Below are 55,270 nucleotides of genomic sequence, written 5' to 3'. Positions count from 1 at the left end.
CCGCGGGATGTACCGGCGCATGGTCGTTCCGCTCGGACCGCTGTACCGGCTGCCGCTTCCGGCCAACCGCAAATTCAATCGCGCGCTGGCCGATCTGCATCTCCTGGTCGACGAGATCGTCGCCGAGCGAAGGGCATCTGGTCAAAAGCCGGACGATTTGCTGACGGCATTGCTGGAGGCGAAGGACGACAATGGCGACCCCATCGGGGAACAGGAGATCCACGACCAGGTCGTCGCGATACTCACCCCCGGCAGCGAAACAGTGGCGTCCACGATCATGTGGCTGCTCCAGGTCCTCGCGGAACACCCGGAACACGCGCGGAAGGTACGGGACGAGGTCGAATCCGTGACCGGCGGCCGACCGGTCGGATTCGAGTACGTCCGCTCCCTCACGCACACCAACAATGTCGTCACCGAAGCCATGCGGCTCAGGCCGGCCGTATGGATTCTGACGCGGCGCGCGGTGACCGACACGGTACTCGGCGACTATCGCATTCCGGCCGGGGCGGACATCGTCTACAGCCCCTACGCCATCCAGCGCGACCCCCGCTCGTACGACCGCCACCTCGACTTCGACCCCGACCGGTGGCTGCCGGAGCGGGCCAGGCAGGTGCCGAAGTACGCCATGAGCCCGTTCAGCGTGGGCAACCGCAAGTGCCCCAGCGACCACTTCTCCATGACCCAGCTGAGCCTGATCACGGCGGCGGTCTCGGCGAAGTACCGCTTCGAGCAGGTGGCCGGGTCGGACGACAGCACCCGCGTGGGCATCACGCTCCGGCCGCACAACCTGCTGCTGAGGCCCGTGGAGTGGTGACGGGCGACTCCTGATACCGGCGCGCGGTCAGGCGGCCTCGGGGCCCCGGAACGCGCGCCGGTAGGCGTTCGGGGTGGTGCCGAGCGCCCGGACGAACTGGTGCCGCAGCGCCGCCGCCGTACCGAACCCGGTGCGCCAGGCGATCGTGTCGACGGTCTCGTCGGTCGCCTCCAGCAACTCCTGTGCCCGCAGCACCCGTTGGCGCAGGATCCACCGGTAGGGAGTGGTCCCCGTCTCCTGCTGGAAGCGGCGGGCGAAGGTGCGCGGCGCCATGTGCGCGCGGGCGGCGAGCTGCTCCACGGTCACCTCCTGGTCGAGGTGCTCCTCCATCCACACCAGCACCTCGCCGACGGTGTCGCACGGCCCCTTCGGCAGCGGCCGCTCGATGTACTGCGCCTGCCCGCCGTCCCGGTGCGGCGGCACGACCATCCGGCGGGCGATCTTGTTCGCGACCTCGGGGCCCTGCTCCTTGCGCACCAGATGCAGACAGGCGTCGATGCCGGCGGCGGTGCCCGCCGAGGTGATCACGGGATCCTCGTCGACGTAGAGCACGTCCGGCTCGACGGTCAGCCGCGGATACTGGCGGGCCAGCTCCTCGGCGTGGTGCCAGTGCACCGCGCAGCGCCGGCCGTCCAGCAGCCCGGCGGCGGCGAGCACGAAGACGCCCGAGCAGACGCTGAGCACCCGGGCGCCCCGGTCCACCCCGCGGCGCAGGGCGTCGAGCAGCTCGGGCGGAAACTCCCGGGAGTCGTAGCGGGACCCGGCCGGCACCGCGATCAGGTCGGCCGACTCCAGCCGCTCCAGGCCGTGCCCGACCGTCAGGGAGAAACCGGCGTTGCAGCGCAGCACCGGGCCCTCGGCCGAGGCGACCGCGAAGTCGTACACCGGCAGGCCGTCGTCACTGCGGTCGATGCCGAAGACCTCGCAGACGACGGCCATCTCGAAGGGGTTCACGCCGTCCAGCAGCACGGCCACCACGTTCTGCAGCATGCGGCCAGTGTGCCTCGCCGGTGGCAGTAAATCGAGGGTATACGGCAGTCCTGCCACTCCCGGTAAGGACTGTCCGGAGCGACAGTGGTGTCCATGAACGGGACACAAGCAGAAGGACTGCTCGGAATGATCGCCGTGATCGGGATCCTGGGCCTCCTGGTCCTCCCGGCGCTGATCGGCGTCGTCCACGACGCGGTCATCGACCGCCAGATCAGGAACGCACAGCGAGAGGAGGCGGCGCAGAGCCCCGCGGAGCCGGCACAGCCGCACCGGCCCCACAGGCGCCACGGCGCCGCCCGCCCCGTCTGAGAGACGTCAGGCCACCGCCGGTCAGAAGTCCTCGTCCAGGTCCACGGTGCCCTCGACCGCGACCTGGTACGCCGACGGGCGGCGCTCGAAGAAGTTCGTCAGCTCCTGAACACCCTGCAACTCCATGAAGGAGAACGGGTTCTCCGAGCCGTAGACCGGGGCGAAGCCCAGCCGGGTGAGCCGCTGGTCGGCGACGCACTCCAGGTACTGCCGCATCGACTCGGTGTTCATGCCCGGCAGCCCGTCGCCGCACAGGTCGCGCGCGAACTGCAGCTCGGCCTCGACGGCCTCCTTCAGCATGTCGGTGACCTGCTGCCCGAGCGCGTCGTCGAACAGGTCCGGCTCCTCCTTGCGGACGGTGTCGACCACGTCGAAGGCGAAGCTCATGTGCATGGTCTCGTCGCGGAACACCCAGTTGGTGCCGGTGGCGAGGCCGTGCAGCAGGCCCCGGCTGCGGAACCAGTAGACGTACGCGAACGCGCCGTAGAAGAACAGCCCCTCGATGCAGGCGGCGAAGCAGATCAGGTTGAGCAGGAAGCGGCGGCGGTCGGCCTTGGTCTCCAGCCGCTCGATCTTCTCGACCTCGTTGATCCACTTGAAGCAGAACCCGGCCTTCTCGCGGATGGAGGGGATGTTCTCCACGGCCGCGAAGGCCGCCGCCCGGTCCTCCGGGTCCGGCAGGTAGGTGTCGAGCAGCGTCAGATAGAACTGGACGTGCACGGCCTCCTCGAAGAGCTGCCTCGAGAGGTACAGCCGCGCCTCGGGGGAGTTGATGTGCTTGTAGAGCGTCAGCACCAGGTTGTTGGCGACGATCGAGTCGCCCGTCGCGAAGAACGCGACCAGCCGGCCGATGAGGTGCTGCTCCTCGGGGGTCAGCTTCGCGAGGTCGGCGACGTCCGAGTGGAGGTCGACCTCCTCCACGGTCCAGGTGTTCTTGATCGCGTCCCGGTAGCGCTCGTAGAAGTCGGGGTAGCGCATGGGGCGCAGGGTGAGTTCGAAGCCCGGGTCGAGCAGGTTGGCGTGACGGGTGGCGGTCGGTGGGGTCATCACTGGCAGGCCTCGCAGGACTCGGGGTTCTCAAGGGAGCAGGCGACCGCGTCGGGGTCGGCGGCCTGCTGCACGGGGACGGTCTTCGGGGTCTGCGCCTGGGCCGCGCGGGCGATCCGGGTCGCCGGGCGGGAGCGCAGGTAGTACGTCGTCTTCAGGCCCGACTTCCAGGCGTACGCGTACATCGAGGAGAGCTTGCCGATGGTCGGCGTCTCCAGGAAGAGGTTGAGGGACTGCGCCTGGTCCAGGAACGGGGTGCGGGCCGCGGCCATGTCGATCAGACCGCGCTGCGGGATCTCCCACGCCGTGCGGTACAGCCGCCGTACGTCCTCGGGGATCCAGACGAAGTCCTGCACCGAGCCGTTCGCCTCGCGCAGCGCCTCACGGGTGCGCGCGTCCCACACGCCGAGCTTCTTCAGGTCCTGCACCAGATAGGAGTTGACCTGGAGGAACTCGCCCGACAGCGTCTCGCGCTTGAACAGGTTCGACACCTGCGGCTCGATGCACTCGTACACGCCCGCGATGGAGGCGATGGTGGCGGTGGGCGCGATGGCCAGCAGCAGCGAGTTGCGCATGCCGGCCTCGGCGATACGGCCGCGCAGCGCCGCCCAGCGCTCCGGCCAGGTCAGCTCGACGCCGTAGTGGTCGGGGTGCAGCACGCCCCGGGCCGTACGGGTCTTCTCCCAGGCCGGCAGAGGGCCGTTGCGCTCGGCGAGGTCGGCGGAGGCCTCGTACGCGGCGAGCATGATCCGCTCGGCGATCCGCGTGGACAGCGCCCTGGCCTCCGGCGAGTCGAAGGGCAGGCGCAGCTTGAAGAAGACGTCCTGCAGCCCCATCGCGCCGAGGCCGACGGGACGCCACTTGGCGTTCGACCGGCCGGCCTGCTCGGTCGGGTAGAAGTTGATGTCGACCACGCGGTCCAGGAAGGTGACGGCGGTGCGGACGGTGTCGTCCAGCCGCTCCCAGTCGATGTCGCCGGCCGCCGTGTCGACGAAGGCGCCGAGGTTCACCGAGCCCAGGTTGCACACCGCCGTCTCGCCGTCGTCCGTGACCTCCAGGATCTCGGTGCAGAGGTTGGAGGAGTGGATCACGTGCCCCGGCAGGGCCGTCTGGTTGGCGGTGCGGTTGGCCGCGTCCTTGAAGGTCATCCAGCCGTTGCCGGTCTGCGCGAGGGTGCGCATCATCCGGCCGTACAGCTCACGGGCCGGCAGGGTCTTCTTCGCCAGACCCGCCTGCTCGGCCTTGCGGTAGGCGGCGTCGAACTCCTCTCCCCACAGGTCCACCAGCTCCGGCACGTCGGACGGGGAGAACAGCGACCACTGCGCGTCGGCCTCGACCCGGCGCATGAACTCGTCCGGGACCCAGTGCGCGAGGTTCAGGTTGTGCGTACGGCGGGCGTCCTCGCCGGTGTTGTCGCGCAGCTCCAGGAACTCCTCGATGTCGGAGTGCCAGGTCTCCAGATAGACCGCGGCGGCGCCCTTGCGCCGGCCGCCCTGGTTCACCGCCGCCACCGAGGCGTCCAGCGTCTTCAGGAACGGGACGATGCCGTTGGAGTGCCCGTTGGTGCCGCGGATCAGCGAACCGCGGCCGCGGATGCGGGAGTAGGACAGGCCGATGCCGCCGGCGTGCTTGGAGAGCCGGGCCACCTGGTGGTAGCGGTCGTAGATGGAGTCCAGCTCGTCCTTGGGCGAGTCCAGGAGGTAGCAGGACGACATCTGCGGGTGCCGCGTGCCGGAGTTGAAGAGCGTGGGGGAGGACGGGAGGTAGTCGAGGCGGCTCATGAGCCCGTAGAGCGCGGCGACTTCGTCCACCGAACGGGGGGTGTCGTCCTCGGCGAGGCCGGCGGCGACCCGCAGCATGAAGTGCTGGGGCGTCTCGACGACCTTGCGGGTGATCGGGTGCCGGAGCAGGTAGCGGCTGTGCAGGGTGCGCAGCCCGAAGTAGCCGAAGCGGTCGTCGGCCCGGCGGTCGATCAGCGCGTCGAGCCGCTCGGCGTGCAGCCGCACGAACGCGGCGGTCCGGTCGGCGATCAGGCCCTCGCGGTGCCCGACGGCCACCGACTCGGTGAAGGACGTCACGCCCTGCGAGGCGGCCTCGGCGCGGATGGACAGGGTCAGCAGCCGGGCGGCCAGCCGGGAGTAGGCGGGGTCCTCGGAGATGAGCCCGGCGGCGGCCTCCGTGGCCAGCTCGCGCAGCTCGGCCTCGTCGGCGCGGGCCGACCGGCCGCGCAGCGCGGCGGCGGCGACCCGGCCGGGGTCGGTGTCGGGGAGGTCGGCGGTCAGCCCGGTCAGGGTCCGCAGCAGCGCGGCGCCGGGACCGTCGGTCTCCTCGGCGGCCGGGATGCCGCTGTCTGAAGCCGGATCTGCTGGCGCGATGGTCACGTGGGGCTCTCTCCCTGCTCGGCACGGGGGCCTTCGCTTCAGGGCAGGGGGCAGCCACGAGCGCACACGGCGTCGCGTCCGCCGGCCCATTCCACGAGGCCCGGACGTCTGGGGGCACCCGGACCGGACGGCCGGGTGCGCTGCCGGCAGGTCCTCGGACTGACTCCTGGGCGCAGACGCGCACAAGTACACCGTTGCGGGACAGTTCCGGATTCGCACCGGATTCCCCTGCGGCGACAGCGAGCATGAGCATACATGTAGTGCCGGGCTGTCGCGTCACCCCCAGATGTTGTGTCGGGGCGGTGTCAGAGCGTCAACTCATAGGTGAGCAGCGTGATGTCGTCCAGCTCCGGGAGGGGCTTCCAGTCCCGCTCGGGTGTGCGGACGAAACCCAGGCGTTCGTAGATGCGGTGGGCGGCGCGCATGGTGCGCTGGGTGGACAGGACCACGGCCCGGCAGCCCTCGGCGGCGCGTGCGCGGTCGACGCAGGCCCGCACGAGGGCCTCGCCCGCCCCCTGGCCGCGGGCGGCCGCGGCGACGGCGAGCATCCGTATCTCGGCCTCTCCCGGACGGGCGATGTCGGCCATCGGACCGGGGGAGGGCACGAAGGTGACCCCGCCGAGGAGGGCGCCGTCGCGCACCGCCACGAGAACCTCGGCCGCTGCCGCGCGCCGTGCCACGTCTCTGAGTTCACCGAGGTAGGCGTCGCTCTCGCCGAAGTCCAGGAGACCGTCCTGGAGATAGGCCCGGGCGGTGATCTCGCCCAGGGCGGCGTACTCGTCGGGCACGGCCCGCCGGATCACGATGTCCATGGCACCGAGTGTGCCGGAGGGGTACGGCAAAGGGCCGCCGGAACGTCTCCGGCGGCCCCTGGTACGGCGGTCGTTCAGTGACCGGCGCCCGCGGTGGCGGGCGGCAGCTCCACCTGCACCCCCGGGTCGCCGGCGTCCGCCGTGTAGTCATCCGGGCTGGTCTCGTCCACGCCCTCGGGGGCCTTCGCGGCCTTGAGGACGACGGTCAGGACCACGGTGACCACGACGTTGAGGACGAACGCGGTGAGGCCGATGTAGCCGATCTCGCCGATGCCGGGGATCTCCTTGGCCGAGCCGCCGAAGTGCTTCTGGGTCGGGGAGGCGACCCCGTACGCGGCGAGCGTGCCGTACACCATGCCGACCGCCCAGCCGGCGAGCAGCGCCCAGCGGTGGAACCAGCGGGTGAACAGGCCGCCGACCAGGGCCGGGAAGGTCTGCAGGATCCAGATGCCGCCCAGCAGCTGGAAGTTGATCGCGACCGTCTTGTCCATGGTGAGGACGAAGACCAGCGCGCCCACCTTCACCAGCAGCGACACGATCTTGGAGACCTGCGCCTCCTGCTTCGGCGTGGCGTCCGGCTTGATGAAGTCCTTGTAGATGTTGCGGGTGAACAGGTTCGCCGCCGCGATCGACATGATCGCCGCCGGGACCAGCGCGCCGATGCCGATCGCCGCGAAGGCCACGCCCGCGAACCAGTCCGGGAACATGTCCTCGAACAGCTGCGGGATCGCCAGCTGCCCGTTGGTGACCTTCACGCCGGCCGCGATCGCCATGAAGCCCAGCAGGGCCAGCAGGCCGAGCATCAGGGAGTACAGCGGCAGGATCGTGGTGTTGCGGCGGATCACCTCACGGCTCCTGGAGGAGAGCGTCGCGGTGATCGAGTGCGGGTACATGAACAGCGCCAGGGCCGAGCCGAGGGCCAGCGTGGCGTAGGTCCACTGGCCGGCCTCCGGGGGCGTGAGCGCGCCGCGCGGCTTGCCCGTCGCCGGGTTGACCTGGCTGAACGCGTGCCCCGCCTTGGCGAAGACGTCGTCGAAACCGCCCAGCTTGATCGGGATGTAGATGATCGCCACCGCGATGACGATGTAGATCAGCGTGTCCTTGACGAACGCGATCAGGGCGGGGGCCCGCAGGCCCGACGAGTAGGTGTACGCCGCCAGCACACCGAAGGCGATCAGCAGCGGGAGGTCCTTCACGAACCAGTTCGTGGTGTCGCCGCCGCCCACGCCCATCACGTCCAGCACCGCCTGGATGCCCACGAGCTGCAGCGCGATGTACGGCATCGTCGCCAGGATGCCGGTCAGCGCCACGGCGAGCGACAGCCCCTTGGAGCCGAAGCGGCCGCGGACGAAGTCGGAGGTGGTGACGTAGCCGTGGCGGTGGCTGACCGACCACAGGCGCGGCAGGAACGTGAAGATCAGCGGGTACACCAGGATCGTGTACGGCACCGCGAAGAAGCCGGACGCGCCCGCCGCGTAGATCGCCGCCGGTACGGCGACGAAGGTGTACGCCGTGTACAGGTCGCCGCCGAGCAGGAACCAGGTGATCCAGGTGCCGAACGACCGTCCGCCCAGGCCCCATTCGTCCAGGGAGTGCTCGTTCTCGGCCTTGCGCCAGCGGGCGGCGAGGAAGCCCATGACCGTGACGGCCAGGAAGAAGAAGATGAAGACGCCGAGTGCGACGCCGTTGACACCGGTCTTCACTTCGCCTCACCGCCCGTCGCAGCTGCGGAGGAGTCCTGCGCGGCGCGGGAGCGCTGGTCGTGCTGCCACAGCTTGTACGCGGTCATGGTGAGCGCGGTGGAGATCAGCACCCAGGCCATCTGGTACCAGTAGAAGAACGGGATCCCGATGAAGGCGGGGTCCGTCTTGGCGTAGGAGCCGACCCACAGCATCGCCACGAAGGGCGCGACGAGGCACAGGCCGATGATCACCCGGACCGGCGTCACAACCGGAGGTCTCACTTCAGGACTGCTCGACATGGCACGGCTCTCCGTCCCCTCGCTGATCACCTGTGTAATGCGCAGGCAATCTAGGTGACGGGATCCCGCCAGTGGAAGACCTCGTTCAGATATCGGTATACCGATTCAGCGAAGGTCCGCGTGCCCTCACTCGGCAGGCCGCTTCAGCCTCGCCACGAACTTGTAGCGGTCACCTCGGTAGACGGACCGCACCCACTCCACCGGCTTGCCCTCGCGGTCCAGGGAGTGACGGGAGAGCATCAGCATCGGCAGGCCCACGTCGGTGCCGAGCAGGCCGGCCTCGCGCGGGGTGGCCAGCGAGGTCTCGATGGTCTCCTCGGCCTCCGCGAGATGGACGTCGTAGACCTCGGCCAGCGCCGTGTAGAGGGAGGTGTACTTCACCAGGGAGCGGCGCAGGGCCGGGAAGCGCTTGGCGCTCAGGTGCGTGGTCTCGATGGCCATCGGCTCGCCGTTGGCCATGCGCAGCCGCTCGATGCGCAGCACGCGTCCGCCGGCGGCGATGTCGAGCAGCCCGGCGAGCCGGTCGTCGGCGGTGATGTAGCCGACGTCCAGCAGCTGCGAGGTGGGCTCCAGGCCCTGGGCGCGCATGTCCTCGGTGTAGGAGGTGAGCTGGAGCGCCTGGGAGACCTTGGGCTTGGCGACGAAGGTGCCCTTGCCCTGGATGCGCTCCAGGCGGCCCTCGACCACCAGCTCCTGCAGGGCCTGGCGGACCGTCGTGCGGGAGGTGTCGAACTCGGCCGCCAGCGTGCGCTCCGGCGGGACCGGCGTGCCCGGCGCCTGCGTCTCGGTCATGTCGAGCAGGTGCTTCTTCAGGCGGTAGTACTTGGGCACGCGCGCCGTACGGACGGTCGTCCCGGCCTCGTTCTCCGCACTGCTGACGTCGGTGCTCATGCTCTGCCTTCCCGGCTCCGGTGCCGACAGCGACCGGCAGCCCACCGGTCACGGCTCACATCGTGGCACGGGTTCTTCTGTCAGGACTCCACCCGCACGCTCCGTGATCTCCTCTATATACAGCGGTGACCGAGGCTGGTCTAGTCCAACCGGCGGCCGGGCGGGGTCAGATCCCCTGCCACTCGGGCTTGCCCGCGTAGGTGTGGCGGAAGTAGTCGGCCAGCTTCAGCTTGGACGCGGCCGCCTCGTCGACGACCACCGTGGCGTGCGGGTGCAGCTGGAGCGCGGAGGCCGGGCAGACCGCCGCGACCGGCCCCTCGACGGTGGCGGCGACCGCGTCCGCCTTGCCCTCGCCGGTCGCCAGCAGCACCAGGTGCCGGGCCTCCAGGATGGTGCCGATGCCCTGGGTGATGACATGGTGCGGGACCTGCTCGATGTCGCCGTCGAAGAAGCGCGCGTTGTCGATCCGGGTCTGCTCGGTCAGCGTCTTGATCCGGGTGCGCGAGGCGAGCGAGGAGCAGGGCTCGTTGAACCCGATGTGCCCGTCGGTGCCGATCCCGAGCAGCTGCAGGTCCACCCCGCCGGCCTCGGCGAGCGCCCGGTCGTACGCCGCGCAGGCCGCCTGGACGTCCTCGGCGGTGCCGTCGGGCCCGAGGAACTTGTCCATGCCGATGCCGAGCGGCTCCAGCACCTGACGGCGCAGCACCGAGCGGTAGGACTCGGGGTGGTCGGCGGGCAGCCCCACGTACTCGTCGAGCTGGGCGATGCGCGCCCGCGAGGTGTCGACGGCACCGGAGCGGACCTTGGCGGTCAGCGCCTGGTAGACGGGCAGCGGGGTGGAGCCGGTGGCCACGCCGAGCAGGGCGTCGGGCTTGCGTCGCAGCAGCTGCGCCATGGCCTCGGCGATCAGCTCGCCGCCCGCCGCGGCGTCGGGAACGATGACAACTTCCACGCTGGGCCTGCCGTTCTGGAGTGGGCTCTGGGCGTCACTATGTGGTTTAGACCAATTTAGCAGAAGGGGGTCCGCCGGGACACGACCCCTCCCCGTTCCCGATCGTGCCACCGCGCCGGATCAGGTGGCTCCTCCCGGCCTTCGGGAAGTGCGGCGGGGCATCCCCCGGCGGACCCGCGACGGCGCGCCCGGCACGTCCCGGCGGACCCGCGATGGCGCGCCCCGGCGGACCCGCGACGGCGCGCCCCGGCGGACCCGCGACGGCGCGCCCCGGCATGCCCCCGACGGTGTGTCCGGCATGTCCCGGAGGCCGTGACGGCGTGCGCCGGGCGGAAGCGGAGGCGCTCGCGGAAATTGCCGGGGCCATCTGGTCCCGCGGCCGACCGAGGCGGGCTAGGCTGCATGGCATCCGGTGCCATGCGCCGGGTCGTGCAGGGGGCGTCATGCCGGTCAGGGCATGGACACAGCCTTGTGGTCTAGTCCACAATCGACAGTGGGCAGCCAACTGAACAAGCCTCCGCCTTCCCCGCACAGGAAGGCGGACCGAGGAACCGGAGCTCTCTGCCCTGACTGCCCCGGCTCCTCGACCTTCGGCCGACCGGGACCGCACACCCCACGGCCGATGATGCTCCGGGCTGCGGTGCCGGGAGGGTTGAGGGTCCCTTCCAGGCGCCGCGGCCCGCGGGTGTTTTTCGGCCACGTTCAAACGTGCGGGTACGCTCGCAGACGTGCCCTCCATGAACGAACTGGTCCGCCAGCACACCGCCCTCGACGACTCCGATCTCGAGTGGCTCCATCTGCTGGTCTCGGAGTGGCAGCTGCTCTCCGACCTGTCCTTCGCCGACCTCGTTCTGTGGGTGCCCACCCGGGACGGCACCCGGTACGTCTCGGTGGCCCAGATGCGCCCCAACACCGGCCCCACCTCGTACCAGGACGACATGGTCGGCCACCTCGTCCCGCGCGGCCGCCGGCCCATGCTGGACGCGGCGCTGGACGAGGGCCGGATCGTGCGCGAGGGCGACCCGGAGTGGCGCGAAGAGGTCCCCGTACGGGTCGAGTCGATCCCCGTACGGCGCGAGGGCCGGGTCCTCGGCGTGATCGCCCGCAACACCAACCTGCTGACCGTGCGCACCCCGAGCCGCCTGGAACTGACCTACCTCCAGAGCGCCTCCGACCTGGCGCAGATGATCGCGGCCGGCTCCTTCCCCTTCCCCGACCAGCAGGTCGACATGGACGCCTCGCCGCGCGTCGGCGACGGCCTGATCCGGCTCGACGCCGACGGGATCGTCCAGTACGCCTCGCCGAACGCGCTGTCCGCCTACCACCGCCTCGGCCTCGCCGCCGACCTGGTCGGCCACCACCTCGGGCAGACCACCGCCGAACTCGCCCCGACCCGCGGCCCGGTGGACGAGGCGCTCGTCAAGCTCGCGAGCGGGTGGGCGCCGCGCGAGTTCGAGATCGAGGCCAACGACGGCGTCATCCAGTTCCGGGCCATCCCCCTCAAACCCAAGGGCACCCGGATCGGTTCGCTGGTGCTGTGCCGGGACGTCACCGAACTGCGCCGCCGCGAACGGGAGTTGATCACCAAGGACGCCACCATCCGGGAGATCCACCACCGGGTGAAGAACAACCTGCAGACGGTGGCCGCGCTGCTGCGGCTCCAGGCCCGGCGCATCGACTCCGAGCGCGGCCGGGAGGCCCTGGAGGAGGCCGTCCGCCGGGTCGGCTCCATCGCCATCGTGCATGAGACGCTCTCTCAGAACCTGGACGAGCGGGTGGAGTTCGACGACATCGCCGACCGCGTGCTCGCGATGGTCGCCGAGATCTCGCCGGGCAAGGTGACCGGCCGGCGCAGCGGGCGCTTCGGCATACTCGACGCCGAGGTCGCCACCCCGCTGTCGATGGTCCTCACCGAGATCCTGCAGAACGCCCTGGAGCACGGCTTCCGTCAGGGCGACACCGGCACGGTCGAGGTCTCCGCGGTCCGCGGCGGCACGGCGAAGGAGGCCCGCCTGCTGGTCACCGTCCAGGACGACGGGGTCGGCCTGCCCGAGGGCTTCGACCCGCACCGCTCGGGCAACCTGGGCCTGCAGATCGTGCGCACCCTGGTGGAGGGGGAGTTGGGCGGCGCCTTCGACATGGTGCCGGCGCCGGGGCGGGGGACCAGGGTGATCCTGGACATTCCGGTGCGGGCGCAGAAGTAGTCCACCACCCCAACCGGCCTGCACCCGGGGCCGGTTGAGTGCCCGGGGCCGTTCGAGCACAGCAGAAAGCCCCGGACCGCCGTTGGTCCGAGGCTCGTGCTCGTTGCTGCTCCGCGTAGTGCTAAGCGCATCGGGGGTTACTGCGCGCTGCGGCTCGGGGGCGGGAGATGCGTGCGTGCTGCACGCGCCGCCAAGCTCAGGCTGTCAGCAGGGGTGGGGTGTGTCAGGCGGAGGCCTGACGAGCCCGGTTGCGGGCGGCGCGGCGCTTCATGGCGCGGCGCTCGTCCTCGCTGAGACCACCCCAGACGCCGGAGTCCTGACCGGACTCGAGCGCCCACTGCAGACACTGCTCGATCACCGGGCAGCGACGGCAGACGGCCTTGGCTTCCTCGATCTGCAGCAGCGCAGGACCGGTGTTGCCGATGGGGAAGAAGAGCTCGGGGTCTTCCTCGCGGCAAACGGCGTTGTGACGCCAGTCCATGGCTGCTACCTCTCCTAGGTTCTCTGAACGTATTACGTGCAGGTTGCTTGTGAATGTGAACGCTTTCACGAATCCCTCAACAAGTGAAGGGCCGACCGCCGAGTCTTCCCCGGCGTGGTCCTGTGGTTTTGAAGAGGGGTTCCGGTGATCAGTGGAGGCCGGTGTTGCGGGCCGTCCCGATCGCCACGTAGAGACTCGCAAACCTCAGCGGCGGATACAACCCCTTCCGGAAAGTTTTTTTTGATTCCTCGGTGTCGACTAGGTCACAGCCGTACTTCCATGGGGTGGATCCTGGCCTAAACGTTCGAGTGAAAGGACTTTTGCCCGTTCCGCTCACACAATCACACGCAGTGCACGGCGTACACCTGTGAACGTCACGCTCGTACGCACCCCGAGGTGGTCTCCGTCCATCTGCAGGGGCAGAGGAGCCTTCGAATGCAAGGTGAACTGATCCAGATCGTGCAGCGAGACCACGTGCTTGCCGCGGGGTCCGCGCTCGGGGGACGAAGTGAGCAACTGGGTGCCATACCGGGCAACCGCGGCCGTCGACAGACGGCTGAGACCGAACACGTCGACGCCGGTGTCGAACGAGGCCTTGGGTGATGTGTACATGGCGCGATTGCCGAGGTACGTCCACGGGGACGTGTTCGAGACTATGGCCACGACGAGATCGGTGATCGGGTCCTCGCCCGGCCGCTCCAGGGTGATGGAGCCGTGCCGGCGGTTCGGCTCGCCGAGGAACTGCCGGACCACCTGACGCACGTACAGCGCATGGGTCGACTTCTTCCCGCGCTCCCGCTGCTGCTCGACCCGTCCGACGACGCCCGCGTCGAACCCGAGCCCCGCGTTGAAGGTGAACCAGCGGTCCGGGACCGCCTCGTCCTCGGTGCCGGGCGTGCCGGAGGTCAGCCCGAGCCCGACGATCCGCTCCCGGCCCTCGCGCAGCGCGTCGAGCAGGGCGCCGGTGGCCTCGACCGGGTCGTTGGGCAGGCCCAGGGCGCGTGCGAAGACGTTCGTGGAGCCGCCGGGCACCACCGCCAGACCGGGCAGCCGGTCCAGTGCCGGACCCGCGTGCAGGAGACCGTTGACGACCTCGTTGACCGTGCCGTCGCCGCCGAGGGCCACCACGAGGTCGATGTCCTCGCTGTCCGCCGCCTGCCGGCCGAGGTCGCGCGCGTGGCCGCGGTACTCGGTGGTGACCGCCTCCAGCTTCATCTCGCTCGCCAGCGCGTGGATCAGCACGTCACGTCTGCGTGCGCTTGTGGTGGTTGCCGCCGGGTTGACCACGAGAAGTGCACGCATGCAGGGCAGCGTACCTACTGGGGGGTACCGGGCCCAGACCGAGGTAGGGATCCGGTAAGAGGCGGAGGCGTGAGCCTTGCCACGCCAGGCTCCGTCGCGGCGGAGCCGCCCGTCGGACACCGCCCCGGCCCCGGCTACCCTGCTGGGGTGAGCAGTCAGCAGAAGCCCGCCCAGGACACCGCCGAAGCCCCCGCCGGTCCCCGGCCCCGCCGGCTGACCTACGCCGCCGTGCTGGCCGGTCTGGAAGGCGTCGCGCTGGTGGCCGGCGGCCTGTGGGTGCTCGTGCTCGGGATCGCCGGCGCCCCGGACGACCGGCAGCAGGCCGTGACCCTCGGCGTCACGCTCGTCGTCCTCGCCCTGCTGCCGCTGCTCGCCGCGCGCGGACTGCTGCTGCGGCGCAGCTGGAGCCGCGGCCCCGCGGTGATCACCCAGCTCATGGCGCTGCCGATCGCCTACAACCTGCTCAAGGCGGACAGCATGGCCGTCCCCGCCGGTGCCGTCATCGCGGTCGTCGCCGTGGCGGCGCTGGTGCTGCTCGTCAACGGCGAGACGACCCGGGCCCTCGGCATCAAGGGACCGGGCCGCGCCGAATAACCGCCTCACCGGGGCCGCGCACGGCCGGCCCTGGCACCCGGCCGTCACTCCTCGACGAGGAGCTTCTCCCGCAGCTGGGCCAGGGTGCGGGCCAGCAGCCGGGACACGTGCATCTGGGAGATGCCGACCTCCTGCGCGATCTGCGACTGGGTCATGTTCCCGAAGAAGCGCAGCAGCAGGATCCGCTTCTCGCGCGGCGGAAGGTCCTCCAGCAGCGGCTTGAGTGACTCCCGGTACTCCACGCCCTCCAGCGCCTCGTCCTCCGCGCCGAGGGTGTCGGCGACCGCCGGGGACTCGTCGTCGGTGTCGGGGACGTCCAGGGACAGCGTGGAGTAGGCGTTGGCGGACTCCAGGCCCTCCAGGACCTCCTCCTCGGAGATCGCGAGCTTCTCGGCCAGCTCGTGGACCGTGGGGGAGCGGCCGTGCAGCTGGGACAGCTCGGCCGTCGCCGTGGTCAGCGACAGGCGCAGCTCCTGCAGCCGGCGCGGCACCCGGACCGCCCAGCCCTTGTCCCGGAAGTGCCGCTTGATCTCGCCGACCACGGTCGGCGTGGCGTACGTGGAGAACTCCACGCCGCGCTCCGGGTCGAACCGGTCGACGGACTTGATCAGACCGATCGTGGCGACCTGGGTGAGGTCGTCCAGCGGCTCGCCGCGGTTGCGGAACCGGCGGGCCAGGTGCTCCACGAGCGGCAGGTGCATACGGACCAGCTGATTGCGCAGCTCCGCGTACTCCGGGCTGCCCGGGTCCAGCGTGCGCAGTTTCACGAACCTCGCGCGCGCCCCGCTGCGGTCCGCCGGGTCGTGCTGCACGGCCGGTACGGCCTCCGTGCCCAGCGCGTCGTCCTCGGCGTGCCGCTCGTGCTCGCTCATCGTCCCGCCCGTAGCCCTTCTGCGAGCCCTGGCCCCCGTGCGGCCGCGGGGCCCCGCCGGTGGTACGTCCTGGACGGCGCCGTCACCACCGATCCGCGCGGAGTCGTCCTCCGGGTGCGGCCTGGCCTGCTCGGGGATGCCGTCGACGCCGTCCGTCATGCGTCGGGACATGCCCGGGGCAGCCGCCCCGGAGACGTCGTCCGTGCTCGGCCAGGGGGCACCCCCGTCCCCGGCCGGCAGCTCCCGTGTGCCGCGCTCTTCGTCCCGCACCGGACCGTCCCCGTTCCTCACGCCGGGCCAGGGCCCGCGCCGCGCTGTTTGTAGAGGCTGATCGACACGGTCTTGTCCTCGTCGACGGCGGACGAGACCTTGCCCGCCAGGGCCGAGAGCACGGTCCAGGCGAAGGTGTCCCGCGACGGGGCGTGACCGTCCGTGGTCGGCGCCGAGACCGTGACCTCCAGCGAGTCGTCGACGAGCCGGAAGACACAGCCGAGCACGGAGCCGGGCACGGCCTGTTGGAGCAGGATCGCGCAGGCCTCGTCCACGGCGATGCGCAGGTCCTCGATCTCGTCCAGGGTGAAGTCCAAGCGGGCCGCGAGACCGGCCGTGGCCGTCCGCAGCACCGACAGGTAGGCACCCGCGGCCGGCAGCCGGACTTCCACGAAGTCCTGATTCGCCGCGGGCTCGCCTGCGATCTGGGACACCCTCACCTCCATGGTGGTACAAGCTCTACGGGGCCGAGGGTCGCCCCCCGGGGGTAACGCGTACGCGGTTCCGCGGTGACGCTATCGCGCCCCGAACGGTCCTGTCCCGGGACCCCAACCCCCTTGGCGTCACTCACAGTAAAGCTGTGCATACGCTCCGTGTCTAGAGGGTTCGCGCCCCCAAATGGGAACAGCGCGCGCCGGATTGACGTACCCAGACGTCAGACGCCCGAACCGTCGTCAGGCCGCCGCCGCATGCAGTGTCACACGACAACGGGGTCGAACGGGAACACGATCTCCGGGGATCCCGCCGACGATCAGGGCGCTCAGACCAGCACGTGGTCGACGAAGCACCACCGCCATTCCTCGCCGGGCTCGAACGTCCGCATCACCGGGTGACCGGACTGCTCGTGGTGCCGTGTCGCGTGCCTGCCGGGCGAGGAGTCGCAGCAGCCGACGTGGCCGCAGGTGAGGCACAGGCGCAGCTGGACCGGGTGCGTGCCGTCCCGGAGGCACTCCGGGCAGGTGCGGTCGAGCGGCTCCGGCTCCGGGTGCGGCAGCGCGTCGGCGTGCGTGCACTGTTTCATGATTGCCAGATTACGACGGGCGTGCGGGTGGCCGCGCGGAAAACGAGGGTGGGCGAGGACCATGGACGTGATGCCGCTGCTGTTGCTGGTGGCGGGCAGTGCGGCGGTCGCGGGGGCCGCCCGGCGCACCCCGGTGCCGGCGCCGCTGCTGCTGGTCGCCGCGGGCCTGGCGGTGTCGTACCTGCCCGGGGTGCCGCACTACACCCTCGACCCGGACGTCGTCCTGCCGCTGGTGCTGCCGCCGCTGCTGTACAAGGAGGGCACCGAGAGCTCCTACCTCGATCTGCGCGCCCAGATGCGGCCCGTGGGGCTGCTGTCGATCGGGTACGTGCTGTTCGCGACCTTCGCCGTCGGCTGGGTCGCGTATCTCGTCGTACCGGGGCTGCCGCTGCCCGCCGCGCTGGTGCTGGGCGCGGTGGTCGCGCCGACGGACGCGGTCGCGGCCGCGTCGATCGCGCGCCGGGTCGGCCTGCCCTCCCGGATCACCACCATCCTGCAGGGCGAGTCGCTCCTCAACGACGCCACCGCGATCACCGCCTACCGGGTGGCGCTGGCCGCCGCCGTCGGCGAGGGCGCCACCTGGGCGGGCGGGATCGGCGAGTTCCTGCGGGCCGCCATCGGGGGCGTCGTCGTCGGCCTGGTGCTCATGGTGCCGATCCACTGGCTGCGCACCCACCTGAAGGAGGTCCTGCTCCAGAACACCCTGTCCCTGCTGATCCCGTTCGTCGCCTACGGCGTCGCCGAGCAGTTCCACGGCTCCGGCGTCCTCGCGGTCGTGGTGGTCGCGGTCTATCTCGGGCACCGCGCGTGGGAGGTCGACTTCGCCACCCGGCTGCAGGAGGACGCGGTGTGGCGGATGGTCGCCTTCCTGCTGGAGTCGGCGGTGTTCGCGCTGATCGGCCTGCAACTGCCCACCGTCCTCAAGGGGTTGGGCGCCTACCAGGGGGCCGACGCCGCCTGGTACGCGATCGCGGTCTTCCTGGTGGTCGTCGCGGCCCGCTTCGTGTGGGTGTTCCCGGCGACGTTCCTGCCCCGCGCGCTGTTCCGGCGCATCAGGGAGCGGGAGCCGGACACCACCTGGCGGGCGCCGGTGGTGACCGGGTGGGCCGCCATGCGCGGAGTGGTCTCCCTGGCCATCGCGTTCTCCATCCCGCTCACGGTGCACGGCGGCGCCCCCTTCCCCCAGCGGAACCTGATCCTCTTCCTGACCTTCACCACGGTCATCGGCACCCTCGTGGTGCAGGGCCTCACCCTCGCGCCCCTGATCCGCCTGATGCGGTTCCCCGGCCGCGACCCGCAGGCCGAGACGCTCGCCGAGGCCAACGCCCAGGCGCAGGCCTCCCGGGCCGCGGAGAGCCGCCTGGACGACCTTCTCGCCGACGAGCGCAACGCCCTGCCCCCGCCGCTCGCCGACCGGCTGCGCACGGTCCTGGAGCGCCGCCGCAACGCCGTCTGGGAGCGCCTCGGCCAGACCAACCCGATCACCGGGGAGTCCGTCGACGACACCTACCGGCGGCTGTCCCGCGAGGTGATCGGCACCGAACGCGCGGTCTTCGTCAAGCTCCGCGACCACCGCTACATCGACGACGAGATGCTGCGCGCACTGCTCAGACGCCTGGACCTGGAGGAGGCGGCGGCCTACCGGGAGGCGGAGTAGCACTACGGGAACGGGCGCCCGGTGACGACGGCGGCCACCGTCGTCCCGCGCGGGAAGGCGCCCTCCTCCGCGAGGGCGACCAGTCCATAGAGCAACTTGGCGACATAGAGACGTTCGACGGGCAGCCCGTGGCGGTCCTCGAAATCGTCCGCGAACGCGTGCAGCGCGGGCGTCGTACGGGCGTACCCGCCGAAGTGGAAGCGCTCGTCGAGGGACCAGTCACCCCTGCGCCCACCGAAGGCACGTGCCTGCAGAGCCTCGACCTCACCGCCCAGGAAGCCGCCCCTGAGGACGGGGACGCCCAGCGCGCGCCTGCCCGGTCCCAGGCCGGCCGCCAGGCCCGCGAGCGTGCCGCCGGTGCCGCAGGCCACGGCGACCACATCGGCGTGTTCGCGCAGTTCCTCGCCCAGCGCCCGGCACCCGCGGACGGCCGCGCTGTTGCTCCCGCCCTCGGGCACGACGTACGCCCCCTCGGCGCCGGCCGCCCGCAGGAGGGCCGCCAGCGTCTCCGGCTCGTGCTTGTGCCGGTACGTCGGCCTGTCGACGAAGTGCAGCCGCATGCCGTCCGCCGCGCACCGGGCCAGGGAGGGGTTCAGCGGACGGCCGGCCAGTTCCTCGCCGCGGACCACGCCGGTGGTCTCCAGGCCGAGGATGCGGCCCGCGGCGGCGGTGGCCCGCAGGTGGTTCGAGTACGCCCCGCCGAAGGTGACCAGCGGCCGGCCCCGCGCCGCCTCGATGTTCGGCACGAGCTTGCGCCACTTGTTGCCGATCAGCTCCGGGTGGATCAGGTCGTCGCGCTTGAGCAGCAGCCGCAGCCCGCGCCGCCCGAACCGCTCGTCGTCCACCTCCTGAAGGGGGGAGGGCAGGCGGGGGCTGAGTGAGGCGGGGCCGGTCACCGGTCCATTGTCCGCACCTGCGCACACGGCGCGCGAGATCCCTCTTGGTGCCCAGTAGTCCGATGATCCATTCCCGCTCTTTCAGGTAATTGAGCGATGACGCTCCGTGCTGGAAGGCTCGATGCCGAGGCCGGTGCCTCCGGCGATTCGGCGCCGGGCATACCTGGGAGGCAATTCTCTATGTCGGTAGGCGAAGAGGTCCGCACGGATCAGGGCAAGCCGCAGCAGTCCCTCGGGACGGCGGCAGCGCGGAACCTGGCCACCACCACCAAGTCCGTTCCGCAGATGCAGGAGATCAGCTCCCGCTGGCTGCTGCGCACACTCCCGTGGGTCGACGTCCAGGGCGGCACGTACCGGGTCAACCGGCGGCTCGCGTACGCCGTCGGCGACGGCCGCATCACCTTCGTGAAGACCGGGGACCAGGTCGAGGTCATCCCGGCCGAACTCGGCGAGCTGCCGGCCCTGCGCGGCTACGAGGACGAGGAGGTGCTGGCGGAGCTCGCCCGGCGCTGCCGCCAGCGCGACTTCGCGCCCGGTCAGGTGATCGCCGACTTCGGCAACCGGACGGGCGAGGTGTACCTGCTGGCGCACGGCAGGGTCGAGAAGATCGGCACCGGCCCCTACGGCGACGACACCGTCCTCGGAGTCCTCGCCGACGGCGCCTACTTCGGCGACCGGGCGCTGCTGGACCCGGACGCCATCTGGGAGTACACCGTCCGCGCGGACACCCCGACCACCGTGCTGATCCTCAGCCGCGACGACTTCGAGCGGGTCGCGGAGCGCGCCGGCAGCCTGCGCGACCACCTCCAGCGGCTGCGCTCGATGCCGGAGCAGCGGACCAACAAGTACGGCGAGAAGGAGGTCGAGCTGGCGGCCGGCCACTCCGGCGAGCCCGACATCCCGCACACCTTCGTCGACTACGAACCCCGGCCCCGCGAGTACGAGCTGAGCATCGCCCAGACCGTGCTGCGCATCCACACGCGCGTGGCCGACCTGTACAACCAGCCGATGAACCAGACCGAGCAGCAGCTCAGGCTCACGGTCGAGGCCCTCAAGGAGCGCCAGGAACACGAGCTGGTCAACAACCGCGACTTCGGCCTGCTGCACAACTGCGAGTACGACCAGCGGATCCAGCCGCACGACGGCGTGCCCGGCCCGGACGACATGGACGAGCTGCTCAGCCGCCGCCGCAGCACCAAGCTGTTCCTGGCCCACCCGCGCGCGATCGCCGCGTTCGGGCGCGAGCTGAACAAGCGCGGACTGGTCCCGGAGACGATCGAGATCGCCGGCAACCGCATCCCGACCTGGCGCGGCGTGCCGATCTACCCGTGCAACAAGATCCCGGTCAGCCCGCAGCGCACCACCTCGATCATCGCGATGCGCACCGGCGAGCAGGACCAGGGCGTCATCGGCCTCAGGCAGTCGGGCATCCCGGACGAGATCGAGCCGAGCCTGTCCGTGCGGTTCATGGGCATCAACGAACAGGCCGTCATCAAGTACCTGGTGACGGCCTACTATTCGGCGGCCGTACTGGTGCCCGACGCGCTCGGCGTGCTGGAGAACGTCGAGATCGGCCGGTGGAGGTGACGTTTCCGCACTTCGCGGCCGTGTCCCCGCCCGCCGTGCGGGGTAGACCCTCGGAATATGCGTCCGGCCGGGCCGGCGACGCCGGTGTCCGCGGACCTGGCGAGGGGGAGACATGGCGGAGTTCATGACGGAGACCGAACGGCGTTCCCCCGCCGTGCCGCACCCGGGCACGGCGGGGGAACAGCGGGCAGGGACCGGCGACGCCGGTGCCGGCCCGCTCGACGGGCACACCGAGGGACAGCGCGAAGGGCACCCCGGCACACCGGAGGCGGCGGTGCTGCTCGAGCGGACCCGGGCCGCCGTCGACCCCGAGCTGCGCGCGGCCCTCACCTCGCTGCCCGGCCCCCTGCGCCGTATCGCGCTCTACCACTTCGGCTGGCAGAACGCGGACGGCACCCCGGCGGCCGGCAACGCGGGCAAGGCGATCCGGCCCGCGCTCGTCCTCGCGGCGGCCGCGGCCCTCGGCGGACCGGCGGCCCGTACGGCGGCGGTCCGGGCGGCGGTGGCGGTCGAACTGGTCCACAACTTCACGCTGTTGCACGACGACGTGATGGACCGGGACACCTCCCGCCGGCACCGGCCCACCGCCTGGACCGTGTTCGGCGTCGCCGACGCGATCCTCGCCGGCGACGCCCTCCAGGCGCTGGCTCTGCGGCTGCTCGCCGAGGACCCGCACCCCGCCTCCGGCCCGGCCGCGGCCCGGCTCGCGGGCTGTGTCGTGGAGCTGTGCGCCGGACAGCACACCGACACGGACATGGAGCACCGCGCGCCGGACGAGGTCACCCTCGACGAGGTGCTCGCCATGGCCGAGGCGAAGACCGGCGCCCTGCTCGGCTGCGCCTGCGCCCTCGGCGCGCTGTACGCGGGCGCCGGGGACGAGGAGGTGGCGGCGCTGGACGGCTTCGGCCGTCAGGCGGGGCTCGCCTTCCAGCTGATCGACGACGTCATCGGCATATGGGGCGACCCGCGGCACACCGGGAAGCCGGCCGGCGCCGACCTCGCGGCCCGCAAGAAGTCGCTGCCCGTGGTGGCGGCCCTCGCCTCCGGCACCGAGGCGGCGGCCGAACTCGCCGAGCTGTACGGCAAGCCGTACGTCCCGGGTGACGACGAGGGCATCGCGCGTACGGCACGGGCCGTGGAGCGGGCGGGCGGCCGGGACTGGGCGCAGGCCGAGGCGGCCGACCGGATGGCGCGCGCCGTGCAGGAGCTGTCCCGCGCGGTCCCCGCCCCGGAGGCGGCGGACGGTCTGCTGGCACTCGCCGAGTTCGTGACCCGGCGCAGCAGCTGACCCCCGCCGGCGCGGCCGGCGGAGCAGAACCCGGAGCCCGGGCGCGCGCGGATCCTGACCCCGCGCGCACCGGGCCTCCGGCCCGGCGGGCCCGCTCCGGGCGGAGCGGGCCCGCCGCTCACACGAGGTGGCCGCGGAAACTCCCCGGGACCGTCCGGAGCATCGAGGGGTCGAGGGCCGCGCGGTTTCGGCGACGCGCCGGATCACCGCCCGTCCTACCCTTGGGGACATGGACAGCGAGGACCACGTCTGTCCCGTCTGCGGGCAGCCCGTCGACACGGTCGTGGGACGGCGCAAGACGCTGGGCGCCTGGGTACCGGTCTGGGGTCCGGGCCCCTGCCGCAACCCCGACTGCGCGGCCTCCCGGGAGCCTGCCGGGCCCACCGCCCGGGCCGACGGAACCGGTCAGCCGCGCCCCGGCGGTTCCGCGGCCGGGACCTCCTGAGCCGTGCCGCCCGCCGAGTGGGTTCGAGCCGACGGAGGGGCGCCATGAGGTACCTGGTGATGGTGCAGGGCACGCAGGCGGACTACGACGCGATGGCCGGCAGGCCCACCGCGCACGCTCCGTCCTGGACCCAGGTGCAGCTCAAGGCCATGTACCTGTACATGAACGCGATCAACGACGAACTGGCGGAGTCCGGGGAACTGGTCGAGGCTCGAGGGCTGGCGGAGCCCGCCCGGACCCGGCTGGTCGCGCGCGGCGAGGGCGGTGAGACCGTGATCACCGACGCCCCGTACGCAGAGACCGAGCCGCTGCCGACCGGTTACTGGGTGCTGGACTGCGCGAGCCTGGAGCGGGTCACCGAGATCGCCGAACGCGTCACCCGTTGCCCCGGCCCCGAGAGCCTGGCCGAGCATCCCGTGGTGATCCGGCCCCTCATGGAGAGCCTCGACGACGTCGGCGCGGGAACCGACCCGACCCGGCCGGGCGACTGACGCCGTAGCGTGGGCGCATGCCGAAAACGCCCCGCATCTTCCACATCACCGAGCGCTCCCTGTGGGAATCGGCCCGCGAGCGCGGCGCCTACGAGGTGTCGACCCGTGACCGCGCCCTGCAGGAGGAGGGGTTCGTCCACTTCTCCACCCGCGAACAGCTGCCGCGCATCGCCGAGGCGCTCTACGGCGGCCACGACGGCCCGGACGAGCTGGTGGTCCTGGTCGTGGACCCCGCGCTGGTCGGAGCGCCGGTGAAGTACGAGGCCGTGGAACCGGGCGGGGAGGAGTTCCCGCACGTCTACGGGCCGGTGCCGGCGGACGCCGTGGTGGAGGTGGAGCCCTGGGGATGACCGTCGAGGCGCCGCCTCAGGGCTCGGCGTGCGGGCGCGAACCTTCCGTACCCGGGGGTTTCACTCCGCGGGCCGCTGCAGGAACCTCAGCTGGTTGCCCGCCGGGTCCCGGAAGGCGCAGTCGCGCACTCCGTACGGCTGGTCCGTCGGCTCCTGGAGCACATCGGCGCCGGACGCCCGCACCCGCTCGAAGAGCGCGTCGCAGTCCTCGGTCGTGAAGATGACCCCCCTCAGCATGCCCTTGGCCAGCAGCTCCGCGAGCGCCTGCCGGTCGGCGGGGGAGGCGTCCGGGTTCGCGCCGGGCGGCTCCAGCACGATCTCGACGTCCGGCTGGAGCGGCGAGCCCAGCGTCACCCAGCGCATGCCCTCGAAGCCCACGTCGTTGCGGACCTCCAGGCCGAGCACGTCACGGTAGAACGCGAGCGCCTTGTCATGGTCGTCCACCGCGATGAAGCACTGCTTGAGTTTCACGTCCATGGCCACACGCTAGGCCCATCCGCGCGGGTGCGCGCGCGAGTCGGCGAGGCGGGCGCGGACGCCGAAGGGCGGGGGCTCAGTAGGGCCTGCGGCGGGGGCGGGTGAACGTACGGGCCACGCAGGACGGGATCACCGCGCTCTCCTGGTGGTCGCGGGCCCGGTAGGCGCTCGGCGTCTCCCCGACCAGCTCGGTGAAGCGGGAGCTGAAGGAGCCGAGCGACGTACAGCCCACGGCCAGGCAGACCTCGGTGACCGTGAGGTCGCCCCGCCGCAGCAGCGCCTTCGCCCGCTCGATCCTGCGGGTCATCAGATAGCTGTACGGCGTCTCCCCGAAGGCCTTGCGGAAGCTGCGCTGGAAGTGGCCCGGGGACATGTGGGCGCCGCGGGCCAGCTCGGTCATGTCGAGCGGCTCGGCGTACTCCCGGTCCATGCGGTCGCGCACCCGCCGCAGCCGTCTGAGGTCGTCCAGGGTCACGTCCACAGCTTGGCACACGGCACCGACAGCGCGGTACGGACCGATTGCGCACCGCAACGCACCGGTCACGCGACCCCGGCAGCGACCGTCTCCGTGTCCGTCGACCCCATCTGCGCGGATCTTCGCTGTGGGGCGCCACAACATCTCCCTCGACCACCTCGACGCCGCCCTGCCCGCCCTGAAGCCCGCCGCAGACCGCGGTGACCTCCTCCTCGTGTGCGCCTCCGGCGCCCGTTCCGCGACCGCCTGCCGGCGCCTGGCCGACCAGGGCGTCACCCCCCCGGGGCGACTCTCACCGGCGGCACCACCGCCTGGACACAGCTCGGCCACGACATCCACCGGCCCGCCGGCGCCCGCACTCCCTGGGCCATGGACCGCCAGGTCCGCCTCGCCGCCGGAACGCTGGTCCTGACCGGCCTGATCGCCGGACGACGCTGGAACGCGGCCCGCCGGCTCTCCGCGGGCGTCGCCGGCGGTCTGGTCTTCTCCGCCCTCACCGACACCTGCGGCCTGGCCAAGGTCCTCGCCAAGCTCCCCCACAACCAGCCGGAGGGCACGGACCTGAACGCCACCCTCGCCCGGCTGACCGGCTGACCGGCTGACGCCGCAGCCGCGAGGGACCGCTCGCGGCGCCACGACGGACCCCGGCCGTGGCAGGCGGGCCCCGCGGCCGCTCTCGCGAACGCGGCCGGTGCCGGGCGTCCGTCTCGTCGTCGTCGAGCCGGGCGGCGCCGGCGCGTGCCGTGCCCTCTCGCCGCCGCCCCGGCCCAACGCCGCGCCGCCGACGACGAGTTCCACGCCGCCCGCGTGAAGCCGCCGTACACCGGCGCGGCGATCGTCATGCTCGCCGGATCCGGCTTGCGCACAGGCGAGCCGGCCGGCCGCAAGGCGCCGGACGTCGACTCCGAGGCCGGCATCGTTCGCCGTCTGTCCGCACGCCCCTCCAAGGAGGGCTGTTCACCGTGGAGATGGGCGAGCCCCTCGGCTGCCGCCGTGGAGCGACGGTGGCCGGGCGCAGAAGACCGCACCCGGCCCGCGAGGGACGCCGTGCTCGGCGGGCTGCGGACCGGGTGCGGACGGGAAGACCTGGCGACCAGGAAAATCGCAGGTCAATAGGCGTAATCCAAGATCAGGCCTTCTTGGTCTCCCAGAAGATCTTGTCGATCTGGGCGATGTAGTCCAGAGCCTTCTGGCCCGTCGCCGGGTCGGTGGACGCCTTGGCGGCCGAGAGGGCCTTCAGGGTGTCGTTGACCAGCTGGTGCAGCTCCGGGTACTTCTCGAAGTGCGGGGCCTTGAAGTAGTCGCTCCACAGGACGGAGACGTGGTGCTTGGCCAGCTCCGCGCGCTGCTCCTTGATGACGGTGGCACGCGCCTGGTAGTGGGGGTCGTCGTTGCCGGCCATCTTCTCCTGGATGGCCTTCACCGACTCCGCCTCGATGCGGGCCTGGGCCGGGTCGTACACGCCGCAGGGCAGGTCGCAGTGGGCGCTGACCTTGACCTTGGGGGCAAACAGGCGGGAAAGCATGGAGCATTCCTTCCTCGTGATCGTCTTCTCAGGTGCGACATTACTCCCTGGGGAAGGCGATTTCTCGGGTGCCCCCTAGGGCTTAGGACAAAAGTCCAGGGTCAGACTGAGACTGGTGGAGGATCGGACCGGGGAGGTGCCGGGCATGCCGGAGCTGTCGCAGGAGACGGAGCGGGGGAGGGCCGTTGCGCCGTTCGGACTGGCCGAGGTGACGGGTCCGTCCATGGTGCCCACGCTCCTTCACGGGGACCGGCTGCTGGTGCAGTACGGGGCCCTGGTCAGGCCGGGAGACGTCGTCGTCCTGCGTCATCCGTTCCAGCAGGACCTGCTCGTCGTCAAGCGCGCGGTGGAGCGCCGCGACGGCGGCTGGTGGGTGCGCGGGGACAACCCGTACGCGGGCGGGGACAGCACGGACTACGGGGTCGTGCCCGACGAGCTGATCCTCGGGCGCGCGCGCTTCCGGTACCGGCCGCTGCCCGGCGGTCAGCGCTCGCCGCTCGCGCTGGTGCGCTGGGCGCTCTCCGCGGCGAGGCCGCTGCTGCCCGACCGGTCGGCCTCCAGGCGCTTGCGGGCCCGGTAGGCGGCCACGTTGGCGCGGGTGGCGCAGCGGTCGGAGCAGTAGCGCCGGGAGCGGTTGGTGGAGGTGTCCAGGAAGGCGTTGCGGCAGGGAGCCGCCTCGCACAGGCCCAGGCGGTCCACGCCGTACTCGGTGAGGTGGAAGGCCAGGCCCATCGCGGCGATCGCCGCGTAGCCCGCGGTCGCGTTCGACGGGTGGTCGGCGAGGTGCATGTGCCACAGCGGGCGGCCGTCCTCGTCCCGGTAGTCGTGGCCGGAGATCTGCGGCGAGACCGGGAACTCCAGCAGCAGGGAGTTCAGCAGGTCCACCGCGAGGGTCTCGTCGCCCTTGTCGGCGGCCTCGAAGACCGCGCGCAGCCGCGCCCGCACCGAGCGGAAGCGGGTCACATCGGCGTCGGTGGCGCGGCGCGCCGCCGACGCGTTGGCCCCGAAGAGGTCGCGGACGGCCTCGACCGAGGTCAACGAGTCCTTGCCCCGGACCGGTTCCTCGCTGTTGACGAGACGGACGGCGTAATCCGAGTAATAGGCCAGTTCCACTTGTAGTCCTTACGAGGGCGCTTTATGGTCGTGTCTGCGGTCGGTAACAGCCGGTCGTGCTTCCAGGGTATTACGCAGACGAGGGGGACAGGCTTCATGACGACGACTACGGGCACCGACTGGGCCGCGTGGCAGGAGAGCTGGGACCGGCAGCAGGAGTGGTACATGCCGGACCGCGAGGAGCGCTTCCGGATCATGCTCGACATGGTCGAGGCGCTGGTGGGCACGGCCCCGCGCGTGCTCGACCTCGCCTGCGGCACCGGCAGCATCACCGCCCGGCTGCTGAGGCGCTTCCCGCAGGCCACGAGCACCGGCGTCGACCTCGACCCGGCGCTGCTCGCCATCGCGCGCGGCACCTTCGAGGGCGACAAACGCGTCCGTCTGGTCACCGCCGACCTCAAGGACCCCGACTGGACGCGGCGGCTGCCGTACGACTCGTACGACGCCGTGCTGACCGCCACGGCCCTGCACTGGCTGCACAGCGAACCCCTCGCGACCCTCTACGGCCAGGTCGCGGGGCTGGTCCGCGACGGCGGTGTCTTCATGAACGCGGACCACATGATCGACGACAGCACGCCCCGGATCAACGCGGCCGAGCGGGCCCAGCGCCACGCACGCATGGATCAGGCCAAGCGGGACGGCGCCCTGGACTGGGCCGAGTGGTGGCAGCTCGCGGCCGAGGACCCGGTCCTCGCCGAGCCCACCGCCCGCCGCTTCGAGATCTACGGCGAGCACGCCGACGGAGACACGCCGAGCGCGGCCTGGCACGCGCGCGTGCTGCGGGAGAAGGGCTTCGCGGAGGCCCGGCCGGTGTGGTGCTCGCCCTCCGACACGCTGCTGCTCGCCCTCAAGTAGCGGCCGGCCCGGGCACGCGAAAAGGGGCGGCACGCGCATGGCGTGCCGCCCCTCGCCGTGCCTGCCCGCTACAGCACCTTGGACAGGAAGGACTGGGTCCGCTCGTGCTGAGGGTTCGTCAGGACGTCGCGGGGGTGGCCCGACTCGACCACCACGCCCTCGTCCATGAACACCAGGCTGTCGCCCACCTCGCGGGCGAAGCCCATCTCATGGGTGACGACGACCATGGTCATGCCCGACTCGGCGAGGTCCCGCATGACGTCCAGGACGTCGCCCACCAGCTCCGGGTCGAGGGCCGAGGTCGGCTCGTCGAACAGCATCAGCTTCGGGTCCATCGCGAGCGCACGGGCGATCGCCACCCGCTGCTGCTGGCCGCCGGAGAGCTGCGAGGGGTAGTGCCCGGCCCGGTCGGCCAGGCCCACGCGCTCCAGCAGGGCCATCGCCCGCTCCCGCGCCTCGGCCTTGCTCCGGCCCTTGACCTGCACCGGCGCCTCCATGACGTTCTCCAGCGCCGTCATGTGCGGGAACAGGTTGAAGCGCTGGAAGACCATGCCGATGTCCCGGCGCTTCATGGCGACCTCGCGGTCGCGCAGCTCGTAGAGCTTGTCGCCCTGCTGGCGGTAGCCGACCAGTTCGCCGTCGACGTACAGCCGGCCGGCGTTGATCTTCTCCAGGTGGTTGATGCACCGCAGGAAGGTCGACTTGCCGGAACCGGAGGGGCCGATCAGGCAGAACACCTCGCCCGGCTTCACCTCCAGGTCGATGCCCTTGAGCACCTCGACGTGGCCGAAGGACTTGTGCACGCCCTGCGCCTTGACCATGGGGACCGAGCCCTTGGACGGCACGGTGTCCTGCGTCTTGCCCGGCTTGCCGGTCATGCCATGCCTCCCTTCGGGCGGCCGAGGGAGAACATGTTCGCCCTCACCTTCTGCCACGGCGTCGGCGGCAGCTGGCGGCTGGAGCCGCGGGCGTAGTAGCGCTCGATGTAGTACTGGCCGACGCTCAGGACGGACGTCATGATCAGGTACCAGGCCGCGGCGAGAAAGTACATCTCCACCGGGGCGCCGGAGTTCTGGCCGATGTCCTGGGCGTAACGGAACAGTTCGGGATACTGGACGGCCGCCACGAGCGAGGTCGTCTTCAGCATGTTGATGACCTCGTTGCCCGTCGGCGGCACGATCACGCGCATCGCCTGCGGGATGATCACCCGGCGCAGCGTCTTGCCGTGGCTCATGCCGAGCGCGTGGGCCGCCTCGGTCTGGCCCTCGTCCACCGCGAGCAGGCCCGCCCGGCAGATCTCGGCCATGTACGCCGCCTCGTTCAGACCCAGGCCGAGCAGCGCCGTCAGCAGCGGCGTCATGAAGTTCGACCAGTAGTCCTTGTAGAACGGCATCAGGTTGATGTACTCGAAGACCAGGCCCAGGTTGAACCACAGGAACAGCTGGACCAGGACCGGGGTGCCGCGGAAGAACCAGATGTAGAACCAGGCGATGGACGAGGTCACCGGGTTCTTCGACAGCCGCATGACGGCGAGGACGATGCCGCCGACGATGCCGATCAGCATCGACAGGACCGTCAGCAGCAGCGTCTTGGAGACGCCGGTCATGATCCGGTGGTCGAAGAAGTAGTCCGGTACCGCGTGCCAGTTGATCCTGCCCTGGCCGAAGGCGTAGACGATCGCGACGAGGATCGCGATGGCTATGAGGGCGGAAACGTACCGCCCGTAGTGGCGGACCGGGATGGCCTTGATGGCCTCCGGGCCGCCGGCCGGGGGAGCGCTCTCCTGCCCGGCCGTCTTCTCGGTGTCAGTCACGGGTGGTGCCTCTCAGTGGCCGCCGGTGCGGGTCACTTGCCGCCGTTGATCACGGACTCCTTGACGGCGCCGTCCTGGGCGCCCCACTTCTTGAGGATCTTCGCGTACTCGCCGTTCTTGATGATCGCGTTCATCGCGGCCTGCAGCGCGTCGCGCAGCTGGGTGTCCTTCTTCGCCACGGCGATGCCGTACGGGGCCGCCTCGACCTGCTGGCCGACGATCTGGAAGTCCTTGCCGCCACCGGAGGTCTTCACCGCGTACGCGGCGACCGGGAAGTCGGAGGAGGCCGCGTCCACACCGCCCGAGCGCAGCCGGGTCTGGGACTGCTGGTCGTCGTCGAAGGGCTCGATGGTGAGCTTCTTGCCGCTCGGACACTTCTTGGCCTCCTGCTTGGCCAGGTCCTCCGAGACGGTGCCGCGCTCGACGGCGATCTTCTTGCCGCACAGGTCCGACCAGCCCGCGATGCCCTGGGTTTCGCCCTTGCGGGTGTAGATGGAGACGCCGGCGGTCAGGTAGTCGACGAAGTCGACGCCCTCGCCGACCTTCTTGCCCGTGTCCGGGTCGACGCCCTCCTGGCGGTTCTTGTTGTCCGTCATCGCCGACATCGCGATGTCGTAGCGGCCGGAGCGCAGACCGGTGAGCAGCGCGTCGAACGTGCCGTTCTGGAACTCCAGCTTCACGCCGAGCTGCTTGCCCATGGCCGCGGCCAGGTCCGGGTCCAGGCCGACGGCCTTGCCGGAGGAGTCCTTGAACTCCACGGGCGCGTACGCGATGTCCGAGCCGACCTCGATCCTGCCCTTGTCCCGGATCTCCTTGGGGAGCTTGCCGGCCAGCGGCGCGGAGGCCGTCGACGCGCTGCCGGAGCCCTTGCTGCTGTCCTTGGTCTGGTCACCGCAGCCGGTGAGCAGCAGGGCGCTGGCGACCGCGATCGCACCGGCCGCTGCCAGACGGGAGCGTGCAGCGGTCGTACGACGGGTGGAGCTTGCGGTCATCGTGGTTCCTCCGGCGGCTGGGAAGACGTGCGATGGGTCGGCGAGAACACACACCTTCGGGTGTCGCGACCTCGCGGGTTTACGGCATCTTGCCATTCGGACTACGCCATCCAGGTGTGTCCCCATGTCAAAATCGGATAACGGGTCACCCCCGAACCGCCCCAGTTCGGTACATCCTTGGTCGTTCACCACCGAACCATCTGCGGAACCCCAGTCCTCCGGCCGGAAAATCTTCGGTGCATCTCACGATGCGGTCAGCGCATGCGTCCGCATACCGGTGTCTCACGTGTGCTTGTCGCGGCCGTCAGCCGCGCGTCATCTCCGTGTGGCTTTCTGGTTCGGAGATGTGACCTTGCACCTAATGGACTCGTCGTGAGCGCCGTCCGTCCGGTAAGAAGGTTCTTTACACCCCTCATCCGGGGCTCAGGGCGCGTGTGCGGCGCGCCCGTCGCGTACGGCCCGTACGTATCAGCAAATTCGGGCGGTACGCGGTGCCCGCCCACCCCTCACCAGGAGTGGTCGACCCTCAAACCATGCATACCTAAGGGGTACAACGAAGTGGCAGCGGAGATCGTCAATCCTCGCAGCGACAGCAAAACGGACCAGGACGGCGGGGCCGAGCCCCTCGATTCCTTCGATCCGGCGTTCGCGCTGCACCGCGGCGGCAAGATGGCCGTGCAGGCCACTGTGCCGGTCCGCGACAAGGACGACCTTTCCCTCGCGTACACGCCCGGCGTCGCGCGCGTGTGCACCGCGATCGCGGAGCAGCCGGAGCTTGTCAACGACTACACATGGAAGTCCTCCGTGGTCGCCGTCGTCACCGACGGCACGGCCGTGCTCGGACTCGGGGACATCGGTCCCGAGGCCTCCCTCCCGGTGATGGAGGGCAAGGCCATCCTGTTCAAGCAGTTCGGCGGCGTCGACGCGGTCCCGATCGCGCTCGACTGCACCGAGGTGGACGACATCGTCGAGACCGTCGTCCGGCTCGCCCCGTCCTTCGGCGGAGTGAACCTGGAGGACATCTCGGCGCCCCGGTGCTTCGAGATCGAGCGCCGGCTGCAGGAGCGTCTGGACATCCCGGTCTTCCACGACGACCAGCACGGTACGGCCGTCGTGACGCTCGCCGCGCTGCGGAACGCGGCACGGCTCAGCGGCCGGGAGATCGGTCAGCTGCGGGCCGTCATCTCGGGCGCCGGCGCGGCCGGTGTCGCCATCGCCAGGATGCTGGTCGAGGCCGGCATCGGCGACGTGGCGGTGGCGGACCGCAAGGGCGTCGTGTCCGCCGACCGGGAGGACCTCACCCCGGTCAAGCGCGAGCTCGCCGGGTTCACCAACAAGGCCGGCGTCACCGGCTCGCTGGAGGACGCCCTCGCGGGCGCCGACGTCTTCATCGGCGTCTCCGGCGGCACGGTCGCGGAGAAGGCCGTCGCCTCCATGGCCGAGGGCGCCTTCGTGTTCGCGATGGCCAACCCGAACCCCGAGGTGCACCCGGACGTCGCCCACAAGTACGCGGCGGTCGTCGCCACCGGGCGGTCCGACTTCCCCAACCAGATCAACAACGTGCTGGCGTTCCCGGGCATCTTCGCGGGCGCGCTGCAGGTGCGGGCCACCCGGATCACCGAGGGGATGAAGATCGCTGCGGCTGAGGCGCTGGCCGCGGTGGTCGGTGACGACCTCGCCGCCGACTATGTGATTCCCTCGCCGTTCGACGAGCGGGTTGCTCCGGCGGTCACGGCGGCGGTTGCGGCTGCGGCGCGGGCCGAGGGCGTTGCCCGTCGCTGACGTTGCGCTCAATGGCCCCGTCCGTCTGGGCGGGGCCATTGCTTTCCCGTCCGCCCGCCCGAACCCGGCGTTGCCAAGGTGCCCTTCGGCGGCGTCGGGGGCGGCCTGCGCTGGATGGGTGGCCCTGCGCAAGAGGGTAAGTGTCACAGGCCCCCGCGGTTCCGCTCGCTGATCAGCGCACCTATCGTCGGCTGCATGTTCGCTGTCTACGCCGCCCGAATCGACCGCGACCAGCCGCTCACCGGCCTGGAGTTGGGGGAGCGTCCGGCCCCCGAGGCACGGCCCGGCTGGAGCACGATCGATGTGCGCGCCGCCTCCCTCAACCACCACGACCTCTGGTCCCTCAAGGGCGTCGGCCTGTCGGAGGACCGGCTGCCGATGATCCTCGGCTGTGACGCCGCCGGAATCGACGAGGACGGCAACGAGGTCGTCCTGCACTCCGTCATCGGCCAGACCGGCCACGGCGTCGGCCCGAACGAGCCGCGCTCCATCCTCACCGAGCGCTACCAGGGCACCTTCGCCGAGCAGGTGGCCGTCCCGACCTGGAACGTGCTGCCCAAGCCCAAGGAGCTGTCCTTCGCCGAGGCCGCCTGTCTGCCGACGGCCTGGCTGACGGCTTATCGGATGCTGTTCACCAACGCCGGGGTACGGCCCGGCGACTCGGTGCTCGTGCAGGGCGCGGGCGGCGGTGTCGCCACGGCCGCCATCGTGCTCGGCAAGGCGGCGGGCCTGCGGGTCTTCGCCACCAGCCGCGACGAGGCCAAGCGGAAGCGGGCCCTGGAGCTGGGTGCGGTGGAGGCGGTGGAGCCGGGGGCGCGGCTGCCGCAGCGGGTGGACGCCGTCATCGAGACCGTCGGCGCCGCCACCTGGTCCCACTCGGTGAAGTCGCTGCGGCCCGGCGGCACGATCGTCATCTCCGGCGCCACCAGCGGCGACCGGCCCTCGCACGCCGAGCTGACCCGGATCTTCTTCCTCGAGCTGAAGGTCGTCGGCTCCACCATGGGCACCAAGGACGAGCTGGAGGACCTGCTCTCCTTCTGCGCGGCGACCGGCGTCCGGCCCGTCATCGACGAGGAACTGCCGCTGGACCGGGCCCGCGAGGGCTTCGAACGCCTCGCGTCCGGCGAGCAGTTCGGGAAGATCGTGCTCACCCACTCCTGACTGCTGTCGGAGGTTCAAGGCGGGCCGGGGTGCTCCGGCCCGCCTTTTCCGCGCCCCGCTCGTCAACCCTGGTTGACACTCGCCACGTGTCAACGTAAGTTGACACCATGACCGAGGCAACCGATCTCGCCGAGCGCGCCGGCGACCGTGATCCGCGGGTGGGGCTGCGCGCCGTGGCCGCGCTGCGCAGGCTGCTGGAGCAGCTGGAGGCGGTGCAGGTGCGCAGTGCGCGCAATCAGGGCTGGTCGTGGCAGGAGATCGCCGCGGAGCTCGGCGTCAGCAGGCAGGCCGTGCACAAGAAACACGGGAGGCAGTGATGTTCGAACGCTTCACCAAGGACGCCCGCGAGGTCGTGAAAGGCGCGTTCCCCCACTGCGAGAAGACGGGCGAGCGGACCGTCGGCGCGGAGCACCTGCTGCTCGCCCTGTTCGACCGCGAGGGCGGCCGCGCCTCCTTCGCCCTGGGCGCGCTCGGGCTCTCCGGCCGCCGGGCGACCGTACGGCAGGCGCTGGAGGAGGCACGGCGGCGCGGCGGGCTGTCCCGGGCCGACACGGACGCGCTGGCGGGGCTGGGGATCGACGTGTCCGAGATCGTCGCCCGGGTCGAGGAGGCGCACGGTGTCGGCGCGCTGTCCGGTGACCCGGAGCACCGGCACCGGCGGCAGGCCCGCCGGCCGGGCTTCGGCCGGGACGCCAAGGCCGCCCTGGAGAAGGCGTTGCGCGTCGCCGTCGGCCGGCGCGACCGGCACATCGGCGACGAGCACCTCCTGCTGGCCCTGACCGTCCTGCCCGGGCCGACGAGCGAGGTGCTGGCGGACCACGGCGTGACGTACGCCGCGCTCAACCGCGTCCTGTACGGCAGGCAGGAGACCCAGACCGGCTGACACGCCGACTGGCCTGGGCCCACGGCGTGCCTGGCGGCGCCGATGCCTTGGCTGGCTTGGGGCACCGGCCGGCTTGGGCCCTCGGCGTGAGACTGCTGCGTCGGCGTCCTGGCCGGCTGGGGTGCCGGGCGGCCAGGGCCAGCGGCGGCCTGGTGGCGCCGATGCCTTGGTCGGCTGGGGCGCCGACTGGCCTGGGCCCCACGGCGTGAGACTGCGGCGCCGGCGTCCTGGTCGGCTGGGGCCGGGCAGTCAGGCGCAACGGTGTGTCTGGTGGCGCCGATGCCTTGATCGGCTGGGCCGGCCTGGGCCCAGGGCGTGCCTGGCGGCGCCGATGCCTTGGCTGGCAGAGGCGCCGGCTGGCCAGGCCCACGGCGTGCCTGTTGGTGCCCTGGCCGGTTGGGACGCCGACTTGCCTGCGCCACGGCGTGACTGGCGATGCCTTGGTGGGCTGAGGCGCCGGCCGGCCTGGGCTCCACGGCGTGAGACAGCGGCATGGCTGCCGGCGGCGGCCGGGACGTTCAGGGCGCCCCGGCTCCCGGGCGGGGCGGTCAGGGCTGCCGGTCGGGCTTCGGTCCGCGTAGGACTGCGGCGATGTGGGCCGCTGCCGTGGACAGGTGGCGCCGGGTGTCGCGGAGTTGGTCCGAGGTGACCCCGTGGTCGCGGGCCGCGTCGCGGATGTCGTCGCGGAAGCGGTCCAGCAGGCGGTCCAGGTCGCGGGCCGGGTCGCCGGTGAACTCCTCGTGGGCCCAGGAGGGTTCGTACTCGGCGGGGAAGTCCCCGGCCGGGAAGTACGGGGCCGATGTGACGTCGTGGTCCGGCGCGGGGCCGGTGTGCTTCGGGGCCGGTTCGCCCGAGGTACGGGAGGAGCCCCAGTACTTGCCGAAGTCGCCCAGCTCCTTGGCCAGTTCGGACAGGCCCTCGCGCAGGCCCGTGGGCCAGTCACCCTGGGCGAAGTGGTTCTGGACGCGGTCCTGGACCTGGCGGGCGATGCGCTGCATCTCCTCCTGCGCCTGGGCCCGCGCCCGCGCCTGCGCTTCCTGGGCCTGACGGCGGGCCCGCTGGGCCTCCTCGCGGGCCCGGCGGCTCTCGTCCTTGGCGCGGCGCGCCTGCTCCTTCCACTCCTGCCTGACCCGGCGCATCTCCTCCTTGGCGGCCTTCCAGGCCTCCTTGTCGGTGAGGTCGCCGTACTCCCCGAAGGGACCCGGTGCGCCGCTCCTGGTCCGGCGGGCCTCGGAGGCCGCGGCGCGCATCTCACGGCGCAGATCACCGGCCGCGCCGCGCACGTCGGCCTGTATCTCGGCGGCCAGTTCGGCGACCGACTCGCGGATCTCCAGCTCCAGATCGGCCAGCTCGCCGCTGCGGTCGGCCAGTTCGGCGCGGCCCGCGTCCGTGATGGCGTACACCTTGCGGCCGCCCTCGGTGGTGTGCCTGACCAGGCCCTCGGCCTCCAGCTTGGCCAGCCGGGGATACACCGTGCCCGCCGACGGGGCGTACAGCCCCTGGAAGCGCTCCTCGAGGAGTCTGATGACCTCGTAGCCGTGGCGGGGGGCCTCGTCGAGCAGCTTGAGCAGGTACAGGCGCAGGCGCCCGTGGGCGAAGACGGGGGGCATGTCAGAGCACCTTCTTGTCGGTCGTGCCGTCGGCCGGGGCGTCGGTGTCGGTCCCGCCGGCGCCCTGGTCGGAGACGGAATTGTCCCCCGAGGCGGACGGGGCGCCGGCGCCGGGGCCGGTGCCGGGGGGCTGCGAGGACCCGGACGGGCCGGAAGGGTCTGCGGGACCGGAGGACTCGGACTCCCACGGGGTGTCCGGCTCGTCCTCGCGCGGCGGCCGGCGCAGCAGGGCGATCGAGCCGGAGATCGTGGTGGCCTTCAGTCTGCCGGTGCCGGCGCCGAGACGGCCGGTGATCTTGTGGGCGCCCCACTGGCCGTGCACCCGCAGCCCGTCGAAGGCGTTGGAGATCGTGCCGCTGGCGGTGTTCGCCTCCACCTCGGCGTCCGCCGGATGCGGCAGGCGGATGGCGATCTCACCGGAGACGCTGGTCAGGGTGACGTCCGTCGGGCCGTCCGGGTCAAGGTCGACGATCATGGAGCCGCTGACGGAGTCGGCACGGACGGAGCGGCCGGAGCCCTCGACCACCGTCAGGTCCCCCGAGACCGAGTTGAACCGCAGGTCGCCCGTGACCGCCTGGGCCTCCAGATTCCCGGACACGGTGTCCGCGCGGACCGGGCCCGAGACGCCGACCAGAGCCGTGTCGCCGGTGACCCCCTTGACCACGGCCGGGCCGCGGATGCCGGAGACGACCGCGCCGGCGCCGATCACGCCCACCTCCACGCGGGTGTCGGCGGGGACCGCCAGGGAGACGATGGCGCTGCGCCGCCAGCCCTTGCGGTCGAGCCATTTCAGGAAGCCCTTCCAGGGCAGGTCCTCGTAGGCCACCGTGAGGGTGTCGCCCATCTGGGTCACCACCAGGGGTGGTCCCTCGATCTCCGAGATCTCCAGGCGTGCGGAACCCTCGTCCGTGCCCACCACGTTCACCGTTCCGTTGACGATGCGGACCTGCAGGTCGCTCACGCGGGTGTCGAAGGTGAGCTTCTGGGGCTCGCTGACGGACCACTCGGGCATGGGACCTCCTCGGTCGGGCAGGCTGCGCGACACGCCATATCGCGTCCTCTGTCAAACACGATATATCGTGGCTCCCGGAAGTCAAGGCACTCTTTCGTGTGAGCGCCTCCGGCCCATATCGGGCGTGATCGGGACGGGATGCCTAGCGTGTTGGCATGTCGACGCGTGCGTTCCACCGCGGCTCGCATGCCGCCTCCGCCACCGGTGCGCTGCTCCTTTGCCGGGCCCAGCCGGACTCCGTCGGCCTTCTCGTGCCGCTGCTGCGCGAGCGGATGGCGCTCACCCGGGCGGGCGAGCGGTGGAGCCTGTTGGTGCCGGAGGGCAGTCCATGGCGTGCGGACGGCGCCGGGAGCGAGCCCGTCGACCGGGTGCTCACCGGGTGGGCCTCCGCGCTCGCCGTCGGATCGTCCTGGCCCGTGCTCGCGCTGTGGTGGGACGCCGACCGGGTCGGTTACACCCTCGCCTCCGGCTTCCGCCGCCCCGTGGAGTACGTCTGGCTGGCCAACGGCACGCCGGCCGGGGAGCACGAGGCGATGCACACCTTCGCGGCGCGGCTGGGTCTGGATCCGGTACGGGATGTGCAGGCCCTGGACGCGCTGACGGCGCCGGCCTCCGACGCGGACGGCCCGGCACGGCTGCGGGGCCTGATCGCGGTCCTCGCACACGCGGGAGTCGAACTGCCGGCAGGCCTGTCCCCCGGAGAGAGCGCCGACCGACTGCTGCACGCCGTGACGGAGGCGCCGGGCGGGGTGCTGTGGGTACAGGGGGCCGACCGGGGGGAGACGGCAGGGACGGAGTCCGAGCCGGCGGCCGGGCAGAAGGACGGCGATGACGCGCGGCGGGAGGCGGTCCGGGCGGAGCCGGAACAGACGGCGGGCGAGCGGGACGGCGGCACCTGGCAGGCGGCGGTACGGCTCCGACCGGTGGCGGGGGAGCGGGACGGCGGCGGCACGGGGATCGGGGCGTGGGTGCCGGGGTCCGGGGATCCGCGGGCCCGGTGGCTCGGGATGGTGCAGGCCGGGCTGGGGCTGCCGGTGACCCTGTGGGGGATCCGGCGGCGGAGCGGCGGATGGGTGGCGGCGGGGTTGCTGCTGCTGGCGCACGGGGTGCTGGCGATGGCGTACGAGGGCACGCGCGGGCGCGTATGACGGTCTACCCGGGGTGGGGCGTGGACTGCGGCTGGACGGAGCTTGCGGAGGCGCCCGGTGCACTGAGGCCCCCCGAAGGGACGGGGAGCTGCGCGACCAGCCACAACGCACCGGCACCCGGCAACGCCCCACCGGCCCCGCTCAGACCCGCAAACCCCCAGCCCCCCAGCCCTCGGATCCCCAGGCCCCCAGCCCCCGGACCCCGTACCCCCCGACCTGCACCCGCACTGTTCCGCCCTGTCCGTTGCATACGCTGTCCCTGTAGCCACCACCGGCATGTTCACGCAGGAGACGCACCCCATGTACTTCACCGACCGCGGTATCGAGGAGTTGGAGAAGCGGCGCGGCGAGGAAGAGGTCAGCTTTGAGTGGCTGGCCGAGCAGCTGCGCACGTTCGTCGATCTGAACCCCGACTTCGAGGTGCCCGTAGAGCGGCTGGCCACCTGGCTCGCCCGGCTCGACGACGAGGACGACGAGTAGAAGCCGCACCCCGCCCGCCCCGGAGCCGCAGCCGCGCCCCAGCGGCCCCCAGGCGCCCTAATCGTCCCCGGACAAGCCAAAGGGCCCGGTCCCGAGCGAGAACTCGGTACCGGGCCCCTTGGCTGCCTCTGGCGGTCTCCGGGGCCTACGCCTCGAAGACCTCACGCACGAGCTGCTCCTGCTCGGCCTGGTGGCGCTTCGCGGAGCCCACCGCCGGCGACGAGGAGTGCGGGCGCGAGATGCGCCGCAGCCGCTCGCCGTGCGGGACGTCCGCGCCGACCGCCAGGTCCAGGTGGTCGATCAGGTTGAGCGCGATGAACGGCCAGGCACCCTGGTTCGCCGGCTCCTCCTGCGCCCACAGGTACTTCTCGGCGTTCGGGTACTTCTTGATCTCCGCCTGGAGCTCGGCACCCGGCAGCGGGTACAGCCGCTCGATGCGGATGATCGCCGTGTCCGTCGCGCCGCGCTTCTGGCGCTCGGCGTCCAGGTCGTAGTAGACCTTGCCGGCGCAGAAGACGACCTTGCGGACGGCGGCCGGGTCGACCGAGCTGTCGCCGATGACCGGGCGGAACTGGCCGCTGGTGAACTCCTCCGCCTTCGAGGCCGCGGCCTTCAGACGCAGCATCGACTTCGGGGTGAAGACGATCAGCGGCTTGTGGTGCGGGTTGTGCACCTGCCACCGCAGGAGGTGGAAGTAGTTCGACGGCAGCGTCGGCATCGCGACCGTCATGTTGTTCTGGGCGCAGAGCTGGAGGAACCGCTCCGGGCGGGCCGAGGAGTGGTCCGGGCCCTGGCCCTCGTAACCGTGCGGGAGGAGCAGGACCACACCGCTGGTCTGGCCCCACTTCTGCTCGGCCGAGGAGATGAACTCGTCGACGACCGTCTGCGCGCCGTTGGCGAAGTCGCCGAACTGCGCCTCCCACATCACGAGCGCGTCCGGGCGGGCCAGCGAGTAGCCGTACTCGAAGCCCATGGCCGCGTATTCGGAGAGCAGGGAGTTGTAGACGTTCAGGCGGGCCTGGTCGTCGGAGAGGTACTGCAGCGGGGTGTACTCCTCGCCGGTCTCCCGGTCGATCAGCACCGCGTGGCGCTGGCCGAAGGTGCCGCGCTGGGAGTCCTGGCCGGCGAGCCGGACCGGGGTGCCCTCCAGCAGCAGGGAGCCGATGGCCAGGGTCTCGCCCATGCCCCAGTCGATGGTGCCGTCCTCGACCATCGCCGCACGGCGCTGCAGCTGCGGCTGCAGACGCGGGTGGACGCTGATGCCCTCGGGGATGTTCACCTGGGACTCGGCGATCCGCTTGACGACCTCGGCGGAGACCGCGGTCGGGACCGCGACCGGGAAGCCGTCCTGCGGCGCCTGGACGTCCGCGGCGGCGGGCTGCGAGGTGGCCTCGCGGACCTCGGTGAAGACCTTCTCCAGCTGGCCCTGGTAGTCCTGCAGCGCCTGCTCGGCCTCTTCCAGGGTGATGTCGCCGCGACCGATCAGGGACTCGGTGTACAGCTTGCGCACCGAGCGCTTCTTGTCGATCAGGTCGTACATCAGCGGCTGGGTGAAGGCCGGGTTGTCCGACTCGTTGTGACCGCGGCGGCGGTAGCAGATGAGGTCGATCACCACGTCCTTGTTGAACGCCTGGCGGAACTCGAAGGCCAGACGCGCGACGCGGACCACGGCCTCCGGGTCGTCGCCGTTCACGTGGAAGATCGGGGCCTCGATCATCCTCGCCACGTCCGTCGCGTACATGGAGGAACGCGAGGACTCCGGGGCGGCGGTGAAGCCGACCTGGTTGTTGATGACGATGTGGACCGTGCCGCCGGTGCGGTAGCCGCGCAGCTGGGACATGTTCAGGGTCTCGGCCACCACGCCCTGGCCCGCGAAGGCCGCGTCGCCGTGGATCGCCACCGGCAGGACCGTGAAGTCCGTGCCGCCCTTGTTGATGATGTCCTGCTTGGCGCGGGCGACGCCCTCGAGGACCGGGTCGACGGCCTCCAGGTGGGACGGGTTCGCGACCAGGGAGACCTTGATCTGCTCGCCGTCCAGGCCGGTGAAGGTGCCCTCGGCGCCCAGGTGGTACTTCACGTCGCCGGAGCCGTGCATCGACTTCGGGTCGAGGTTGCCCTCGAACTCGCGGAAGATCTGCGCGTACGACTTGCCGACGATGTTCGCCAGCACGTTCAGGCGGCCGCGGTGGGCCATGCCGATGACGACCTCGTCGAGGCGCGACTCGGCCGCGGAGTCGATGACCGCGTCGAGCAGCGGGATGACGGACTCGCCGCCCTCCAGGGAGAAGCGCTTCTGGCCGACGTACTTGGTCTGCAGGAAGGTCTCGAAGGCCTCCGCCGCGTTCAGCCGGCGCAGGATCCGCAGCTGCTCCTCGCGCTCCATCTTGGAGTGCGGGCGCTCCACGCGGTCCTGGATCCACTTGCGCTGCTTGGGGTCCTGGATGTGCATGAACTCGATGCCGGTGGTGCGGCAGTACGAGTCGCGCAGCACGCCGAGGATGTCGCGCAGCTTCATCATCGACTTGCCGGCGAAGCCGCCGACGGCGAACTCGCGCTCCAGGTCCCACAGGGTGAGGCCGTGCTCGACGATGTCCAGGTCGGGGTGCTTGCGCTGCTTGTACTCCAGCGGGTCGGTGTCGGCCATGACGTGGCCGCGGACCCGGTAGGAGTGGATCAGCTCGAAGACGCGGGCGGCCTTGGTGACGTCGTCGTCGTGGCTGGCGTCGATGTCCCTGAGCCAGCGGACCGGCTCGTAGGGGATGCGCAGGGCCTCGAAGATGTCGTCGTAGAAGCCGTTCTCGCCCAGCAGCAGGTTGGCGACCTGGCGCAGGAACTCGCCGGAGGCGGCGCCCTGGATGACCCGGTGGTCGTAGGTCGACGTGAGCGTCATGACCTTCGAGATGCCGAGCTTGTTCAGGGTGTCCTGGCTGGTGCCCTGGAACTCCGCCGGGTAGTCCATGGAGCCGACGCCCATGATCACGGACTGGCCGGGCATCAGGCGCGGCACGGAGTGGACGGTGCCGAGGCCGCCGGGGTTGGTCAGGGAGACCGTGACGCCGGTGAAGTCGTCCATCGTCAGCTTGCCGTCGCGGGCGCGGCGGACGATGTCCTCGTAGGCCTGCCAGAACTCGAAGAAGTTCAGGGTCTCGGCCTTCTTGATGGCGGCCACGACGAGCTGGCGGTCGCCGTTGGGCTTCACCAGGTCGATGGCGAGGCCGAGGTTGATGTGCGGCGGCTTGACGAGGGTCGGCTTGCCGTCCTTCTCGCCGTACGACCAGTTCATCGACGGCATGGCCTTGATGGCCTGCACCATCGCGTACCCGATGAGGTGGGTGAAGGAGATCTTCCCGCCCCGGGCGCGCTTGAGGTGGTTGTTGATGACGATCCGGTTGTCGAACAGCAGCTTCACCGGGACCGCACGGACCGACGTGGCGGTCGGCAGCTCCAGGGAGGCGTTCATGTTCTTCGCGACGGCGGCGGCCGGGCCGCGCAGGGTGACCAGCTCCGGGCCCTCGGGGGCCTCGGGGGCTTGCGCGGCGGGGGCGGCGGCCCTGGGCTTCGGCTGGGCCGGCGCCTGTGCGGGCGTCGCCGGCTCGGCCGGGGCGGGGGCCGCGGCCTTCGCCGCGGGGGCGGGGGCCGGAGCGGGGGCCGCGGCGGGCTTCGGGGCCGCCGGAGCTGCTGCGGGGGCGGCCTGCTGGGGCTGCGGGGCCGAGGTGGGGGTCTCTGCGGCCCCCGTGGCCGCAGCACCCGCCGGAGCCGGGGTGGCAGGAGCACCGGGCTTGTAATCGGCGAAGAAGTCCCACCAGGCGCGGTCTACCGAATTCGGGTCCTGGAGGTACTGCTGATAGATCTCGTCGACGAGCCACTCGTTCGGACCGAACGCGGCTGCGGGGTTCTTCCCGGCTTGGTCGTCGGTGGAGACACTCGGGTTACTGGGGGACTGTGGCGACACGGCGGCAACCGCCCTCTTCCGCTTCACAAGGTGATGGACAGCGGGAATAAAGGCTACGCCTCCCCGGCGGCGAAGGTCAGGTCGGGCAAGGTCATCGTCGCGTAAGTCACACCAGAAATCTTGTTTCAGGGCTTGATATGGCGGGAAACAAGCGTGGTTCCGCAGAGGAGAGGGTGCACCGGCCCGGACCCGGCGCGTGTGCGTTCGGCCGATCGCGCGGGCCTGCCCCTGATCACACGTGTCCAGCTGCGCGACTGCGGCGCGGACGCTCGTGGATCTTGTGCTTCCGGTTCGAACCTTACGTCAACCCGAAGCGGAGGGAAGTCCCGGAAGGGTGACGATGATCCGGCAGCCGCGCTCGGATTCGGCCACACCGATCCGGCCGCCGTGCAGATCCACCGCCCAGCGGGCGATCGCCAGTCCGAGCCCCGTGCCGCCGTCGCTGCCCGGTCCGTGCGGCCGGGTCACGGCGCCCCGGTTGAACCGCTCGAACACCCGGTGCCACTCCGACCGGGGGATGCCGGGCCCCTCGTCCAGGACCTCCAGCTCCAGCGACTCCGGCCGCGGCCCGCGCCGTGCACGCACGGTGACCCGGCCGTGCGGCGGGCTGTGCTTGACCGCGTTGTCGATCAGGTTGGCGACGACCTGGTGGATGCGCTCGGGGTCCGCGTGCGCGGTCAGCTCCGGCGGGGAGACGTCCAGGTGCAGATGGACGTCGGTGCGGGTGTGGCTGCCGGAGCCGGAGGCGATGCCCGCGCGCGCCGAGGCCACCATGTTGGCCTCCTTCAGCACGCCCGAGAGGTACGGCCACACCTCGAAGCGGCGCATCTTCAGCGGTACGACGCCGTTGTCCAGCCGGGACAGGTCCAGCAGGGTCTCCACCAGCCGGCCGAGCCGCTCGGTCTGCTTCAGGGCCGTGCGCATGGTCTCCGGGTCGGCCTCGGTGACCCCGTCGACGATGTTCTCCAGCACCCCGCGCAGCCCGGCGATGGGGGTGCGCAGCTCATGGGAGACATTGGCCACGAGTTCCTTGCGCTGGCGGTCCTGGGCCTCCAGCTCGTCCGCCATGACGTTGATCGTGCGGGCCAGGTCGCCCAGCTCGTCCCGGCGGCCCTCGCTCACCCGGCGGGTGTAGTCGCCCTCCGAGATGGACCGCGCCACCGTGTTCATCTCGTCCAGCGGCATGGTCAGCGAATGCGCCACGAACTGCGTGATCAGCAGCGTGGCGATCATCGAGAAGACCGTGATGAAGCGCAGCTCGGTCTTGGTGTGCACCGCGATCACCGAAAGACCGGTGGTGATCAGCACCGCGATGACGACCAGCGCGCCCAGCTTGGTCTTGATCGAGAACGGGCGTACGCCGCCCCAGGGGTGGTCCTCGGCGAGGTTCCCGGGGCTCCTCCGTGCGGCCTGGCGCCCGTCGCCGCTCATGGGGTGGGCGTCTCCAGGGCGTACCCGACGCCGTGCACGGTGCGGATCCGCTCGGCGCCGATCTTCCGGCGCAGCGCCTTGATGTGGCTGTCGACCGTGCGGGTGCCGGAGGCGTCCGCCCAGTCCCACACCTCGGCCAGCAGCTGCTCCCGGGAGAGCACCGCGCGCGGGGTGTTCGCCAGGCACACCAGCAGGTCGAACTCGGTGGGCGTCAGATGGACGTCCTCCGACTTCACCCGCACCCTGCGCTGGGCGTGGTCGATCTCCAGCTCGCCGAGCCGCAGGATGCCGGAGCGCGGGGTGGCGGCGGCGAGGGCGGCCCGCTCCACGCGGCGCAGCAGCACGTGCACGCGCGCCGCCAGCTCCCGCATCGAGAACGGCTTGGTCATGTAGTCGTCGGCGCCGACGCCGAGACCGACCAGCATGTCCGTCTCGTCGTCCCGCGCGGTCAGCATCAGCACCGGCACCGGGCGCTGCGCCTGCACCCGCCGGCAGACCTCCAGGCCGTCGAAGCCCGGCAGCATGATGTCGAGGATCAGCAGATCGGGCTGCCAGGCCTCGGCCGTGTCGACCGCGGCCGGGCCGTCGGACGCCGTCTGCACGAGAAATCCCTCGGCGCGCAGCCGGGCCGCGATGGCGTCGACGATCGTGGGGTCGTCCTCGACGACCAGGACCCGGCGCTGTGCGCCCGGGGTGGTCGTCGCTGCGCCGCTCTGGGAGGTGTGTGTCTGCTCCATCGCCCGCCCCTGCTTGTTGCTTTCCGGAACCCGTGGGGTGATCCCATGTCTGCGATTGACGCTTGAAAGATCCGCGTCAGGGCAGCACATTACGGGGATCCACCGCGCTGTCGCTATCCAGGTCGGACGGCGATGTGCACGGCGTCCGGAACGCCCCGGGCAACGGGCACCTCTTCGGTACGCACCTGACGGAACCCGGCATTCCGCAAGGTTCCTTCAAATTCCGGGGACGGTTCGGCGGACCATACGGCCAGCACTCCGCCGGGATTCAACACCCTTGTGCAGGAGGCGAGTCCGGCCGGTGAATAGAGCGTGTGGTTGTCGTCGGTGACGGTCCAGCCGGGGCCGTTGTCGATGTCCAGGCAGAGCGCGTCGAACGTGTCGGATGTCTCATTGACGAACGCCACGAGATCGTCCTGCACGATCGCGGTGCGCGGATCGCGGAGCGCGTCGGCGGACACCTCGGCCAGCGGCCCGTCGCGGTGCCAGTCGATGACGGCGGGCTCCCGCTCCACGACGGTGATCCGCCCCCACCGCGGGTCCGCCGCGGCATGGGCGAGCGAGAACCCCACGCCCAGCCCGCCGATCAGCACGCTCGGCTGCGGGCGGCCGTCCAGCGCCTCGTACGCGGCGTCGACCAGCAGCCGCTCCGAGCGCCCGTCGGAGGTGTCCATGAGGAAGCAGCCGTTGGCGATGATCTGCAGCAGCCCTCCGTGCCGGCGCAGCACCACCTCGCCGTAGGGGCCGTCGCGCCGGTCGAGGACCACGGGGGAGTCGTACACGGCAGTCATGACCCCCATCCTGCTTGAACACACCGTGGCCGGCACGGGAATTACCGGGGGCGTACTGATGTGCCCCCCGGGGAGCGGGAGCGCGGACGCGGCCGGAACGTAGGAGGTTGCTGTGAATCGGCTCTCGCGTGGCGTCGGTCATAGACAGCGGCCTCGAGGAGCGCCAAGGGTTGACCCGGACGGAAGGAGTGCCGCGAACGTGGAACGGACCGCGACGGGCCCCGCGACGGCCGCGTCCCCGCCCCCGGCGGGCGCGCCCCTCCCCGGCGGCTCCGCCGCCGCCCCGGTCCCCGTGATCGCGGACCTCCTGGACGGGATGCCGCGCCAGCGGGACGCCCCGGCTCCCGCTCCCCGGCCCGCCGCCCCGGCCGAGGCGGCCCCGGCCGTGCCGCTGCGGCTTCCGTGTCCCCGGCTGTGGCGCCTGCTGCCCACCTCCGCCGGCACCCCGTTCACCTTCGGCTACGCGGCCCTGCTGGCCCTCACCTCCGTCGTCGCCGCCGACGCCGACCCCGCCGTGGTGCACGCCCTCTACCAGGCCTCCAGTACGGACGTGGCCCACCTGGTGCGCTCTCCGGCGGTCGTGCTGCTGGCGAGCGCGCTGTGGATCGCGGGCGGGGTGCTGTCGCCGTTCGCGCTCGCGTTCGTGCTGGTCCTCACGGCGCTGGAGCGGCGGATCGGCGGCGCGAGAGCCGCCTGCGTCTTCCTCGGCGGGCACGTCCTGGCCACGCTCGCCACCGAGGTTCCCGTGGGCCTGGCCGTCCTGGCCGGCCATCTGCCGGCCACCTCGCTGCACCGCCTGGACTACGGCATCAGCTTCGGCGTCGCCGCCGGCATCGGCGCCCTGTCCGGCCTCCTGCGCCCCTGGCTCGGCCTGCCCCTCCTCGCCCTGACGGCCGCCGAGCTGGTGAGCGACCTGGTCGCCTTCCAGGACCCGATGACGAACTGGGGCCATCTGATCGCGCTGGCGACAGGGGTGGCGAGCCGGCCCCTCGTACGCCGGTGGGCGCAGGCGCCCCGATAGGGCGCGGGAAACTCCGCGAACAACCCCACCGCATCCGCGAACGCGCCTTCCCGGGCACCCGCTTGGGCGAGTCTGATCGCTCACAGCGAACAAAGGCGGGGAACACCAGCACGCCCCCCAGCGGTTGAGTCGGTACAGCTCAACTTGACTGCCGAAGGGGAGATCATGGCTGCTGAGTCACCGGCGTTCACGCTCGTCCTGCCCGTGCTGCCCTTGGACGACGAGGTCGTGCTGCCCGGCATGGTGGTTCCGCTGGACCTGAGCGACGCCGAGGTGCGGGCCGCGGTGGAGGCCGCGCAGGCCGCCGCCCGGTCGGAACCGGGCAAGCCCAGGGTGCTGCTGGTGCCCCGGATCGACGGCACGTACGCCAAGACGGGTGTGCTGGGCACGGTCGAGCAGGTCGGCCGGCTGGCCGACGGCGACCCGGGGGCTCTGATCCGCGGCCGGAGCCGGGTGCGGATCGGCGCGGGCACCACCGGTCCCGGCGCGGCCCTGTGGGTGGAGGGCGCGCGCATCGAGGAGACCGTGCCGGACCCGCTGCCCGGACAGGTCACCGAACTCGTCAAGGAGTACAAGGCGCTCGCCACCGAGTGGCTGAAGAAGCGCGGCGCCTGGCAGGTCGTGGACCGCGTCCAGGCCATCGACGACGTCTCCGCGCTCGCCGACAACTCCGGCTACTCGCCGTTCCTGACCACCGGCCAGAAGGTCGAACTGCTGGAGACCGCCGACCCGGTGGCCCGGCTGAAGCTCGCCACACAGGCGCTCCGCGACCACCTCGCCGAGCAGGAGGTGGCCGAGACCATCGCCAAGGACGTCCAGGAGGGCGTGGACAAGCAGCAGCGCGAGTTCCTCCTCCGCCGCCAGCTGGAGGCCGTCCGCAAGGAACTGCGCGAGCTGAACGGCGAGAAGGACGGCGAGGAGTCCGACGACTACCGCGCCCGCGTCGAGGCCGCCGACCTGCCGGAGAAGGTCCGCGAGGCCGCCCTCAAGGAGGTCGACAAGCTGGAGCGGGCCAGCGACCAGTCCCCGGAGGGCTCCTGGATCCGCACCTGGCTGGACACCGTCCTGGAGATGCCCTGGAACGAACGGACCGAGGACGCGTACGACATCCAGGGCGCCAAGGAGATCCTGGACGCCGAGCACGCCGGCCTGGACGACGTGAAGGCGCGCATCACCGAGTACCTGGCCGTCCGCAAGCGGCGCGGCGAACGCGGCCTGGGCGTCATCGGCGGCCGGCGCGGCGGCGCGGTCCTGGCCCTCGTCGGGCCGCCCGGCGTCGGCAAGACCTCGCTCGGCGAGTCCGTGGCCCACGCCATGGGCCGCAAGTTCGTCCGCGTCGCCCTCGGCGGCGTCCGCGACGAGGCCGAGATCCGCGGTCACCGCCGTACGTACGTCGGCGCGCTGCCCGGCCGGATCGTGCGGGCCATCAAGGAAGCCGGGTCGATGAACCCGGTGGTGCTGCTCGACGAGATCGACAAGGTGGGCTCCGACTTCCGCGGCGACCCGGCCGCGGCCCTGCTCGAGGTCCTGGACCCGGCGCAGAACCACACCTTCCGGGACCACTACCTGGAGGTCGAACTCGACCTGTCCGACGTGGTCTTCCTCGCCACGGCCAACGTCCTGGAGGCCATCCCCGAGGCGCTCGCCGACCGGATGGAGATCGTCCGCCTGGACGGCTACACCGAGGACGAGAAGATCGTCATCGCCCGCGACCACCTGCTTCCGCGCCAGCGGGAGCGGGCCGGCCTGAACGAGGACGAGGTCACGATCGACGAGGGCGCGCTGCGCAAGCTGGCGGGCGAGTACACCCGCGAGGCGGGCGTGCGCAACCTGGAGCGCTCCATCGCCCGCCTGCTGCGCAAGATCGCCGCCCAGCACGAACTGGGCGAGCGGGAGCTGCCGTTCACGGTGACGCAGGACGAGCTGCGCGGCCTGCTCGGGCGCCCGCACCACGTGCCCGAGTCCGCCCAGGACCCGGCCGAGCGCCGTACGGCCGTCCCCGGCGTGGCGACCGGCCTCGCGGTCACCGGCGCGGGCGGCGACGTGCTCTTCGTCGAGGCGTCCCTCGCCGACCCGGAGACGGGCGCGGCGGGGCTGACCCTGACCGGCCAGCTCGGCGACGTGATGAAGGAGTCGGCGCAGATCGCGCTGAGCTTCCTGCGCAGCCACGGCGCGGAACTGGAACTCCCGGTCGGCGACTTGAAGGACCGGGGGGTGCACATCCACTTCCCGGCGGGCGCGGTGCCCAAGGACGGCCCGAGCGCCGGCATCACGATGACGACGGCCCTCGCCTCGCTGCTGTCCGGCCGGCTGGTCCGCACGGACGTGGCCATGACCGGCGAGGTCTCGCTGACCGGCCGGGTGCTGCCCATCGGCGGCGTGAAGCAGAAGCTGCTCGCCGCCCACCGCGCCGGGGTGACCACCGTGATCATCCCCAAGCGCAACGAGCCCGACCTGGACGACGTCCCGGCGGAGGTGCTGGACAAGCTCGACGTCCACACCGTGACCGACGTCCGCCAGGTCCTGGAGCTGGCGCTCGCGCCCGCGACGAGCGGTGCGGCGCCGGAGGTTCCCCTGGCGGCGTGACGGACGCCGGGGGGAAAGGCGAGGCCCGGGTTCCGTGAGGGAGGCCCGGGCCTCCGCCATGCCCGCCCGCGTGATCCCCGCGCCGTATGCCCATAACGGGATCACTCGGTAGAATTCAGGCGTGAGTTGGCCCCCGGAGAGCCCCTCCGGACTGATCGGGGCCGAGATCGCCGGCTACCGCGTGGAGCGCGAACTCGGCCGGGGCGGCATGGCCGTCGTCTACTGCGCCAAGGACCTGCGGCTGGGCCGGACGGTGGCCCTGAAGCTGCTCGCCCCGGAGTACACGCGCAACGACGCCTTCCGCCGCCGTTTCGCCCAGGAGTCCCGGATCGCCGCCGCCATCGACCACCCCAACATCGTGCCCGTCTTCGAGGCCGGGGAGTTCGAGGGCGTCCTCTACATCGCCATGTGCCTCGTGCACGGCCGGGACCTGCGCGCCCTGATCGACCGCGAGGGTCCGCTGCCGGTGCCGGCCGCGCTGCGGATCGCGGCCCAGCTGGCCTCCGCCCTGGACGCGGCCCACGCCCGCGACCTGGTGCACCGCGACGTCAAACCCGGCAACGTCCTGCTCGCCAAGGGCGTGGACAGCGACCACCCCGAGCACGTCTATCTCACCGACTTCGGGCTGGCGAAGAAGTCGCTGGCGCTCACCGGGTTCACCACCGCGGGCGAGTTCGTCGGCACCCTGGACTACGTGGCGCCCGAGCGGATCGCCGGGCGCCCGGTGGACGGCCGGGCCGACCTGTACAGCCTGGCCTGCGTGGTCCACGAGATGCTCGCGGGCGTCCCGCCCTTCCGCCGGGAGGACCGGATGGAACTGCTGTGGGCCCACCAGTACGACCCGCCGCCCGCGCTCGGCGCGGAGCGGCCGGGCATCCCGCCGGCCGCCGACGAGGTGCTGGGCAAGGCTCTGGCCAAGGCGCCGGACGACCGCCACGGCAGCTGCCTGGAGTTCGTCGCGGCCCTGCGTCAGGCGGTCGCCGGCACCGCCCCGCGCGTCCGCACGCCGACCGTGGTGGACCGCGTACCACCCCCGGAGCCGCCCGGCTGGGCCCGGCCCTTCCTCGGCGGCGAGCCCGCCCGGGACACCGGGGCCGCCTTCCGGGGGCGCGGGGGTACGTGACGGGTCGCCGGTGTCGGGCGGAGCCTGCGTAGGCGGCGGGGGTGCGGCGGTCCGTCCGGAGGGGGGGGCGGGACGTCGGGGTCGTCTTTCGGGGGCGCGGGAATGTGACGGGTCGCTGGTGTCGGGCGGAGCCTGCGTAGGCGGCGGGGGTGCGGTGGCGGGTCCGGGCGGGACGTCGGGGTCGCCTTTCGGGGGCGCGGGGACGTGTCGCGTCGCCGGTGTCGGGCAGAGCCCGCCTGGGCGGCGGGTGCGGCGGGTGGGGCGGGGAACGGGGGATCCGCCTCAGCGCCGACTCGTCCCGCGACCGCGGTCCCGGCCGTTACGGGCCGAGACGGCGCCGGCTGTGCGGCCGCGGCCGGGCGGTCGCGGGGCGAGTCGTCCGGCGACGGCCGACTCACCCGGTGGCCGCGGACAGCGACTGCTCCGCCCACACCGTCTTGCCGACCCGGTCGTGCCGGGTGCCCCAGCGGTCGGCCAGCTGGGCGACCAGCAGCAGGCCCCGGCCGCCCTCGTCGAAGATCCGGGCGCGGCGCATGTGCGGGGTGGTGCCGCTGGCGTCGTACACCTCGCTGATCAGCGTCGCGTCCTGGTGGATCAGCCGGAGCCGGATGGGCGGGCGGCCGTACCGGATGGCGTTGGTGACCAGCTCGCTGACCATCAGCTCGGTGGGGAAGGCGGCCTCGCCCAGGCCCCACGCGGACAGCTGGCCGCAGGCGAGACGGCGGGCGCGGGAGACGTCCTCGGGGTCGTTCGCCAGCTCCCAGGCGGCGACCCGGTCCTCGTGCAGCCCCCGGGTGCGGGCGACGAGCAGGGCGATGTCGTCGTCCGGGCGATGGGTCAGCAGCTCGGTGAGCACGTGGTCGCAGACGGCGTCCAGCGACCCGGCGGGCCGGACCAGCGCGGCGAACAGCTTGTCCAGGGCCTCGTCGATGTCGTGGTCGCGGGCCTCGAACAGCCCGTCGGTGTACAGGGCGAGCAGGCTGCCCTCGGGCAGTTCGGTCTCGACGGCCTCGAACGGCAGTCCGCCGAGCCCCAGCGGCGGCCCCGCGGGCACGTCCAGGAAGCGCGCGGCGCCGTCCGGCATGACCACGGCGGGCGGCGGATGGCCGGCCCGGGCCGCCGTGCACCGGCGCGACACCGGGTCGTAGACCGCGTACAGGCAGGTCGTGCCGATGCCGCCGGCGGTCTCCGCGGCCGGGTCCGTGCTGCCCTCGTCGGCGGCGAGCCGCAGCACCAGGTCGTCGAGGTGGGTGAGCAGCTCGTCGGCCGGAAGGTCCACGTCGGCCAGGGTGCGTACCGCGGTGCGCAGCCGGCCCATGGTGGCCGAGGCGCGCATGCCGTGGCCCACCACGTCGCCCACCACCAGCGCCACCCGCGCGCCGGACAGCGGGATCACGTCGAACCAGTCGCCGCCCACCCCGGCCCGGGTCGCGGTGGGCAGATAGCGGGTGGCGATCTCCAGGGCCGCCTGCTCGGGCAGCGTGTGCGGGAGCAGGCTCTGCTGCAGCACCATCGTCGTGGTGCGGTCGCGCGCGCCGGTGCGGGTCTGCCGGATGCCGGCGGCCGCCTTCCCCGTGAACTCGTCGGCCAGCCGCACATCCTCCGCGCCGAACGACTCCCGGCCCGCGCACCGGCCGAACAGCGCGACCCCGAACGTGCTGTCCTGGGCGACCAGCGGCATCACCAGCAGCGAACGCGCCCCGGACGCGCGCAGCCAGGCCGCGCCCGGGTCCGTCGCCGCCCACTCGGCGACGCGCGGGTCCGCCGTGTCGTACAGCAGCGGGCGGCCCGCCGCCAGGCACTGGGCCGGCGGCGAGTCGACCGGGCAGACGACCGCCTCGCCGACGCCGGAGCCGTGGGCGGGCGGGCCGCTGTCCGGCACGGCGCGCAGGGCGGCGCGGCGCAGCACCAGGGGACCGGGCGGCGGGCCGGGTTCCGCGCCGGCCTCGCGCGGGGCGTCGAGCAGGTCGACCGCCATCACGTCGGCGAGCCGGGGGACCGTGACCTCGCCGAGTTCCTGCGCGGTACGCGCCTGGTCGGCGGCCGGGCCGACCGGCGTGCCGTGCTCGGCCGGCGGGCGCTGCCCGGCGCCGGAGTCCCGCGCGGGCGCCTGCGTGGACAGGCAGACGGCGCGCACCTGGCCGCCGGCGTCCTTCAGCGGGGTGAGCACGGCGCCGGAGCCGAGTTCCGCGCCGAGCCGGGCCTCCTGCGGGCGGCCGGTCTCCAGCGCGACCCGCATCGACCGGTCGGCCTCCTCGCTGGCGGCGCCGGGCACGATGTGCGGCAGCCGCAGTCCGCGCATCGCGGCCTCGGGCAGGGCGAGGGCGTGCTCCATCCGGCGGTTGGCGCGCACGAGCCGCAGGTCGGCGTCGAAGATGGCCAGCGGGAAGGGGGACTGCAGGAAGGTCCACTCCTCCAGCGGCTCGCCCCGGGGCAGCTGCGTGCGGGCGGTCACCGCGCTCACCACGAGCCAGTCGGTGGCGCCGGTGCCGGAGGCCCTGCGGTGGGCGAGCACGCCCAGCTCCACCCGCCGGCCGTCGCGGTGCCTGAGCGGCACCGTTCCGTTCCAGCGGTCCCGGCCGGCGAGGATCCGGCCCGCCGCCGTGCCGTCGGCGGCGAGGAGCGCGCTCGCGGGGCGTCCCAGGACGGCCGGTGCGTCGTAGCCGAGCAGCTGCTCGGCGCCCTCGCTCCAGCCGGTGAGGATGCCGCGCTCATCGATGGTGGCCGTGGCCGTGTACGTCGACTGTCGCTCCTGTCGCTCCATCGCCGCTCATCCGCCCTCGCTCGGCAGGCTCTCCTGACCAGCATGATCCCGGGCGGCGCGGAGCACCAACGCAGAGCGGTGGTCCCTGCCCGCGCCGGGCAGGGACCACCACGGGAGCCTCAGCCGTTGGCCAGGGCCTGGACGCGGTCGAGCGCGCCGTTGCCGTGCTTGCCGGGGGGCGACCCCCGGGCCCCCGGCCGGGAGGGCGTGGGGCTAGCCGTTGGCCAGGGCCTGGACGCGGTCGAGCGCGCCGTTGAACTTGTCGTGATCGCCCACCGTCGGGCCGGAGGAGGTGTACTGCCACATCGTGTAGTACGACCAGCCGGCCGGCAGGGTGCCCGGGTCCGAGGCGTAGCGGGCGATCCACAGCGGGTTGTTCGCGGCGAAGCCGCCGTAGTTGCCGGTGCAGTCGGTCCACCAGCTGGTCGCCGTGTAGATCACCGCGTCCCGGCCGGTCAGGGACTTGTAGGTGTTCAGGAAGTCGGCGATCCAGCTGACCATCGCGCTCGCCGACTTGCCGTAGCACTCGGCGCCGTACGGGTCCCACTCGATGTCGAGCGCGCCGGGCAGCGTCTTGCCGTCCCTGGACCAGCCGCCGCCGTGGCTGACGAAGTAGCTCGCCTGGGTGGCGCCGCTGGTGGTGTCCGGGGTCGCGAAGTGGTAGGCGCCGCGGATCATGCCCACGTTGTACGAGCCGTTGTACTGCTGGGCGAAGTACGGGTTCGTGTAGTACGTGCCCTCCGTCGCCTTCGTGTACGCCCAGCGCACCCCGCTGTTCCACAGGGTGGACCAGGCGACGTTGCCCTGGTAGCCGGAGACGTCCACGCCCTCGGTCTGGGTGACGTCACCGGATGTGGGGGTGCCGGACCTGCCGTCGTGCGCGAGGACGCCCATGCCCATGTAGGCGGAGCCGCGGGCGGGGGTCGTCGCGGCGTGCGCGGAGGTCAGGGGCAGGGTGAGGGACAGCGCCGCGAGCAGGGCCGTGACCAGGACGGCGAGGGGGCGCGGGCGGATGGAGCCGGATCTGTGCACGGGCATGACGTGCCTCCGGGGAGTGGGGTGGGGAGAACGTGACCGTGACCGTGTACCGGATGCCGCACTGGCGTGGGCATGCCATTTCCTTGCCTGCTGAAGAAGCTACGCACGTAGACAACGACGTGGGAAGAGGGTCCGGACACCGCCGTTGGTCTAGCCCTGCGAAATACTGACGGAGCTGCGGCAATGACGACTTTTGGCAGAAACTTTCAGGACCGCGAAACCGAGCAGGGGTGCTGACGTGCACGAGGACGGAAACGGCGACGCACAGCGCGGCGCCGAGGAGATGACGCCCAGTGGCGCAGACCGGGAGTTCCTGGCGCTGGAACGGGAGTTGACCGTGCTGCTGAGGCGGGCCAGGGCCAACCAGGGCGAGATGGCCCGCGAGGTCCATCCCGACCTGGAGTCCTCCGCGTACGGCCTCCTCATCCGCCTGGACGAGTGCGGCGGCCGGCGCGCCACGGAACTCGCCGCGTACATCGGCGTCGGCAAGGCCACCATGTCCCGCCAGCTGCGCGCTCTGGAGGAGCTGGGCCTGATCGCCCGCGAACCGGACCCGGCCGACGGGCGCGCCTGGCTCGTCACCCTCACCGACGAGGGGCGCCGCCGGGTCGGCAAGGTCCGCGAGGCGCGCCGCGCCCGTTACGTCCGCCAGCTCGCCCACTGGGACCGCCGGGAGGTCGCGGAACTGGCCCGGCTGCTGCACCAGTTGAACGGCGTCATGGAGAAGTAGGCCCGCCGCAGGGCCGCACGGAAGCGGGCCGGCGGGGGCTCACAGCTCCGCGTACACCGCCGTGGCGTCGTCGTGCGTCTTGCCGCGCCGCAGGAACGCCCGCTCCTGCCGGTCCGCCGTCTCCAGCTCCCGCACC

Annotated in this window: 52 protein-coding genes, 1 pseudogene and 1 riboswitch (2 of these 54 only partly in view); of the genes and pseudogenes, 23 read left to right on the top strand and 30 right to left on the bottom strand. The window is 71.8% G+C overall.

Annotated elements, in window-relative coordinates; translation table 11 throughout:
- A protein-coding gene (locus OG956_RS11610) for a bifunctional albaflavenone monooxygenase/terpene synthase (RefSeq protein WP_330337879.1) crosses the window boundary here: on the top strand, nt 1–814 show its 3' portion. 584 nt of this gene lie to the left of the window's left edge; 814 of the gene's 1,398 nt are visible here — the last part of the coding sequence; its start codon lies off the left edge, out of view; it ends in the stop codon at nt 812–814.
- Nucleotides 815–841: 27 nt separating this feature from the next.
- Here the strand turns inward: OG956_RS11610 and OG956_RS11605 are convergent, their stop codons facing one another.
- The gene (locus tag OG956_RS11605) at nt 842–1,804 is read right to left on the bottom strand and encodes a GlxA family transcriptional regulator (RefSeq protein ID WP_330337878.1); all 963 of its coding nucleotides are present in this window, start codon (nt 1,802–1,804) and stop codon (nt 842–844) included.
- 93 nt (nt 1,805–1,897) lie between these two features.
- Between OG956_RS11605 and OG956_RS11600 the strand changes: the two genes are divergently transcribed.
- Entirely contained in the window at nt 1,898–2,113 is a 216-nt protein-coding gene (locus OG956_RS11600) for a hypothetical protein (RefSeq protein WP_330337877.1), read from the top strand.
- Nucleotides 2,114–2,134: 21 nt separating this feature from the next.
- Here the strand turns inward: OG956_RS11600 and OG956_RS11595 are convergent, their stop codons facing one another.
- The 7 genes from OG956_RS11595 to nagB all read right to left on the bottom strand — a co-directional run bounded on the left by OG956_RS11595 (nt 2,135) and on the right by nagB (nt 10,177).
- Nucleotides 2,135–3,160, bottom strand: coding sequence for a ribonucleotide-diphosphate reductase subunit beta (locus OG956_RS11595; protein WP_330337876.1), 1,026 nt, complete (start codon nt 3,158–3,160; stop codon nt 2,135–2,137).
- The gene (locus OG956_RS11590; RefSeq protein WP_330337875.1) at nt 3,160–5,541 is read right to left on the bottom strand and encodes a ribonucleoside-diphosphate reductase subunit alpha; all 2,382 of its coding nucleotides are present in this window, start codon (nt 5,539–5,541) and stop codon (nt 3,160–3,162) included. Before OG956_RS11590 ends, OG956_RS11595 begins: the two co-directional genes overlap by 1 nt.
- 128 nt (nt 5,542–5,669) lie before the next feature.
- Nucleotides 5,670–5,794: riboswitch (cobalamin riboswitch) on the bottom strand.
- A 52-nt stretch (nt 5,795–5,846) separates the two neighbouring features.
- Nucleotides 5,847–6,353, bottom strand: a complete 507-nt coding sequence (locus OG956_RS11585; protein ID WP_330337874.1) for a GNAT family N-acetyltransferase — start codon at nt 6,351–6,353, stop codon at nt 5,847–5,849.
- 74 nt (nt 6,354–6,427) lie between these two features.
- Nucleotides 6,428–8,056, bottom strand: a complete 1,629-nt coding sequence (mctP, locus tag OG956_RS11580) for a monocarboxylate uptake permease MctP (protein WP_330337873.1) — start codon at nt 8,054–8,056, stop codon at nt 6,428–6,430.
- Nucleotides 8,053–8,334: a DUF3311 domain-containing protein gene (locus OG956_RS11575; protein ID WP_330337872.1), complete on the bottom strand. Its 282-nt coding sequence runs from the start codon at nt 8,332–8,334 to the stop codon at nt 8,053–8,055. The genes mctP and OG956_RS11575 overlap by 4 nt, the downstream gene beginning before the upstream one ends.
- A gap of 126 nt (nt 8,335–8,460) precedes the next feature.
- Nucleotides 8,461–9,225, bottom strand: a complete 765-nt coding sequence (locus OG956_RS11570) for a GntR family transcriptional regulator (RefSeq protein WP_330337871.1) — start codon at nt 9,223–9,225, stop codon at nt 8,461–8,463.
- Nucleotides 9,226–9,391: 166 nt separating this feature from the next.
- Entirely contained in the window at nt 9,392–10,177 is a 786-nt protein-coding gene (gene nagB, locus OG956_RS11565; protein ID WP_330337870.1) for a glucosamine-6-phosphate deaminase, read from the bottom strand.
- Between the two features lie 728 nt (nt 10,178–10,905).
- Between nagB and OG956_RS11560 the strand changes: the two genes are divergently transcribed.
- The gene (locus OG956_RS11560; protein WP_330337869.1) at nt 10,906–12,381 is read left to right on the top strand and encodes a sensor histidine kinase; all 1,476 of its coding nucleotides are present in this window, start codon (nt 10,906–10,908) and stop codon (nt 12,379–12,381) included.
- A 223-nt stretch (nt 12,382–12,604) separates the two neighbouring features.
- Here OG956_RS11560 and OG956_RS11555 read toward each other — a convergent pair whose 3' ends face one another.
- On the bottom strand, nt 12,605–12,862 hold the full coding sequence (locus OG956_RS11555; RefSeq protein ID WP_003992873.1) for a WhiB family transcriptional regulator: 258 nt from the start codon (nt 12,860–12,862) through the stop codon (nt 12,605–12,607).
- 333 nt (nt 12,863–13,195) lie between these two features.
- Nucleotides 13,196–14,164 carry a diacylglycerol/lipid kinase family protein gene (locus tag OG956_RS11550; RefSeq protein ID WP_330337868.1) on the bottom strand — a complete coding sequence of 323 codons (969 nt, stop codon included), beginning with the start codon at nt 14,162–14,164 and terminating at the stop codon, nt 13,196–13,198.
- 147 nt (nt 14,165–14,311) lie between these two features.
- Here OG956_RS11550 and OG956_RS11545 point away from each other — a divergent pair, with 147 nt between their 5' ends.
- Nucleotides 14,312–14,758, top strand: a complete 447-nt coding sequence (locus OG956_RS11545; protein ID WP_330337867.1) for a hypothetical protein — start codon at nt 14,312–14,314, stop codon at nt 14,756–14,758.
- A gap of 44 nt (nt 14,759–14,802) precedes the next feature.
- Here OG956_RS11545 and OG956_RS11540 read toward each other — a convergent pair whose 3' ends face one another.
- From OG956_RS11540 to OG956_RS11530, 3 genes are all read right to left on the bottom strand, one after another.
- Nucleotides 14,803–15,900 (bottom strand): RNA polymerase sigma factor SigF, encoded by a 1,098-nt coding sequence (locus OG956_RS11540; protein ID WP_330337866.1) that lies wholly within the window; start codon nt 15,898–15,900, stop codon nt 14,803–14,805.
- A gap of 17 nt (nt 15,901–15,917) precedes the next feature.
- Nucleotides 15,918–16,334, bottom strand: a complete 417-nt coding sequence (locus tag OG956_RS11535) for an anti-sigma regulatory factor (protein ID WP_055705999.1) — start codon at nt 16,332–16,334, stop codon at nt 15,918–15,920.
- Between the two features lie 326 nt (nt 16,335–16,660).
- Nucleotides 16,661–16,921 (bottom strand): UBP-type zinc finger domain-containing protein, encoded by a 261-nt coding sequence (locus OG956_RS11530; RefSeq protein WP_330337865.1) that lies wholly within the window; start codon nt 16,919–16,921, stop codon nt 16,661–16,663.
- A gap of 61 nt (nt 16,922–16,982) precedes the next feature.
- On the opposite strand from OG956_RS11530, the gene OG956_RS11525 reads away from it, so the two are divergent.
- Nucleotides 16,983–18,578, top strand: coding sequence for a Na+/H+ antiporter (locus OG956_RS11525; protein WP_330337864.1), 1,596 nt, complete (start codon nt 16,983–16,985; stop codon nt 18,576–18,578).
- A gap of 2 nt (nt 18,579–18,580) precedes the next feature.
- On the opposite strand, the gene OG956_RS11520 is transcribed toward OG956_RS11525, so the two are convergent.
- Nucleotides 18,581–19,474 carry a 1-aminocyclopropane-1-carboxylate deaminase/D-cysteine desulfhydrase gene (locus OG956_RS11520; protein ID WP_330337863.1) on the bottom strand — a complete coding sequence of 298 codons (894 nt, stop codon included), beginning with the start codon at nt 19,472–19,474 and terminating at the stop codon, nt 18,581–18,583.
- Between the two features lie 180 nt (nt 19,475–19,654).
- Between OG956_RS11520 and OG956_RS11515 the strand changes: the two genes are divergently transcribed.
- From OG956_RS11515 to OG956_RS11495, 5 genes are all read left to right on the top strand, one after another.
- Complete coding sequence (locus OG956_RS11515; RefSeq protein ID WP_330337862.1) at nt 19,655–21,061, top strand: family 2B encapsulin nanocompartment shell protein; 1,407 nt, start codon at nt 19,655–19,657, stop codon at nt 21,059–21,061.
- A gap of 112 nt (nt 21,062–21,173) precedes the next feature.
- A complete protein-coding gene (locus tag OG956_RS11510) occupies nt 21,174–22,349 on the top strand; it encodes a family 2 encapsulin nanocompartment cargo protein polyprenyl transferase (RefSeq protein WP_330337861.1) in 1,176 nt (391 codons plus the stop codon).
- Nucleotides 22,350–22,578: 229 nt separating this feature from the next.
- On the top strand, nt 22,579–22,794 hold the full coding sequence (locus OG956_RS11505) for a hypothetical protein (protein WP_330337860.1): 216 nt from the start codon (nt 22,579–22,581) through the stop codon (nt 22,792–22,794).
- A gap of 44 nt (nt 22,795–22,838) precedes the next feature.
- On the top strand, nt 22,839–23,285 hold the full coding sequence (locus OG956_RS11500; protein ID WP_330337859.1) for a YciI family protein: 447 nt from the start codon (nt 22,839–22,841) through the stop codon (nt 23,283–23,285).
- 17 nt (nt 23,286–23,302) lie between these two features.
- Nucleotides 23,303–23,635, top strand: a complete 333-nt coding sequence (locus tag OG956_RS11495) for a DUF952 domain-containing protein (protein ID WP_330337858.1) — start codon at nt 23,303–23,305, stop codon at nt 23,633–23,635.
- Nucleotides 23,636–23,695: 60 nt separating this feature from the next.
- Here the strand turns inward: OG956_RS11495 and OG956_RS11490 are convergent, their stop codons facing one another.
- Complete coding sequence (locus OG956_RS11490) at nt 23,696–24,112, bottom strand: VOC family protein (protein ID WP_330337857.1); 417 nt, start codon at nt 24,110–24,112, stop codon at nt 23,696–23,698.
- Between the two features lie 76 nt (nt 24,113–24,188).
- On the bottom strand, nt 24,189–24,587 hold the full coding sequence (locus OG956_RS11485; protein ID WP_330337856.1) for a helix-turn-helix transcriptional regulator: 399 nt from the start codon (nt 24,585–24,587) through the stop codon (nt 24,189–24,191).
- 130 nt (nt 24,588–24,717) lie between these two features.
- On the opposite strand from OG956_RS11485, the pseudogene OG956_RS11480 reads away from it, so the two are divergent.
- A pseudogene (locus OG956_RS11480) lies at nt 24,718–25,181 on the top strand (rhodanese-like domain-containing protein); the annotation flags it as partial.
- 535 nt (nt 25,182–25,716) lie between these two features.
- Here the strand turns inward: OG956_RS11480 and sodN are convergent.
- On the bottom strand, nt 25,717–26,112 hold the full coding sequence (gene sodN, locus OG956_RS11475) for a superoxide dismutase, Ni (RefSeq protein ID WP_330337855.1): 396 nt from the start codon (nt 26,110–26,112) through the stop codon (nt 25,717–25,719).
- Between the two features lie 145 nt (nt 26,113–26,257).
- On the opposite strand from sodN, the gene sodX reads away from it, so the two are divergent.
- Nucleotides 26,258–26,692 carry a nickel-type superoxide dismutase maturation protease gene (sodX, locus tag OG956_RS11470; RefSeq protein WP_330342809.1) on the top strand — a complete coding sequence of 145 codons (435 nt, stop codon included), beginning with the start codon at nt 26,258–26,260 and terminating at the stop codon, nt 26,690–26,692.
- On the opposite strand, the gene OG956_RS11465 is transcribed toward sodX, so the two are convergent.
- Complete coding sequence (locus tag OG956_RS11465) at nt 26,596–27,225, bottom strand: CGNR zinc finger domain-containing protein (RefSeq protein WP_330337854.1); 630 nt, start codon at nt 27,223–27,225, stop codon at nt 26,596–26,598. The genes sodX and OG956_RS11465 overlap by 97 nt on opposite strands.
- 96 nt (nt 27,226–27,321) lie before the next feature.
- Here OG956_RS11465 and OG956_RS11460 point away from each other — a divergent pair, with 96 nt between their 5' ends.
- Nucleotides 27,322–28,080 carry a class I SAM-dependent methyltransferase gene (locus tag OG956_RS11460; protein WP_330337853.1) on the top strand — a complete coding sequence of 253 codons (759 nt, stop codon included), beginning with the start codon at nt 27,322–27,324 and terminating at the stop codon, nt 28,078–28,080.
- A 68-nt stretch (nt 28,081–28,148) separates the two neighbouring features.
- Here the strand turns inward: OG956_RS11460 and OG956_RS11455 are convergent, their stop codons facing one another.
- From OG956_RS11455 to OG956_RS11445, 3 genes are read right to left on the bottom strand one after another with little or no spacing between them, the layout of a single operon-like run.
- Complete coding sequence (locus OG956_RS11455; RefSeq protein ID WP_330342808.1) at nt 28,149–28,901, bottom strand: amino acid ABC transporter ATP-binding protein; 753 nt, start codon at nt 28,899–28,901, stop codon at nt 28,149–28,151.
- Between the two features lie 53 nt (nt 28,902–28,954).
- Nucleotides 28,955–29,893: an amino acid ABC transporter permease gene (locus OG956_RS11450; RefSeq protein WP_330337852.1), complete on the bottom strand. Its 939-nt coding sequence runs from the start codon at nt 29,891–29,893 to the stop codon at nt 28,955–28,957.
- 32 nt (nt 29,894–29,925) lie between these two features.
- Nucleotides 29,926–30,885: an ABC transporter substrate-binding protein gene (locus OG956_RS11445; RefSeq protein ID WP_330337851.1), complete on the bottom strand. Its 960-nt coding sequence runs from the start codon at nt 30,883–30,885 to the stop codon at nt 29,926–29,928.
- Nucleotides 30,886–31,443: 558 nt separating this feature from the next.
- Between OG956_RS11445 and OG956_RS11440 the strand changes: the two genes are divergently transcribed.
- The 4 genes from OG956_RS11440 to OG956_RS11425 all read left to right on the top strand — a co-directional run bounded on the left by OG956_RS11440 (nt 31,444) and on the right by OG956_RS11425 (nt 34,711).
- The gene (locus tag OG956_RS11440) at nt 31,444–32,667 is read left to right on the top strand and encodes an NAD(P)-dependent malic enzyme (protein ID WP_330337850.1); all 1,224 of its coding nucleotides are present in this window, start codon (nt 31,444–31,446) and stop codon (nt 32,665–32,667) included.
- 195 nt (nt 32,668–32,862) lie between these two features.
- The gene (locus OG956_RS11435) at nt 32,863–33,828 is read left to right on the top strand and encodes a zinc-binding dehydrogenase (RefSeq protein WP_330337849.1); all 966 of its coding nucleotides are present in this window, start codon (nt 32,863–32,865) and stop codon (nt 33,826–33,828) included.
- A 107-nt stretch (nt 33,829–33,935) separates the two neighbouring features.
- Complete coding sequence (locus OG956_RS11430; RefSeq protein ID WP_111002852.1) at nt 33,936–34,145, top strand: helix-turn-helix domain-containing protein; 210 nt, start codon at nt 33,936–33,938, stop codon at nt 34,143–34,145.
- The gene (locus OG956_RS11425) at nt 34,145–34,711 is read left to right on the top strand and encodes a Clp protease N-terminal domain-containing protein (protein WP_330337848.1); all 567 of its coding nucleotides are present in this window, start codon (nt 34,145–34,147) and stop codon (nt 34,709–34,711) included. Before OG956_RS11430 ends, OG956_RS11425 begins: the two co-directional genes overlap by 1 nt.
- A gap of 548 nt (nt 34,712–35,259) precedes the next feature.
- On the opposite strand, the gene OG956_RS11420 is transcribed toward OG956_RS11425, so the two are convergent.
- Both OG956_RS11420 and OG956_RS11415 read right to left on the bottom strand, forming a co-directional pair.
- On the bottom strand, nt 35,260–36,321 hold the full coding sequence (locus tag OG956_RS11420; protein WP_330337847.1) for a PadR family transcriptional regulator: 1,062 nt from the start codon (nt 36,319–36,321) through the stop codon (nt 35,260–35,262).
- A 1-nt stretch (nt 36,322) separates the two neighbouring features.
- Nucleotides 36,323–37,333, bottom strand: a complete 1,011-nt coding sequence (locus OG956_RS11415; RefSeq protein WP_330337846.1) for a DUF4097 family beta strand repeat-containing protein — start codon at nt 37,331–37,333, stop codon at nt 36,323–36,325.
- 155 nt (nt 37,334–37,488) lie between these two features.
- Between OG956_RS11415 and OG956_RS11410 the strand changes: the two genes are divergently transcribed.
- Together OG956_RS11410 and OG956_RS11405 are read left to right on the top strand one after the other, a co-directional pair.
- Nucleotides 37,489–38,481 carry a hypothetical protein gene (locus tag OG956_RS11410; protein ID WP_330337845.1) on the top strand — a complete coding sequence of 331 codons (993 nt, stop codon included), beginning with the start codon at nt 37,489–37,491 and terminating at the stop codon, nt 38,479–38,481.
- A 300-nt stretch (nt 38,482–38,781) separates the two neighbouring features.
- On the top strand, nt 38,782–38,961 hold the full coding sequence (locus OG956_RS11405) for a DUF6104 family protein (protein WP_018544467.1): 180 nt from the start codon (nt 38,782–38,784) through the stop codon (nt 38,959–38,961).
- Nucleotides 38,962–39,106: 145 nt separating this feature from the next.
- On the opposite strand, the gene OG956_RS11400 is transcribed toward OG956_RS11405, so the two are convergent.
- The 4 genes from OG956_RS11400 to OG956_RS11385 form a co-directional block, all read right to left on the bottom strand.
- Complete coding sequence (locus tag OG956_RS11400) at nt 39,107–42,913, bottom strand: multifunctional oxoglutarate decarboxylase/oxoglutarate dehydrogenase thiamine pyrophosphate-binding subunit/dihydrolipoyllysine-residue succinyltransferase subunit (protein ID WP_330337844.1); 3,807 nt, start codon at nt 42,911–42,913, stop codon at nt 39,107–39,109.
- A gap of 303 nt (nt 42,914–43,216) precedes the next feature.
- The gene (locus OG956_RS11395) at nt 43,217–44,344 is read right to left on the bottom strand and encodes a HAMP domain-containing sensor histidine kinase (RefSeq protein ID WP_330337843.1); all 1,128 of its coding nucleotides are present in this window, start codon (nt 44,342–44,344) and stop codon (nt 43,217–43,219) included.
- On the bottom strand, nt 44,341–45,081 hold the full coding sequence (locus tag OG956_RS11390; RefSeq protein ID WP_031163266.1) for a response regulator transcription factor: 741 nt from the start codon (nt 45,079–45,081) through the stop codon (nt 44,341–44,343). Before OG956_RS11390 ends, OG956_RS11395 begins: the two co-directional genes overlap by 4 nt.
- A 113-nt stretch (nt 45,082–45,194) precedes the next feature.
- Complete coding sequence (locus OG956_RS11385; RefSeq protein ID WP_330337842.1) at nt 45,195–45,872, bottom strand: spermidine synthase; 678 nt, start codon at nt 45,870–45,872, stop codon at nt 45,195–45,197.
- Nucleotides 45,873–46,071: 199 nt separating this feature from the next.
- On the opposite strand from OG956_RS11385, the gene OG956_RS11380 reads away from it, so the two are divergent.
- The 3 genes from OG956_RS11380 (at nt 46,072) to OG956_RS11370 (ending at nt 50,602) form a co-directional block, all read left to right on the top strand.
- A complete protein-coding gene (locus tag OG956_RS11380) occupies nt 46,072–46,893 on the top strand; it encodes a rhomboid-like protein (protein WP_330337841.1) in 822 nt (273 codons plus the stop codon).
- A gap of 165 nt (nt 46,894–47,058) precedes the next feature.
- Entirely contained in the window at nt 47,059–49,479 is a 2,421-nt protein-coding gene (gene lon / locus OG956_RS11375; RefSeq protein ID WP_330337840.1) for an endopeptidase La, read from the top strand.
- A gap of 121 nt (nt 49,480–49,600) precedes the next feature.
- Nucleotides 49,601–50,602 carry a serine/threonine-protein kinase gene (locus tag OG956_RS11370; protein ID WP_330337839.1) on the top strand — a complete coding sequence of 334 codons (1,002 nt, stop codon included), beginning with the start codon at nt 49,601–49,603 and terminating at the stop codon, nt 50,600–50,602.
- A gap of 394 nt (nt 50,603–50,996) precedes the next feature.
- Here the strand turns inward: OG956_RS11370 and OG956_RS11365 are convergent, their stop codons facing one another.
- Complete coding sequence (locus OG956_RS11365) at nt 50,997–53,366, bottom strand: ATP-binding SpoIIE family protein phosphatase (RefSeq protein ID WP_330337838.1); 2,370 nt, start codon at nt 53,364–53,366, stop codon at nt 50,997–50,999.
- A 213-nt stretch (nt 53,367–53,579) separates the two neighbouring features.
- A complete protein-coding gene (locus OG956_RS11360) occupies nt 53,580–54,404 on the bottom strand; it encodes a lysozyme (RefSeq protein ID WP_330337837.1) in 825 nt (274 codons plus the stop codon).
- Between the two features lie 238 nt (nt 54,405–54,642).
- Between OG956_RS11360 and OG956_RS11355 the strand changes: the two genes are divergently transcribed.
- A complete protein-coding gene (locus tag OG956_RS11355; protein ID WP_443065551.1) occupies nt 54,643–55,134 on the top strand; it encodes a MarR family winged helix-turn-helix transcriptional regulator in 492 nt (163 codons plus the stop codon).
- A gap of 39 nt (nt 55,135–55,173) precedes the next feature.
- Here OG956_RS11355 and OG956_RS11350 read toward each other — a convergent pair whose 3' ends face one another.
- On the bottom strand, nt 55,174–55,270 hold the 3' portion of the coding sequence (locus OG956_RS11350) for a protein phosphatase 2C domain-containing protein (RefSeq protein WP_330337836.1). The gene runs 692 nt beyond the window's last position; 97 of the gene's 789 nt are visible here — the last part of the coding sequence; its start codon lies off the right edge, out of view; its stop codon occupies nt 55,174–55,176.

The organism is Streptomyces sp. NBC_00557 (assembly GCF_036345995.1).
Lineage (GTDB): Bacteria > Actinomycetota > Actinomycetes > Streptomycetales > Streptomycetaceae > Streptomyces.
The sequence above is the reverse complement of the archived record's forward strand: the minus strand, read 5'-3'. Positions and strand labels throughout refer to the sequence as shown.

Excerpts from the sequence above, each read along its gene's own strand:
- OG956_RS11490 (WP_330337857.1), bottom strand. The coding sequence starts at position 24,112 with ATGGACGTGAAACTCAAGCAGTGCTTCATCGCGGTGGACGACCATGAC.
- lon (WP_330337840.1), top strand. The coding sequence starts at position 47,059 with ATGGCTGCTGAGTCACCGGCGTTCACGCTCGTCCTGCCCGTGCTGCCC.
- OG956_RS11570 (WP_330337871.1), bottom strand. The coding sequence starts at position 9,225 with ATGAGCACCGACGTCAGCAGTGCGGAGAACGAGGCCGGGACGACCGTC.
- OG956_RS11605 (WP_330337878.1), bottom strand. The coding sequence starts at position 1,804 with ATGCTGCAGAACGTGGTGGCCGTGCTGCTGGACGGCGTGAACCCCTTC.
- OG956_RS11415 (WP_330337846.1), bottom strand. The coding sequence starts at position 37,333 with ATGCCCGAGTGGTCCGTCAGCGAGCCCCAGAAGCTCACCTTCGACACC.
- OG956_RS11555 (WP_003992873.1), bottom strand. The coding sequence starts at position 12,862 with ATGGACTGGCGTCACAACGCCGTTTGCCGCGAGGAAGACCCCGAGCTC.
- OG956_RS11595 (WP_330337876.1), bottom strand. The coding sequence starts at position 3,160 with ATGACCCCACCGACCGCCACCCGTCACGCCAACCTGCTCGACCCGGGC.
- OG956_RS11405 (WP_018544467.1), top strand. The coding sequence starts at position 38,782 with ATGTACTTCACCGACCGCGGTATCGAGGAGTTGGAGAAGCGGCGCGGC.
- OG956_RS11395 (WP_330337843.1), bottom strand. The coding sequence starts at position 44,344 with ATGAGCGGCGACGGGCGCCAGGCCGCACGGAGGAGCCCCGGGAACCTC.
- OG956_RS11430 (WP_111002852.1), top strand. The coding sequence starts at position 33,936 with ATGACCGAGGCAACCGATCTCGCCGAGCGCGCCGGCGACCGTGATCCG.
- OG956_RS11420 (WP_330337847.1), bottom strand. The coding sequence starts at position 36,321 with ATGCCCCCCGTCTTCGCCCACGGGCGCCTGCGCCTGTACCTGCTCAAG.
- OG956_RS11530 (WP_330337865.1), bottom strand. The coding sequence starts at position 16,921 with ATGAAACAGTGCACGCACGCCGACGCGCTGCCGCACCCGGAGCCGGAG.
- OG956_RS11510 (WP_330337861.1), top strand. The coding sequence starts at position 21,174 with ATGGCGGAGTTCATGACGGAGACCGAACGGCGTTCCCCCGCCGTGCCG.
- OG956_RS11460 (WP_330337853.1), top strand. The coding sequence starts at position 27,322 with ATGACGACGACTACGGGCACCGACTGGGCCGCGTGGCAGGAGAGCTGG.
- OG956_RS11500 (WP_330337859.1), top strand. The coding sequence starts at position 22,839 with ATGAGGTACCTGGTGATGGTGCAGGGCACGCAGGCGGACTACGACGCG.
- OG956_RS11575 (WP_330337872.1), bottom strand. The coding sequence starts at position 8,334 with ATGTCGAGCAGTCCTGAAGTGAGACCTCCGGTTGTGACGCCGGTCCGG.
- OG956_RS11360 (WP_330337837.1), bottom strand. The coding sequence starts at position 54,404 with ATGCCCGTGCACAGATCCGGCTCCATCCGCCCGCGCCCCCTCGCCGTC.
- OG956_RS11390 (WP_031163266.1), bottom strand. The coding sequence starts at position 45,081 with ATGGAGCAGACACACACCTCCCAGAGCGGCGCAGCGACGACCACCCCG.
- OG956_RS11585 (WP_330337874.1), bottom strand. The coding sequence starts at position 6,353 with ATGGACATCGTGATCCGGCGGGCCGTGCCCGACGAGTACGCCGCCCTG.
- OG956_RS11505 (WP_330337860.1), top strand. The coding sequence starts at position 22,579 with ATGGACAGCGAGGACCACGTCTGTCCCGTCTGCGGGCAGCCCGTCGAC.
- OG956_RS11365 (WP_330337838.1), bottom strand. The coding sequence starts at position 53,366 with ATGGAGCGACAGGAGCGACAGTCGACGTACACGGCCACGGCCACCATC.
- OG956_RS11445 (WP_330337851.1), bottom strand. The coding sequence starts at position 30,885 with ATGACCGCAAGCTCCACCCGTCGTACGACCGCTGCACGCTCCCGTCTG.
- OG956_RS11435 (WP_330337849.1), top strand. The coding sequence starts at position 32,863 with ATGTTCGCTGTCTACGCCGCCCGAATCGACCGCGACCAGCCGCTCACC.
- OG956_RS11600 (WP_330337877.1), top strand. The coding sequence starts at position 1,898 with ATGAACGGGACACAAGCAGAAGGACTGCTCGGAATGATCGCCGTGATC.
- OG956_RS11495 (WP_330337858.1), top strand. The coding sequence starts at position 23,303 with ATGCCGAAAACGCCCCGCATCTTCCACATCACCGAGCGCTCCCTGTGG.
- OG956_RS11550 (WP_330337868.1), bottom strand. The coding sequence starts at position 14,164 with ATGCGTGCACTTCTCGTGGTCAACCCGGCGGCAACCACCACAAGCGCA.
- sodN (WP_330337855.1), bottom strand. The coding sequence starts at position 26,112 with ATGCTTTCCCGCCTGTTTGCCCCCAAGGTCAAGGTCAGCGCCCACTGC.
- OG956_RS11385 (WP_330337842.1), bottom strand. The coding sequence starts at position 45,872 with ATGACTGCCGTGTACGACTCCCCCGTGGTCCTCGACCGGCGCGACGGC.
- OG956_RS11515 (WP_330337862.1), top strand. The coding sequence starts at position 19,655 with ATGTCGGTAGGCGAAGAGGTCCGCACGGATCAGGGCAAGCCGCAGCAG.
- OG956_RS11455 (WP_330342808.1), bottom strand. The coding sequence starts at position 28,901 with ATGGTCAAGGCGCAGGGCGTGCACAAGTCCTTCGGCCACGTCGAGGTG.
- OG956_RS11525 (WP_330337864.1), top strand. The coding sequence starts at position 16,983 with ATGGACGTGATGCCGCTGCTGTTGCTGGTGGCGGGCAGTGCGGCGGTC.
- sodX (WP_330342809.1), top strand. The coding sequence starts at position 26,258 with ATGCCGGAGCTGTCGCAGGAGACGGAGCGGGGGAGGGCCGTTGCGCCG.
- OG956_RS11410 (WP_330337845.1), top strand. The coding sequence starts at position 37,489 with ATGTCGACGCGTGCGTTCCACCGCGGCTCGCATGCCGCCTCCGCCACC.
- OG956_RS11425 (WP_330337848.1), top strand. The coding sequence starts at position 34,145 with ATGTTCGAACGCTTCACCAAGGACGCCCGCGAGGTCGTGAAAGGCGCG.